This is a genomic window from Pseudomonas sp. MM211 (assembly GCF_020386635.1).
Lineage (GTDB): Bacteria > Pseudomonadota > Gammaproteobacteria > Pseudomonadales > Pseudomonadaceae > Aquipseudomonas.
This window is the reverse complement of the sequence record NZ_CP081942.1, coordinates 2,811,340-2,869,010: the sequence shown is the minus strand read 5'-3', so window position 1 is coordinate 2,869,010 and position 57,671 is coordinate 2,811,340. Positions and strand designations below refer to the sequence as shown.

The 57,671-nt window shown below is 60.9% G+C and carries 44 protein-coding genes and 1 tRNA gene (2 of these 45 only partly in view); 23 read left to right on the top strand and 22 right to left on the bottom strand.

Translation table 11 applies throughout. The features are described from left to right. Positions 1-504 carry the 3' portion of an SDR family NAD(P)-dependent oxidoreductase gene (locus tag K5Q02_RS13105; RefSeq protein WP_225831133.1) on the top strand. Its footprint begins 267 nt before the window's first position, so only the last 504 of its 771 coding nucleotides appear in the window; its start codon lies beyond the left edge, outside the window; its stop codon occupies positions 502-504. 243 nt (positions 505-747) lie between these two features. On the opposite strand, the gene K5Q02_RS13100 is transcribed toward K5Q02_RS13105, so the two are convergent. Further along, entirely contained in the window at positions 748-1,641 is an 894-nt protein-coding gene (locus K5Q02_RS13100; protein ID WP_225831131.1) for an AraC family transcriptional regulator, read from the bottom strand. 138 nt (positions 1,642-1,779) lie between these two features. On the opposite strand from K5Q02_RS13100, the gene K5Q02_RS13095 reads away from it, so the two are divergent. From K5Q02_RS13095 to K5Q02_RS13085, 3 genes are read left to right on the top strand one after another with little or no spacing between them, the layout of a single operon-like run. Then, positions 1,780-2,523 (top strand): SDR family NAD(P)-dependent oxidoreductase, encoded by a 744-nt coding sequence (locus K5Q02_RS13095; RefSeq protein ID WP_225831129.1) that lies wholly within the window; start codon positions 1,780-1,782, stop codon positions 2,521-2,523. A 37-nt stretch (positions 2,524-2,560) separates the two neighbouring features. Continuing rightward, the gene (locus tag K5Q02_RS13090; protein ID WP_225831127.1) at positions 2,561-2,962 is read left to right on the top strand and encodes a VOC family protein; all 402 of its coding nucleotides are present in this window, start codon (positions 2,561-2,563) and stop codon (positions 2,960-2,962) included. Continuing rightward, a complete protein-coding gene (locus K5Q02_RS13085; RefSeq protein ID WP_225831125.1) occupies positions 2,959-3,936 on the top strand; it encodes a saccharopine dehydrogenase family protein in 978 nt (325 codons plus the stop codon). The genes K5Q02_RS13090 and K5Q02_RS13085 overlap by 4 nt, the downstream gene beginning before the upstream one ends. A gap of 117 nt (positions 3,937-4,053) precedes the next feature. Here K5Q02_RS13085 and K5Q02_RS13080 read toward each other — a convergent pair whose 3' ends face one another. Next, on the bottom strand, positions 4,054-4,641 hold the full coding sequence (locus tag K5Q02_RS13080; RefSeq protein ID WP_225831122.1) for a TetR/AcrR family transcriptional regulator: 588 nt from the start codon (positions 4,639-4,641) through the stop codon (positions 4,054-4,056). 206 nt (positions 4,642-4,847) lie between these two features. On the opposite strand from K5Q02_RS13080, the gene K5Q02_RS13075 reads away from it, so the two are divergent. The 4 genes from K5Q02_RS13075 to K5Q02_RS13060 all read left to right on the top strand — a co-directional run bounded on the left by K5Q02_RS13075 (position 4,848) and on the right by K5Q02_RS13060 (position 7,704). Beyond that, positions 4,848-6,248, top strand: a complete 1,401-nt coding sequence (locus K5Q02_RS13075; protein WP_225831120.1) for an MFS transporter — start codon at positions 4,848-4,850, stop codon at positions 6,246-6,248. Positions 6,249-6,316: 68 nt separating this feature from the next. After that, the gene (locus tag K5Q02_RS13070; protein ID WP_225831118.1) at positions 6,317-7,063 is read left to right on the top strand and encodes an SDR family NAD(P)-dependent oxidoreductase; all 747 of its coding nucleotides are present in this window, start codon (positions 6,317-6,319) and stop codon (positions 7,061-7,063) included. Between the two features lie 51 nt (positions 7,064-7,114). Next, a complete protein-coding gene (locus K5Q02_RS13065; RefSeq protein ID WP_225831116.1) occupies positions 7,115-7,408 on the top strand; it encodes an antibiotic biosynthesis monooxygenase family protein in 294 nt (97 codons plus the stop codon). Between the two features lie 14 nt (positions 7,409-7,422). After that, positions 7,423-7,704: a LysR family transcriptional regulator gene (locus K5Q02_RS13060; protein ID WP_225831114.1), complete on the top strand. Its 282-nt coding sequence runs from the start codon at positions 7,423-7,425 to the stop codon at positions 7,702-7,704. 276 nt (positions 7,705-7,980) lie between these two features. Here the strand turns inward: K5Q02_RS13060 and K5Q02_RS13055 are convergent, their stop codons facing one another. Beyond that, the gene (locus tag K5Q02_RS13055; RefSeq protein WP_225831112.1) at positions 7,981-8,610 is read right to left on the bottom strand and encodes a hydrolase; all 630 of its coding nucleotides are present in this window, start codon (positions 8,608-8,610) and stop codon (positions 7,981-7,983) included. Between the two features lie 215 nt (positions 8,611-8,825). On the opposite strand from K5Q02_RS13055, the gene K5Q02_RS13050 reads away from it, so the two are divergent. Both K5Q02_RS13050 and K5Q02_RS13045 read left to right on the top strand, forming a co-directional pair. Beyond that, positions 8,826-9,743, top strand: coding sequence for a LysR family transcriptional regulator (locus K5Q02_RS13050; protein ID WP_225831110.1), 918 nt, complete (start codon positions 8,826-8,828; stop codon positions 9,741-9,743). Positions 9,744-9,902: 159 nt separating this feature from the next. Continuing rightward, positions 9,903-10,340 carry an HIT family protein gene (locus K5Q02_RS13045; RefSeq protein ID WP_225831108.1) on the top strand — a complete coding sequence of 146 codons (438 nt, stop codon included), beginning with the start codon at positions 9,903-9,905 and terminating at the stop codon, positions 10,338-10,340. 312 nt (positions 10,341-10,652) lie between these two features. On the opposite strand, the gene K5Q02_RS13040 is transcribed toward K5Q02_RS13045, so the two are convergent. The 10 genes from K5Q02_RS13040 to K5Q02_RS12995 form a co-directional block, all read right to left on the bottom strand. After that, positions 10,653-13,937, bottom strand: a complete 3,285-nt coding sequence (locus tag K5Q02_RS13040; protein ID WP_225831106.1) for a hypothetical protein — start codon at positions 13,935-13,937, stop codon at positions 10,653-10,655. A 289-nt stretch (positions 13,938-14,226) separates the two neighbouring features. After that, positions 14,227-15,822 (bottom strand): GMC family oxidoreductase, encoded by a 1,596-nt coding sequence (locus K5Q02_RS13035; protein WP_225831104.1) that lies wholly within the window; start codon positions 15,820-15,822, stop codon positions 14,227-14,229. Between the two features lie 238 nt (positions 15,823-16,060). Next, positions 16,061-16,999: an AraC family transcriptional regulator gene (locus tag K5Q02_RS13030; protein WP_225831102.1), complete on the bottom strand. Its 939-nt coding sequence runs from the start codon at positions 16,997-16,999 to the stop codon at positions 16,061-16,063. Positions 17,000-17,243: 244 nt separating this feature from the next. Further along, positions 17,244-18,716, bottom strand: coding sequence for an inorganic phosphate transporter (locus tag K5Q02_RS13025; RefSeq protein ID WP_225831100.1), 1,473 nt, complete (start codon positions 18,714-18,716; stop codon positions 17,244-17,246). A 352-nt stretch (positions 18,717-19,068) separates the two neighbouring features. Continuing rightward, positions 19,069-19,764, bottom strand: coding sequence for a tRNA (adenine(22)-N(1))-methyltransferase (locus K5Q02_RS13020; protein WP_225831099.1), 696 nt, complete (start codon positions 19,762-19,764; stop codon positions 19,069-19,071). A gap of 224 nt (positions 19,765-19,988) precedes the next feature. Next, on the bottom strand, positions 19,989-23,237 hold the full coding sequence (locus K5Q02_RS13015) for an efflux RND transporter permease subunit (RefSeq protein ID WP_225831097.1): 3,249 nt from the start codon (positions 23,235-23,237) through the stop codon (positions 19,989-19,991). Continuing rightward, a complete protein-coding gene (locus K5Q02_RS13010; RefSeq protein WP_225831096.1) occupies positions 23,234-24,427 on the bottom strand; it encodes an efflux RND transporter periplasmic adaptor subunit in 1,194 nt (397 codons plus the stop codon). The genes K5Q02_RS13015 and K5Q02_RS13010 overlap by 4 nt, the downstream gene beginning before the upstream one ends. A gap of 14 nt (positions 24,428-24,441) precedes the next feature. After that, positions 24,442-25,902 (bottom strand): efflux transporter outer membrane subunit, encoded by a 1,461-nt coding sequence (locus tag K5Q02_RS13005; protein WP_225831094.1) that lies wholly within the window; start codon positions 25,900-25,902, stop codon positions 24,442-24,444. Next, positions 25,902-26,507, bottom strand: coding sequence for a TetR/AcrR family transcriptional regulator (locus tag K5Q02_RS13000; RefSeq protein WP_225831092.1), 606 nt, complete (start codon positions 26,505-26,507; stop codon positions 25,902-25,904). The genes K5Q02_RS13005 and K5Q02_RS13000 overlap by 1 nt, the downstream gene beginning before the upstream one ends. 407 nt (positions 26,508-26,914) lie before the next feature. Continuing rightward, complete coding sequence (locus tag K5Q02_RS12995) at positions 26,915-27,130, bottom strand: tautomerase family protein (protein ID WP_225839678.1); 216 nt, start codon at positions 27,128-27,130, stop codon at positions 26,915-26,917. 870 nt (positions 27,131-28,000) lie between these two features. On the opposite strand from K5Q02_RS12995, the gene K5Q02_RS12990 reads away from it, so the two are divergent. The 3 genes from K5Q02_RS12990 (at position 28,001) to K5Q02_RS12980 (ending at position 37,794) form a co-directional block, all read left to right on the top strand. Next, positions 28,001-36,640 carry a glycoside hydrolase family 94 protein gene (locus K5Q02_RS12990; RefSeq protein WP_225831090.1) on the top strand — a complete coding sequence of 2,880 codons (8,640 nt, stop codon included), beginning with the start codon at positions 28,001-28,003 and terminating at the stop codon, positions 36,638-36,640. Between the two features lie 4 nt (positions 36,641-36,644). After that, positions 36,645-36,860: a CsbD family protein gene (locus K5Q02_RS12985; RefSeq protein WP_225831089.1), complete on the top strand. Its 216-nt coding sequence runs from the start codon at positions 36,645-36,647 to the stop codon at positions 36,858-36,860. 211 nt (positions 36,861-37,071) lie between these two features. Next, positions 37,072-37,794 carry a Crp/Fnr family transcriptional regulator gene (locus K5Q02_RS12980; protein WP_225831087.1) on the top strand — a complete coding sequence of 241 codons (723 nt, stop codon included), beginning with the start codon at positions 37,072-37,074 and terminating at the stop codon, positions 37,792-37,794. A 4-nt stretch (positions 37,795-37,798) separates the two neighbouring features. On the opposite strand, the gene K5Q02_RS12975 is transcribed toward K5Q02_RS12980, so the two are convergent. From K5Q02_RS12975 to K5Q02_RS12965, 3 genes are all read right to left on the bottom strand, one after another. Beyond that, the gene (locus K5Q02_RS12975) at positions 37,799-39,895 is read right to left on the bottom strand and encodes a GGDEF/EAL domain-containing response regulator (RefSeq protein WP_225831085.1); all 2,097 of its coding nucleotides are present in this window, start codon (positions 39,893-39,895) and stop codon (positions 37,799-37,801) included. Between the two features lie 298 nt (positions 39,896-40,193). Continuing rightward, complete coding sequence (locus tag K5Q02_RS12970) at positions 40,194-40,481, bottom strand: hypothetical protein (protein ID WP_225831083.1); 288 nt, start codon at positions 40,479-40,481, stop codon at positions 40,194-40,196. Between the two features lie 126 nt (positions 40,482-40,607). Further along, positions 40,608-42,569 carry an acyltransferase family protein gene (locus tag K5Q02_RS12965; RefSeq protein WP_225831081.1) on the bottom strand — a complete coding sequence of 654 codons (1,962 nt, stop codon included), beginning with the start codon at positions 42,567-42,569 and terminating at the stop codon, positions 40,608-40,610. 561 nt (positions 42,570-43,130) lie between these two features. Between K5Q02_RS12965 and K5Q02_RS12960 the strand changes: the two genes are divergently transcribed. The 4 genes from K5Q02_RS12960 (at position 43,131) to K5Q02_RS12945 (ending at position 46,089) form a co-directional block, all read left to right on the top strand. Then, on the top strand, positions 43,131-43,712 hold the full coding sequence (locus tag K5Q02_RS12960; protein ID WP_225831079.1) for a TetR/AcrR family transcriptional regulator: 582 nt from the start codon (positions 43,131-43,133) through the stop codon (positions 43,710-43,712). Between the two features lie 53 nt (positions 43,713-43,765). Then, positions 43,766-44,869, top strand: coding sequence for an alkene reductase (locus K5Q02_RS12955; protein ID WP_225831077.1), 1,104 nt, complete (start codon positions 43,766-43,768; stop codon positions 44,867-44,869). A gap of 106 nt (positions 44,870-44,975) precedes the next feature. Next, positions 44,976-45,362 (top strand): nuclear transport factor 2 family protein, encoded by a 387-nt coding sequence (locus K5Q02_RS12950; protein WP_225831075.1) that lies wholly within the window; start codon positions 44,976-44,978, stop codon positions 45,360-45,362. A 61-nt stretch (positions 45,363-45,423) separates the two neighbouring features. Beyond that, the gene (locus K5Q02_RS12945) at positions 45,424-46,089 is read left to right on the top strand and encodes an SDR family oxidoreductase (RefSeq protein ID WP_225831073.1); all 666 of its coding nucleotides are present in this window, start codon (positions 45,424-45,426) and stop codon (positions 46,087-46,089) included. Positions 46,090-46,276: 187 nt separating this feature from the next. On the opposite strand, the gene K5Q02_RS12940 is transcribed toward K5Q02_RS12945, so the two are convergent. Further along, the gene (locus K5Q02_RS12940; RefSeq protein ID WP_225831071.1) at positions 46,277-47,161 is read right to left on the bottom strand and encodes a pirin family protein; all 885 of its coding nucleotides are present in this window, start codon (positions 47,159-47,161) and stop codon (positions 46,277-46,279) included. A 139-nt stretch (positions 47,162-47,300) separates the two neighbouring features. On the opposite strand from K5Q02_RS12940, the gene K5Q02_RS12935 reads away from it, so the two are divergent. Continuing rightward, on the top strand, positions 47,301-48,275 hold the full coding sequence (locus K5Q02_RS12935) for a LysR family transcriptional regulator (protein ID WP_225831069.1): 975 nt from the start codon (positions 47,301-47,303) through the stop codon (positions 48,273-48,275). Positions 48,276-48,349: 74 nt separating this feature from the next. Here K5Q02_RS12935 and K5Q02_RS12930 read toward each other — a convergent pair whose 3' ends face one another. Beyond that, entirely contained in the window at positions 48,350-49,216 is an 867-nt protein-coding gene (locus K5Q02_RS12930; RefSeq protein WP_225831067.1) for an aldo/keto reductase family oxidoreductase, read from the bottom strand. 72 nt (positions 49,217-49,288) lie between these two features. On the opposite strand from K5Q02_RS12930, the gene K5Q02_RS12925 reads away from it, so the two are divergent. The 3 genes from K5Q02_RS12925 (at position 49,289) to K5Q02_RS12915 (ending at position 53,064) form a co-directional block, all read left to right on the top strand. After that, entirely contained in the window at positions 49,289-49,921 is a 633-nt protein-coding gene (locus tag K5Q02_RS12925; protein WP_225831066.1) for a TetR/AcrR family transcriptional regulator, read from the top strand. Between the two features lie 200 nt (positions 49,922-50,121). Then, the gene (locus tag K5Q02_RS12920; RefSeq protein ID WP_225831063.1) at positions 50,122-51,735 is read left to right on the top strand and encodes a YdgA family protein; all 1,614 of its coding nucleotides are present in this window, start codon (positions 50,122-50,124) and stop codon (positions 51,733-51,735) included. Between the two features lie 279 nt (positions 51,736-52,014). Then, on the top strand, positions 52,015-53,064 hold the full coding sequence (locus tag K5Q02_RS12915) for an IS3 family transposase (RefSeq protein ID WP_225831062.1): 1,050 nt from the start codon (positions 52,015-52,017) through the stop codon (positions 53,062-53,064). A 120-nt stretch (positions 53,065-53,184) separates the two neighbouring features. On the opposite strand, the gene K5Q02_RS12910 is transcribed toward K5Q02_RS12915, so the two are convergent. From K5Q02_RS12910 to K5Q02_RS12900, 3 genes are all read right to left on the bottom strand, one after another. Further along, on the bottom strand, positions 53,185-53,616 hold the full coding sequence (locus tag K5Q02_RS12910) for a bleomycin resistance protein (RefSeq protein WP_225831060.1): 432 nt from the start codon (positions 53,614-53,616) through the stop codon (positions 53,185-53,187). Between the two features lie 94 nt (positions 53,617-53,710). Continuing rightward, positions 53,711-53,786: transfer RNA gene (locus K5Q02_RS12905), tRNA-Thr, on the bottom strand. Positions 53,787-53,856: 70 nt separating this feature from the next. After that, positions 53,857-54,696, bottom strand: a complete 840-nt coding sequence (locus tag K5Q02_RS12900) for a CvfB family protein (protein WP_225831058.1) — start codon at positions 54,694-54,696, stop codon at positions 53,857-53,859. Positions 54,697-54,863: 167 nt separating this feature from the next. Here K5Q02_RS12900 and K5Q02_RS12895 point away from each other — a divergent pair, with 167 nt between their 5' ends. Both K5Q02_RS12895 and K5Q02_RS12890 read left to right on the top strand, forming a co-directional pair. Continuing rightward, on the top strand, positions 54,864-55,055 hold the full coding sequence (locus K5Q02_RS12895) for a hypothetical protein (protein WP_225831056.1): 192 nt from the start codon (positions 54,864-54,866) through the stop codon (positions 55,053-55,055). A gap of 273 nt (positions 55,056-55,328) precedes the next feature. Continuing rightward, positions 55,329-57,545, top strand: coding sequence for an LTA synthase family protein (locus tag K5Q02_RS12890; RefSeq protein WP_225831054.1), 2,217 nt, complete (start codon positions 55,329-55,331; stop codon positions 57,543-57,545). A gap of 16 nt (positions 57,546-57,561) precedes the next feature. On the opposite strand, the gene K5Q02_RS12885 is transcribed toward K5Q02_RS12890, so the two are convergent. Next, positions 57,562-57,671: the final stretch of a substrate-binding periplasmic protein gene (locus tag K5Q02_RS12885; RefSeq protein WP_225831052.1), read on the bottom strand. The gene runs 616 nt beyond the window's last position; the window shows 110 of its 726 coding nt (coding positions 617-726); its start codon lies off the right edge, out of view — the gene reads right to left on this strand; the stop codon is at positions 57,562-57,564.

Below are 57,671 nucleotides of genomic sequence, written 5' to 3'. Positions count from 1 at the left end.
CTACACCTCGTTATCAGCACGCTAGGCATTCTTCATCAAGACGGTGCAAAAGCAGAAAAGGGTCTTGCACAACTGACGCTTGCGAGCATGCAAGCGAGCTTCGCGACCAACACCTTTGCGCCGATCCTATTGCTTAAACACCTACTCCCGTTATTGCGCAAGCAGCCCTCTACCTTCGCGGCGCTCTCCGCGAGAGTTGGCTCTATTGGCGATAACCGATTGGGTGGCTGGTACAGCTACCGATCCAGTAAAGCGGCACTCAACCAGTTGCTACACACGGCCAGTATCGAACTGAAACGCCTGAATCCTGCCTCTACTGTCCTGGCTGTACATCCAGGCACGACCAACACGACTCTGTCTCAGCCATTTCAAGCGAACGTGCCAGATGGACAATTGTTCGAACCGGCGTTCTCAGCGGATCGCATTATCGAGTTGGTAGGGGCACATGGATCGGAAGACAGCGGAACCTTCTGGGCTTGGGACGACAAACCCATTGTCTGGTGACTTATTACTGGCGAAAACTAGGTAGCTATTAGCTCGCCCCGTCCCATCTGACCGGCTATTTTCGGCGGCAAAAGCGGACGGTCATATAGGCTGCATATCTTGGTGACGCTGCTTATCTAGCGACTTGGATTGGCGAACCCAAGATGCCTCTTCAAGCCGCTGATACTGTCGCATTCACGCTGTCTGGATCGCCGGCATCCGTAGACGCTTAAACATCGCGGCGTCTCGACTGGCAGCAAGCAGCTAAACAGCCAAAGCCCGTGTGTCCGCCAAAATTCGCGCGGCATCCCGCGCCGGCGGCAAGCCAAAAACACGGGCGTAGTCGCGGCTGAACTGGGTGGGGCTTTCATAGCCCACTTCATAGGCCGCCGTGGTGACGCTCTTGGCACTGGACACCAACAGCGTGCGGGCCTGGAGCAGCCGAACGCGCTTCTGATACTGCAATGGGCTCAAGTTGGTCACTGCTTTGAAATGACGGTGGAAGGCCGACACACTCATCGCTGCTTTCTCAGCCAAGTCGTCGACACGAATGGGCTCGGCGAAGTCGCGACGAATCCACTGGATGGCCAGGCTTACTCGGGCCATGGCGGTATCCGGGGCTGCGATTTCACGCAGCATCCAGCCTTGAGGCCCCTGCAACACACGGTAGAGAATTTCCCGCTCATACGCCGGCGCCAGTGCGGTGATGTCTTGCGGGCGCTCCATCAGTCGCAACATACGCACCCACGCATCCATGAGTTCGGGCGTCACTGCGGCTACGGAAAAGCCATTTTCCTGCGCAACCCGCTCGGCAGGTATGGGCAGGTCTGCCAGCAGCGTGGCGAGAATCGTAGGGTCCAACGTTAGGCTCACGGCCAGGTACGGCTCGCCCGTGGCGGCGGTGTGCACCTTGCCCACGGCCGGCAACTCGATGGACATCACAAAGTAAGTCGCCGGGTCGTAGCGCAAGGTGCGGTCGCCCACGGTCATCGACTTACTGCCCTGCAAAATCAGGTTGATCATCGGGTCGTACACAGCGGCCAACAAATGTTCCGGCACTTCGCCTTGCACCATGGCGACACGGGGAATGCCGGTTTCCGTACGCCGGTTCTCGGCGTGGGCGGCCAGCGCCCGGAGTTCGTTCAGTTGATTGTTCATGCTGAGCATCTGACGCCAGAGCGGGTAGGCAGTGCAAGCAAAAAGCAGAAACAGGCAGGTTTCGAGTAGGAATGGCTGCGTGGCTGCGCAGGGTGGTCGCTACTGTGGCACCTCATCTAATCGACATCGGAGCACACCATGAGCGTCATTCTGATCACCGGCGGCAGCCGTGGCATCGGCGCCAGTACCGCCACCCTGTGCGCCGAACGAGGTATGGGCGTTGTCCTGACCTATAACAACAACCCGAAAGCGGCGCAGGCAGTGGTCGAGCAGATTCGGGCAGGTGGCGGCAAAGCCGTTGCGCTGAAACTGGATGTCGCCGACGTGAGCAGCTTTGGCGCTTTTGCTGAAACGGTTCAGCAGGTCTTGCAGCAGGTATGGGAGGTGGCGCACCTCGACGGTGTAGTCAATAACGCCGGCTACGGTCTGTTCAATCCAATCGCGACGGTCAGCGAAGCGCAATTCGATGGGCTATTTAACGTTCACCTCAAGGGCCCGTTTTTTCTGACCCAAACACTGCTGCCGTTGCTGGCCGACGGCGCCAGCATCGTCAACCTCACTAGCGCCACGACCCGTGTAGCCACGGCGGGCGTTGCGCCGTACGCCGCATTCAAAGGCGGCCTGGAAGTGCTGACCCGTTACATGGCCAAGGAGTTTGGCGAACGTCGGATTCGCGCCAACGCCGTCTCGCCAGGGGCCATTCGTACCGAGTTGGGTGGCGGCCTGAACGATGAATTTGAGGCGTTGCTCGCCGGGCAAACCGCGTTGGGCCGGGTCGGCGAGCCAGAAGATGTGGGCCGAGTGATCGCCACGTTGTTGTCGGCAGAAAGCGCCTGGATCAATGCTCAGGCCATTGAGGTTGCTGGCGGTTACATGGTTTAGAACCCTCCACACACCCCCTTTAAACGAGGAAAACACCATGCTTGACCATGTCTTTATTTCTGTCGCAGACCTGCAGCGCTCCATCGCGTTCTACAGCGCCGCGCTGCCACCGCTGGGCATCACCAGCCGTCTTGATTACGACGGCAAGGATGGCCCGCCCGGCCATCCCGACCTCAAGGGGTTTGGGGCAAACGGGCGCGTATTTTTCTGGCTGCGCGAAGGCGTTGTTGAAGGGCGCGCGGCGCACATCGGCTTTGTCGCCAATAGCCGCGCGCAGGTAAATGCCGCCTACGCCGCCGCTATTCAGGCCGGCGGCACAGACAACGGTCCGCCTGGCGCCCGTTTGCACTACGACCCCGAGTACTACGCCGCCAATGTGCTGGACCCGGACGGCTATAGCCTCGAATTCGTCTACAAAAAATGGCAGCACAGCGCATGAAAAAACTACTGATATACGGCGCTGCGGGTTACACCGGCGCCATGGTTGCAGAACAAGCCAAGTCCGCTGGGCTGAACGTCGAAATTGCCGGCCGCGATGCCGCCAAACTGCAAAAGTTGGCCGAGCGCCTGAGCGTTCCCTATCGGGTCTTTCCGCTCGATGAGCCGCTAGGTAGCGCCTTGGAAGGAGTGGACGTACTGCTGAACTGTGCGGGACCGTTTGCACTCACCGCGCATCCCTTGATGCACGCCTGCATCGAGGCCGGTGTTAGCTACCTGGACATCACCGCCGAAATCAACGTTTACCGATTGGCTGAGCGGCTCAGCGTGCAGGCCGCCAAAGCGGGGGTGATGCTGCTGCCCGGTGTTGGCTGGGACGTGGTGCCAACCGACTGCCTGGCCATGCATGTAGCGCAGCGTGTGCGTAGCCCTCAATCGCTGCGTGTTGCGCTTCAGGTGGCCGGGTGCATGTCGCGAGGGTCAGCAATCAGCGCCAGCGAAATCATCGGCGCAGGCTTGATGGCGCGGATCGATGGGCGACTGGTCGCCACGCCCGACGCCCAGCCACAGTTGTTCGACTTTGGCGACGGCCCGGTCCTCTGCGCACCGCTGTCCTTTGGTGACCTGATCACCGCTTGGTACTCGACTGCCATCCCCAATATCGCCATGTACGTTCACGTCACCGGTGATGCGTTTCCTACAGGTGATCTGGCACGACTCCCTGATGGCCCAAGCGCCGAGCAGCGGCTGGAGCAACCCGCTCGCGCAGTCGCTGAAGTGACCGGCGCTGACGGGACCGTGGCGCGCTCGGTGATCGGGACAGTGAACGGCTATTCCTATACGCCTCTGGCCGCAGTAGAGGCGGCGCGCAGGGTATTGGGCGGTGAGGTCAGACAGGGCTTTGCGACGCCGGCACAGGTGTTTGGCACTGGGTTTGCTGAGAGCATTCCCGGCACATGGACTACTGATTTGTAAAAACCATTCCCGACATGTGCGCTATTGGCCGATCACAGCTCTTCGTGCATCGACAGCGATCGCCCAAAAGCGACGATTGGCGTGGATGCGCGAGATAAGTTCACGCAACCAGTGGCGCTAGCTTTGCATTCGAAACTCGTGACTAAGAAACCGGCCAGCCATGATGGCGACCTCGATTAGACGGTTCCGCGAGAGGCCGACACACGATGCCGCGGACAATCCGCGCAAAGTCACCGCGATATAATCCGACAGCGCCTGAGCTGCCTCGGGCTTTACACCATCCAGGTATCTACGAATCGCTTGAAGGCCGCCCTTCGTTAGGTCATCAGCCATCTTTCGTGCGACTGGGTCATCAGCCCGAGTACCTTCCGTGATCATGCAGCCGCGTAACTTGCTGTGGCGGCTGTATTGTTTGGCGGCAGTCACCAACAGCGCTGTAAGCGCCTCTGCCGGCGGACGCTCTGGCGCCAACAAGGTGTCTAGCGGTAAGGCATTTTCGCCGGCATACCGAAGCATCGCGCGCTCGAATAGTTCGGCTTTGCTGCCGTAAGCAGCGTAAAAACTTGGCGGTTTGATATCCAGAGCGTCGGTTAAATCCGACAGGCTCACCGCGTCATAACCGCGCTGGTGAAACAGCGTCTGGGCAATCGCCACACCGCCTTCGCGGTCAAAGGCGGGGCGGCGCAGGCGGGCTTTGTCGTTCATGAAAACCTCGGGCAGTTGGCGCGCTAACTATAGCGACCGCTACATAAAGGTGCAAACAAGCGAGGAAAACCATAATTTTATTTAGCAACCACTAAAAGCGTTGCGTATCCGCCCAGGTCTATGTAGTGTTCGCTACATATTAACTTCGAGACGGGTGCGGCGCCGATACTCAGGCGGCGCTCGTCCGACTCCTATCAGGACCTGCCATGAGCGCCACCCCCGTCACCTCTATTGCGACTTCCTCTAAACCAAGCCGCTCAATTGCCCTGGCCCTGACGGTCATCCTCGCTGCGCAGCTGATGCTCCAGATGGACTTTCTGATTGTGATGGTGGCCTTGCCGCGCATTCAGGGCGACCTGGCATTTTCGGCCGCAACAATCTCCTGGGTTCCCAATGCGTTCGCCCTGGCCTTTGGAGGGCTGCTACTACTGGGAGGTCGATTGGGCGATGCGTTTGGCCGAGTGCGGGCTTTTCAGCTAGGCATTGCGCTGTTCGTAGTCGCCTCGTTGCTCGGCGGATTGGCGCAGGACGCCTATATGTTGGTAAGCGCGCGTGTTTTGCAGGGTGTCGGCGCTGCGCTGGCGGCTCCCAGCGTGCTGGCTTTGATCACCAATATTGCCCGAGACGAAGCTGAAAGAAATCGAGGCCTCGGGCTCTTTATCGCGGTGTCTTCCGTGGGCGCTTCGGCGGGCTTGATCCTTGGCGGCTGGCTAACGGAGTACTGGTCGTGGCGCTGGTCGCTGCTTATCAATGTCCCTGTGGGTGCGGTAGTGCTGCTGTTGATCGGGCGCCTGGTGGACGAGACCGACCGGCAACCCTCGACCTTCGATGTCGGCGGCGCGCTAACAGCCACCCTCGGCTCCATCGCCCTGGTGTATGGCTTTATCCATGCTGCTGAGCAGGGCTGGGCCTCTTCTGTGACCCTCCTGTCCTTCCTCACTGCCGCCTTGTTGCTCGGTTCGTTCTGGCAAATAGAGCGCCATGTCCAGCAACCCCTGCTTGACCTCAACCTGCTACGCAACAGTGCTCGGTTGCGAGCCCTCGCCATCATGGCACTGATTGTCGGCGTGCATTTCTCCCTACTGTTTATTCTGGTGCAGTACCTGCAAACGGTACTCGGCTTTGCCCCGCTGGTGGCAGGGTTGGCCTACCTGCCAGTCACCTGCACCGTATTTGCCGTCACCCATTTCATGCCCGTGCTGATCACACGCTTCAGCGCCGAACGTCTGCAAGTGATTGGTTGTGTACTGGTGGCACTGAGCTTTTTAGGTTTTGCGTTTATCGGCGAGCACAGCACCTACTTCGGCGGGATTCTCGGGCCGATGCTGGTACACAGTGTGGGCATTGCCTTGGTTTTTACCCCTGGCACGGTACTGACCATGAATGAAGTGCCTGCCGAACACAGCGGCAGCGTTTCCGGCTTGCTGCAAATGGATCAACAAATCGGCGGCGCGCTCGGCATCGCCATTATCACTGCCGTGCTCAGTGCGGCCTCGCTGCCTGAAAACATAGCTTCCGGGCTACCCATGGCTTTTGGTGCCGCCGCTTTACTGGCGCTAATGGCCGCAGTGGTCGCTTGGCCTTTAATGCGCCAGCGCACCGTGTAACGCCCCTCCAAATATCCCTTTTATAACCCTGCCGCGCGATTGCGGGCGGCTGTGCGCGAGGAATACCCATGACTGATGTATCCACGAAAAAAATTGCCCTCATCACCGGTGGCGCTACCGGAATCGGCTTTGCAATCGCGAAAAAAATGTCCGATGACGGCTTGAAGGTAATCCTGGTTGGCCGGCGCCAGGAGGCACTGGACAAAGCGGTTCAGCTTATCGGCAACGACGCGGTGGCCATTGCGGCGGACGTTTCGCTACCAGCAGACCTTGCTTACCTATTCAGCGAAGTCGCCGAGCGTTTCGGGCACCTAGATGTACTGGTGGCTAACGCGGGTTTTGGTGTGCTGGCTGCGCTGGGTGAAATCACTGAAGAACAATTTGACCAGCAGTTTGCGGTGAATGTGAAAGGCGTGGTGTTCACCTTGCAAAGCGCGTTGCCGTTGCTGGGCAAGGGCTCCTCGGTCGTGATTGTAGGATCAACCGCGTCGATGGATCCGGGTCCTGGCTTGAGCATCTATGGCGCGACCAAGGCAGCGCTGCGCAACCTGGTACGCAGCTGGCTCAGCGACCTCAAGGGGTCTGGCATCCGTCTGAACATCGTTAGCCCAGGGCCAACCAATACCGAGTCGCTGCGTAATATGTTTGGTGACAACGCCGCCGACGCGCTGGCGTTTTTGAACGAAAGAAGCCCGATTGGACGCATTGGAGAGCCCGAGGAGATTGCAGCGGTGGCGGCGTTTCTTGCCAGCGATGCTGCCAGCTATATCAACGGCATCGAGCTATTTGCCGATGGTGGGGCTTCTCAGGTCTGAGTGGAGCGCTAACCCCACGACCTGACCCCGCGCCCTCAAGGAGCAACCCACGTGGTAATAGAAGCGATCAACACCGTGCAGATCCATGCGGTGGCTGGGCTTGCGCCGAGCCTGAGGGCGCCTTTAGGCGAGATTATTGACCAGTTGGCGGATGCTCCAGGCCGCCTGGCGTATGGGGTAACCCGTAGTCAGGGAGACGATGACGTCTGGATTGTCAGTGGGCACTGGAAGTCGCGCTCTGCGATGGAAGCGCATTTTACCCACCCGGCGTTACACGGCTTTTTGGGCTTGTTGGAGTGCAGCGAGGTTAGCCGCATCGACTTCAATATCTTTCATCTCTCCTGACCGGAGTGGGCGCGATGCAGTTCAACGAAGACCTGTTGGCCAAGACTGATCTCAATTTACTGGTTGTGTTTATGGTGATCTTTCGCGAGGGCAGCGTATCTCGAGCCGCGAATTTCCTGGATGTACATCAGCCCGCAGTGAGTGGCTCATTGGCATGTCTACGCCAGCTTTTCGATGACCCGCTGTTTTTGCGCACGGCTCATGGTGTCCTACCTACGCCCAAGGCAGAACGCATTGCCCAAGTACTTTTGCCAACGCTGACGTGTATCGAGGCTGTCCTGGTGGGAGACATCTGACTCGCCGACCTGCTCAAGAGCCGGATTGATTGCGGTTAGAGCCGATGGCACGGCGTCCTTCAACGACAGCTATTGGCCCTTAACTGCCTGCATGACCGGCTGCAATCGGCCATAAGCGGTCGATCATCTAGTCTCTGGCCAGTGGCTATCTCGACCCGCTCCAACTCTCCAGGCATAAAACCACCAAAGGTGAAACGCGCACGTCTTGCTGCAATGAAGGTGACGGTCGCATTGACTATCACCTTCATTCGTTAGCGAGGCAGGAGGAACTCCTATTTAGTTGGCCTTTTTTTCGGCGTTGAAGCCGTCGAAGTTTTCGAACACGCCCATGAAGCCCGGAACACTCGCCTCACGCGCCCAGTCACGCTGTAGTTCGCAGTACATCTGCACGCGGCTGATCAGTTTGGCACCCGCCTGCTCTATACGGTGCAATGCCGCTTCGTGCGCGGCAAGGGAGGTTCCGCCGACCGCATCGACCGGTATATAGACCTCAAAACCTTCTTGGATCGCGTCGAGTACCGGGAAGGCCAGACAGGCTTCGGTCCACAACGCTGTCATGATCAGTTTGCGGCGCCCGCAGGCCTTAACCGCCTGTTTGAATTCGCTGTCTTCCCAGCTATTGATTGAGGTGCGATCGTAGGTAGGCAAGTGGCCGAGCACGTCTTGCAGTTGCTGAATAGGTGGCTTGTTGCGACCGGTGCCAACGTTGACGGTCGAGTGGATGATGGGCAGATTGAAGTTAACCGCCGCCTTGGCGACGCTTGTGATGTTGAACACCAGTTCCTCGCGCGGCATCGAGCGGATCGAGGACACCTGAATCGGCTGGTAGTCGATGATAATAAAAGCCGAGTTATCGGGCGTCAGAAGTTGGTCGGTGTGGGGGTTACGAATCGTTTCGCTCGTCATTGCTTGATCCTCGTTATTGATGTGATCCACGCATGCAGTTGGGCTGGATGTCGCACGTGCTCAGACGACGATCACGAACCTGGTACTACAGCGAATAGGGGGTGGAGCCATGCGTCAGCGGCGTCGTTGCCTGTGAACGTCATATTGCTGTTCCCTTAATCACACCGGTAGTAGCATCGCTCGACTAGCTGTGTCGCGATAAGAGGAACGCCAAGTTGGATATCGAAGATCTACTGACATTTGTCGAGGTTGCCGATGCCGGAGGCGTTTCGTCTGCTGCGCTTCGGCTTGGAGTAGCCAAGTCGATCGTCAGTCGGAGACTCGCGCGCCTAGAGAAGGAGCTTGGCGTGCAGCTGCTGACACGCTCCACCCGCGGCGCGACGTTGACAGAAGCCGGTGCTACATTCCGCGACCATGCCGCCAAGGCGTGTGGCGAGATTGATTTAGCGCGGGAAGCAATTCTACCCACGGGCCCCCTCCGTGGTCGTCTGCGTGTTGCCGCACCGCTGTCTTTCGGGCCGACGCATTTTGCCCCGGTGGTAGCAGAGATGGCGCGCCGACACCCACAGCTGAACATCCAGACCTGCTATAGCGATCGCTTTGTAGATCTAATTGCCGAGGGATACGACTGCGGCATACGGGTCGGCTACCTTCATGACTCCAACCTCATAGGCAGACGCGTAGGCCCGATCGGAGTCCAGCTGGTCGCGAGCCCAGGCTATATCAATGCCTATGGCTCACCGCAACGGCCAGAGGAACTGGCCTCCCATCAGGCCCTGATGCAGGGCACCGAGGCCTGGCAATTTATGGATGGCGGGAAGGTTATTTCTGTTCGCCCCCAGGGACGATTCAAGGCAGACAACGGCGTAGCACTTGTTGCCGCCGCCGTAGCAGGCCTGGGGGTTGCTTACCTGCCCGATTGCCTCACTCATGACAGCCTCGCCTCGGAGGCACTGGTGCCGATCATGACGAGTTATCCGCCTCCGCCCGCGGGAGCGTATTTGGTTCGCCCTCCAGGTCAGCATCCTGCGCGGAAGATTAGAGTCCTCACCGAACTCCTGATTGAGTACTTCGGAAAGTCTCCACACTTTGCAGGGGCCGCTTCCACCGTCTTACCCGAGCCTGCCCCATGACCGCTTTTGGCCGGTTTCAGCCCCTCGAAGGATGCCCGCTTTCAGCAAAAGCCGTTCGCTCTCTAGAGCGCTGTAAGCGATAAACATGGCCGATCTGTATCTATCGAAAGCAGCGTCACATCGGTACTGTCCGAATTCCTTCACCTACATGATAAATCTATGGCCCTTATCACTGAACGTGTAGCGCTTGCTCGCAGCGGTAACAACGACAAAGTCATCTGCCGAATGGCTTCCGGTTGGGCTGTCATGGGCGATGTGCAATTTCTGCCTGGCTATTGCCTGTTACTGCCCGACCCTGTCGTCGCAAGCCTGAACGATTTGGACGCGGAAGCCCGAGTAGCCTACCTACTCGATATGGCCCGACTCGGCGACGCTGTTTTACAGGTAACCGGCGCTCTTCGCATGAACTACGAGATCCTCGGGAATTCAGAGCCTGAACTGCATTGCCACATCTTTCCCCGCTACGCTACAGAGCCGGAAGAGAAACGCACAATGCCGGCCTGGTTCTACGACTGGAAAGCGGCACCACCCTATGCAGAAGACATACATGGTGATTTGCGTAAACAAGTTGCTGAGGTGCTTGCGGCAACGAAGTGAGCGACCTGGAACTTATTCCCCGCCATTACCGGATGTTCGTCAGCAGCAACTCCTGGCCGATAGTAGTTTCTAGTGAGGGTGTCCGTGTAGTCGGGCACCTTCTGATAGTTAGCGTAGCGGCCTAGATGACAACTGGACGTCGTAAGTGAAGCCTGTGCATCAGCGCTGGCTGCACGCAGAAAGGGGCAGCTGAGAGCCCTCCATTTCCACGCAGGTGCGGATCGCCTTGCACTGCGATCCAGGCGATAGCCCGACCGGCGGAGTTGCTCCCTTGCCGGCCGAGCGTGAGGTGACTACAAGCAGCTACATTCCCTATGCCATCTGTGTGTCGAGGTTGGCACCATCGCCTTTGTAGTCATCGTGCACCAGGTGATCCCAACCGTTTTCCGGCAGGCGACCTTCCTCACGGTAGAACTCGTACTCCTCTTCGCGGTACTCGAAGATGCTCTGGTCATCCGGCGCGTCCCGCTGGGCGTAGTTGTACATGTAGTCGTCGAGGAACTCGTAGCGCTGCAGGCCGTTCTCGGTGAGCAGCCCCTGGGCATCCAGGTCGGCCTTGAACAGCTGATCGAGGTCGGCGCGGTGGGCGTCCATGCGGTTGCTGTGCTTGATGTCTTCGACGATCAGGAACGGCGTCAGCGCCACGGTCAACGCAGCGCCCGCCCAAAGCAGCGGCCCGGCGAGGGCTCTGGCGGCGTTGGAACCCATCAGCGCCGCCATCTGCGCACCGCCGCCGGCGACGTTGAAGGCCCCTGCAGCCACGGTGATCGCCCCCTGGGCGATGGCGACCTTGTCGTTGCTGCCCACCCCGGATTTGATCTTCAGGCCGCCGAGCACCAGATCGGCAACGCCGGTGAAGCTGTTGGCGCCGGCATCCATAACCCGCAGGAAGGCGGAAATACCGCGACTGGTCGGTGTGCTGCCGTTAAGCCCGGGGTTCTTGGCGAAGCCATCACGGAATCCATCGTTGATGGTCTTGAGTTGCTCGTCGGACATGTTGAGCTTTTCGGCGAGCTTCTCCTTGTTGTCGATGGGCGCGGCATCGACGGCGCTGTTGAAGTCCTCGTAGAGTTTCTTCACCTCGCCCTGGATCACGCTCATGTTGTGCCCGGCGCCGCCGGGTGCATCCTTGCCGAAGATCTGTGGCAGCGACTTGTCCAGGCCGAGCATCTGGTTGGTCTGGGTGCCACGGATGTTGTCGTAGATGTTGCTGCCCAGATTGACGAAGTGCTGACCGGCGCCCAGCACGCTGACGAAGTCCTTGGCGATGGCCAGGCGCTCTTCCGGCGTATCGGCCAGGGTGCCGCCCTTGCCGGCCAGCTGGTAGATGCCCGAAGCCAGGGAGATCAAGCCGCCGGTGGAACCCAGTGCCCCATTGGCGTTGAGCTCGGTGATGGTCTTCAGCATGCTGCCGTGAGCGCCCTCGCCCAGGGTCTTGTAGACGTCCTTGCCCATCACCTTGTCGATGTCGGCCGGGGTCACCGTGCCGTTCTTGGCGAAGGTGGCACCCAGTTCCTTCAGGGCATCGCCGAAGGCCTTGGCGGTCTGCTTGTTGCCGAGAAACTCCTGAACGAAGCGCTCCGTTTCCACGGTGCGGCGGGTCATGTCGATGCCGCCTTTCTTCAGGGCGGTGAGCAGCGTCTTGATGGTGTCCTGGGTGGCCAGGGCGGTGTTGTCTGCGCTGATCAGCGAAGGGTCGGCCATCAGCTTGTCGAGATCCATGGTGGTCGCATCGATCATCATGTGCTGCGAGAATTCCGCGGCCCGGTCGGGATTGAACGCAGCGAGAGAGGCGTAGGTCTTGGCGATGTCCGCCTCGGCCAGATCGCCCAGGTTCTTCTCCCTGAGGTCGTCGATGTACAGCGAGTACTCTTCGGAGAACGCGGTGTCTTCGAGCTTCTTGTATACGCCGTCCTTGTCGGGTAAGGCATCCAGCGCCTTGTCCTGCTGGGCTCTGAAATCCTTTTGCACGCTTTCCGAGCCGAACAGCTGGCCGATCTGCTCGTCGAGCTTAGTGCCGTCGATGATCGCCGACAGATCATCGCCGTTGGCCTTGGCAGTGCTCTTGCCCATGGATATATCGAGGGTGACCATGTCCAGGCCGCTCTCGGTAGCCGCCTGGGCGCGCAAGGCGTTGTAGAGCTTGGCGCGGTCGTCATCCTTGCCGATGCTGCCGTTGTCGATGCCGGCCTTCCAGTCCTTCATGAGGTTTTGCCAGGTCATCTCGCTGACCGTGAGCTTGCCGTTCTTGTCCTTAGGGTCGACGGTGGTGGTCTCGAGATTGACGATATCGAGTTCGCTGGCGGGTGGCAGGCCGGCGGCTTCACGGGCGAAATCCATCTTGCTGTCCTCTGTCGGCTCGGGGCCCTTGAGGGCGGAAAAACCATGCTTGCCGAAGTCCTGCAGGCGCCCGGCTTCGGTGCCGTTTTTGGCTTCGCCGCTCTTGGTCACACCGTCGATCTTGCCGTTGCCGATATCGCCGCCGGTGAGCACCTTGCCGTCGGCATCGTGGGTTTCGATGTGCTCCAGCACCTGGGAGGCGCGGTAGGCGGCATCGGCGTCGGTCTCGAAATCACCGACCTGCTCCTTGAGCATGTCCTTGATGCCGCTCTGGTTGCCGAGGTTCTTGAGCAACGGATCGCCGTCGATGATCTCCTGGGCGGTGCGCTCGTCGTTCTTCGGCCGCTCCCAGATGATGCCCAGCTGCTCGGCCTGCGCCCTGGCTTCCTTGTTGTCCGCAGCCGCGGTGGGGTTGCGCAATTCACCCTGCAGGTGCGAGAAGCCGTACTTGCCGAAGTCCTGGAGGCGACCCGCCTCGGTACCGTTCTTGGCATCACCGCCCTTGGTGAAACCATCGACACTGCCATTGCCGACATCCTTGCCAGCGATCTTGTCGCCAGAGCCGTCGAGGGTTTCGATGTGTTCGAGCACCTGAGCGGCGCGGAACGCGGCATCCGGGTCATTCTCGAAATCACCGACACGCTCCTTGAGCATGTCCTTCACGCCACTCTGGTTGCCGAGGTTCTTGAGCAGCGGGCTGTCGTCGATGATGTCCTGCGCCGAGCGCTCGTCACCCTCGGGGCGTTGCCATTGAATGCCGACGGCTTCGGCCTGCTGACGGGCTTCCTGGTCATCGGCGGCAGTGCTTACGTCATTGAGCTTGCCCTCGAGATGGTCGAAACCATACTTGCCGAAATCCTGCAGCCGGCCAGCTTCGGTGCCGTGCTTGGCATCGCCGCCCTTGGTGAAGCCATCGACCCGACCGTTATCGACGTTGTCGCTGACGATACGGTTGCCACTGCTGTCTATCTTCTCGATATGTTCGAGCACCTGAGCGGCGCGAAAGGCGGCATCGGGGTCGTTCTCGAAATCACCGACGCGCTCCCTGAGCATGTCCTTGACGCCACTCTGGTTGCCCAGGTTCTTGAGCAGCGGGCTGTCCTCGATGATCTCCTTGGCGGAGCGCTTGTCGTCCGCGGGCCTGTCCCAGCGAATGCCTGCCTGCTTGGCCTGTTCGGCCGCCTGATCCCAATCTTTGATGGAGTTCGAGTCACCCTTGGCGTCGACGCCTTGGTTGTTCGTAGCCTTGACGGTCATTGTTTTATCCTTCTGCGGGACACCAGAAAAGTACAGTGACTGCCGGTGCTTGCATGGTTGGTCGCAAGCCTCGCTACTGGTAGAACTGGTAAAAGTGGAGACGCAGCCCACAGGCTCCGCCCGGTTCCCGCGCCGAACGTGAAGACGCATCGGCAGCGGGACACCCACCATGAAACCCGCTGCGCATGAAAATACGATGACGCCTCGGCGATCGGGCTGTTGAAGGAGCTATTTAGTCGCGCGGCCTCGCTTCGGTTCTGCACTGCAGAGCGTTGCGAGGCGCGTAGGGCTAGGCGGTGAGCAGGCTGCCCAGGCGCTCGCCGATGATCACGCAGGGCGCCATGGTATTGCCGGTGGTGACCCGTGGCATGATCGAAGCATCGGCAATGCGCAGACGCTGGATGCCGTAGACACGCAGCTGTGCGTCGACCACCGAGAAGGCATCCGTACCCATCTTCGCCGTGCATGACTGGTGCCACACGGTCGACGCCGCATTGCGCACGAATGCCTCGAGCGCAGCTCCGCGCAACGGCCCGGGCATCACCTCGCGTCTTGCGAAGGGGCGCATGGTTTCGCTGTTGCCGATCTCCCGGCACAACTCGACCGCACGCACCAAGGCCTGCAGATCGTCCGGCTCGCTGAGCGCTCCACTGTCGATCTTCAGCGGATCCATGGCGCCGCCGCCCGTTAGGGTGATCGACCCTCTGCTTTTTGGTCGCACCAAGCCTGGCAGCAATGACCACGCCGCAGCCGGCGGATGGAACATGGCCTGCGCCTCGGGCGTGGCAATGGGGATCTCGGCGAGAAAGGTCTGAATATCCGGAACGTCGAGCGCGGCGTTGCTTTTCCACAGGAACGTCGACTCGCCGGCATTGTTGCGTGGCGCGTGAGCCTGTTCGTAGTCCCAGATACAGCCGGAAACCATGATGTGATCCTGGTAGTTCTGACCGACTCCCGGCAGATGCTGCACGGGTTCGATCTGGTGCCTGGCAAGCTGCTGCGCATCGCCGATGCCCGACAGCATGAGAACCTTGGGCGTGTTGATCGCCCCTAACGACAGCACCACTTCCTGCTCGGCACTGAAGTGGATGACACGACCTTCGTAGAGCACTTCCACGCCGACCGCTTGCTGGCCCTCCAACAGCACACGCAAGACGTGTGCATGGGTCAAAACCGTGAGGTTCGGCTGCGCCATCAACGGGAACACGTAGCTGCGGAATATCGAGCGTCGGCGCCCGTCACTCAGGCACACGTTGGTCAGTGCCGCACCGCCAGGCCCCTCCATCATCGCGCCGTTCTGGTCGTCGTAAACTGTCATCCCGAGCTTTGCCGCTGCGGCCAGCATGGCAGGCGCGACCGGATTGGGCTCGGGCGCAGGTTGCACGAACACCGGGCCGCCCGTGCCTCGACGCAATGGATCTGGAGTGCCCTGCCAGTTCTCGATGCGCCGGTAAGTGGCCAGCGTCGACTGGTAGTTCCAGGCCGGGTCGCCGGACTCGCTGGCGAAATAGTCCCAGTCGCTGCTGTGCCCCCGAGACCAGACCATCACGTTGATCGAGGCGCCGCCGCCCAGCACCTTGCCCATCGAAAGGGGCATCTCCCGACCGTGCAGGTGCGGGTTGGGCTGCGCCACGAATTGCCAATCGCGCTCACCGCCCAGATTGGTGAACCACACGCTGGCATCGCTGACGCTGGGTACGTTATCGCTGCCGCCGGCCTCGAGCAGCAGGACACGGACGTCCGGATTTTCCGCCAGGCGCCGGGCAACCACCGAGCCCGAAGTGCCGGAGCCGCAGACGATGTAATCGTATGCGGTGCGAAGGTTGGTTTTCTGTCGAAACTGGTTCTCTTCAACCTGACGAGCAAAGTCTGCGTCGTCGGCCATGCAGGAATGATTGTTCACGAATAGGCCTATGCACCGTTGCAGCGGACGCGATGAACGACTGCCGAACAGGTGAGCAACGAAAGGAAGCGGCTGGCGTCATGACGCTGGCCATGGAATGGATCGGTCGGTGAAGACGCGATCGATTCTAGAGCCGGCTCCGCGCACAACCGTTACCTGCAGGGCGCCTGTTGCATGCATGGGAGGCGCTATCGATGATCAGGCGAGTAGCTGGGTGCTCTTACCTGGCAGCGCCGACTTGCGAAGGGCAGATGCCGAACTGCGCCTGATAGGCACGGCTGAAATGCGAGGCAGTGGCGAAGCCGGATTTCCAGGCCACATCCTGCACGCTTGGCCGCACGGAGGTGGACGTCAGCAGCCGCTGCGCATGCTCCAGGCGAACACTCCATACATGCCGCATCAGGGTGGTGTTCTGCTCCCTGAACAAGCGTTGCAAATGCTTGACCGAAACGTGCGCCGCTTCGGCGACCGCCGTGCAGTCGAGGCGTGGATCTGCCAGATGCAGATGGATGTGCCGCCGGGCTCTCGACAGAACGGCGTCGGCACTGCGCGGCCGGGCTTTGTCCCCTGCCCCACCCAGCATGCTATCGACCAGCTCCAGTAACTGTCGGCCCATCAGCTTGCGTACCGCCGGGCCAGGAGCGACATGCTGCTGCGCGATGCATTGAATAAGGTCGCGAATGGCCCGAGTGTCCGCTGAGCCCATATCGGCGATGACCGGCGAGCGCAGCGAGTGCATCAAGCCCCGCTCACGCAGGATGCCCTTGGGAATGCGCAGTATGGTCATTTGCCCACGTTCGGCAAACGACTCGTGGAAACTGCGTTCAGGGTCGATGAAGAACATGCTACCGGCAGTGAACCGGTGAGTGTTTCCGCCCTGTTCGATATCGACGCGCCCGCCGGTCATCAGCTTCAGGTACAGCCACTGGCCTTGCCATGAGCCCTGTTCTTCGCCTGCGGGCACCAACGCAAGCGACACGAGGTCAGCACGGGTCACACCGATATCACCCAGGTGCCAGCTCTGCGCGGATGAGCGTGCTATGTGCGCCTCATCGAATTGGCAATACAACCCATGGTGTTCGAGCATGGCAGCCGACCAATCGCTCCCGGCATCAGGCCCTAGATGGAAGGCGATGGGCGGGTTGTCTGAGCTTGTCATGAAATGACCTGACCGATTCGGCGCGTATTGACGGAAACCATCAACAGCCGAAGCGGCGTGTTGCGTGGGCTGGCAGCAGCGTACGCCGATTCGTTCGGGCACGACCGTCTATTCAGCCTAACGGCACTGTTTCGCTGAAAGCGACGCGGCTTACCGCGGGGAGATGGGTGGATCGTGTTGCAAGGCCCAGAAGCAAAAACGCGGCGCCTGCTTGGCAGGCGCCGCGTTCTCGGGAGCAGCGCTATCAGCTGAAGATCAGCGTCGCGCCGTAGAACAGGCCTGCAGCCAGCGCCATGGAGGTGGGCAAGGTGAGTACCCAGGCCAGCAGAATGTTGCTGATGGTGCTGCCCTGCAGGCCACTGCGGTTGGCGACCATGGTGCCGGCAACCCCGGATGACAGCACATGGGTGGTGGACACCGGCAGGCTGTAGACGTTGGCCAGCCCAATCGCGCAGGCGGCTGTGATCTGCGCGCTCATGCCCTGGGCATAGGTCATGCCCTGCTTGCCGATCTTCTCGCCGACGGTTTTCACCACGCGTTTCCAGCCGACCATGGTGCCGATCCCCAGGGCCAGGGCCACGGCAATGATCACCCAGAAAGGCGCGTACTCGGTGGTCGCGGTCAGATCCTTGCGCAGCTTGTCGAGGTCGGCCTTCTCACGCGCTGGCAGGTTTTCCAGCTTGCCGACTTTCTTGGCCGAGTCATCGAGGCAAAGCAGGTAGCGACGGATATCGATGCGCTTCTCTTCACTCAGGCTGTGGTAGTCCTTCACGCCGTCGAGGGTCTTGAGCAGCGTGGTGATGGTCAGTTCGGTGAGCTTCGGATCGCAGCGGAATTGCTTGGGCAGTTCGCTGTTGCCGGTTTTACCCAGGGCCAGGAACTCGTTCAGGGTCGGCGCATTGCGCTGGTAGAACTCGCCCAGATGGATGGCCGCGTCGCGGGTACGCTCGATCTGGTAGGTGGTGCTATTGAGGTCGAGAACGAACTTGGCCGGCACGATGCCGATCAGCACCAGCATGATCAGGCCGATGCCCTTTTGCCCATCGTTGGAGCCATGCACGAAGCTCACGGCCATGGCCGAAACGATCAGCACCAGGCGGTTCCAGAACGGCGGTTTGTTCTTGCCTTTGGTTTCCTTACGGGTGACTGGCGTGCTGTGCACCTTCGGCGTTGGCATCCAGTGCTTGAGCGCCAGAAACAGCAGCGCGGCGACAATGAAACCGGCGATTGGCGAGAAGATCAGCGACAGGCCGATGTCACCGGCCTTCTGCCAGTTCACGCCATCAGCGAGAGGAATGTCGGTGAGCATTGCATTGGCCAGGCCTACGCCGAGAATCGAGCCGATCAGCGTGTGCGAGCTGGAGGCCGGAATGCCGAAGTACCAGGTACCAAGGTTCCAGGTGATCGCCGCAGCCAGCAGCGAGAACACCATGATCAGGCCATGGGAGGTGTTCACGTTGATCAGCAGCTCGACCGGCAGCAGGTGCACGATGGCGTAAGCCACCCCCACACCACCGAGCAAAACACCGAAGAAGTTGAATATGCCCGACATGACGACGGCCAGGTTTGGCGGCATGGCTTTCGTGTAGATAACCGTCGCGACGGCGTTGGCCGTATCGTGGAAACCATTGATGAATTCGAAGGTAAGGACGAAGAGCAAGGCGAGTGCCAGGCTAAGCGCCAACCAGGCGTCTAGCCCGCTGAATAATTCGAACATGAGGGTTTAGGTCTGGCTCAATGATGGGCTGGGTTATTCCAGATGAGGCCTGGAACTGCTGCCGTTCACGCTCTGCGAAGGGAGAGGTTTAAGCCGCATGAAAATTATTGACGGGATTCACGTAGAAATCGACTTATAAACGTCACGCAAGCGTAAAGAATCCGTATTTTTATCCATCAACGACGGCCAGGCAGAAAGCCCTCGGATGACTCAGGACGCGGATCTGACGATATTCGCATCGGTGTAATTCGCCCCCGAAGCCCGGTGTAGAGCGCAGCGCTACCCGGGGATCGTCGTCCTGAGTATCGCTTCGCTCAACCACAGACTACGTCGCAGACAGTTTTTGCCCGGCTCATGCCAGCAGCTCAGTAATCCAGCGGATCTGCTGGGCGAGCTCTCGTACCTTCTCGTCAGACACGCTTTGCCGCGCCTGGGCAAAATTGCTCAACGTCTGCTGCTTCAGTTGCAACAGGCGCTGCCACTTGGCCAGGAATACCGGGCTGCGTTCTCGTAGATGCAGCGGGCCGAAGTACAGTTCTTCGGCGCTGTACAGCACCGGCCCGGTGCGCTCGGCGACGATGATCTCGTAGTAGAAGCGGTTTTCCCGCAGCACGTCCTCACAGAGGATGCGATAACCGTTTTCCATCAACCAGTGGCGCAGCGGCTGCTCGCCGCCGTTGGGCTGCAGGATCAGACGTTCCTCGCCACTCAACCGGGCCTTGCCGCTCTCGAGGATGTCGCGGATGGTCTCGCCGCCCATGCCGCAGAGGCTGACTGCGTTGATACGGTCTTCTGGCTCAATCGCCTCCAGCCCATTGGCCAGCCGCACGGTGATTTGCGCGCCCAGATCATTCTCGCGCACGCTACGCTGGGCCGCTTGAAACGGCGTCAAGGCCAGCTCGCCGGCCACCGCTGCCGCGATAACGCCACGCTTCAGCAGCGCGACGGGCAGGTAACCGTGATCCGAGCCGATATCCGCCAACCGTGCACCTGCTGGCACATGTGCTGCCACGCGCTCCAGGCGCATGGACAAGGTTTGTTCGTTCAACTGCAGCCTCTTTTCACCATGGGCGAGCCGGCACATGGCGCCAGGTCGGCGCGCGATTCTGTCCGGCAACGGCGCACATGGCAAATCCCGGCGACCCGCACCGTGGTGGATTGCTTGAGCGCCGTAGCTCGGGTTGAGCGAAGCGATACTCGGGAATCGCAATCCTGGGCATCGCTTCGCTCAACGCCAGGCTACGTTGCGGCGTATCCGCGTCCTCGCGGGGATTAGTCCAATGACACCGGCTGCCCGGCATTCTTGGGGGTGAGCAACAAGTACAACGCCGGTACGACGATCAACGCGAGCATCGAGACGGAAACCAGGCCGAAGATGATCACCAGCGTCAGCGGCCGGTAGAACGCACTACTGACGGCCAGCGGCACAAGGCCCACGATGGTGGTCACGGCGGTGGTCAGCAGCGGGCGCAAACGTCGAGCGGAGCCGGCTGCGGCAGCCTCGGCGATGGACATGCCCTCCTTCAGGTAACCGTTCATGGTGTCGACCATGATGATGCCGTTGTTGATGGCAATACCGATCAGCGACACCAGGCCGATCATCGCGAAGAACGAGAAGGTGATATCGAACGCCCAGAAGCCCAGCGCCGAGCCGATGATCGCCAGCGGCATGGTGGCGAAAATGATGAAGGCCTGGCGGAAGCTGCTGAACACGATGACCAGCACACCCACGATCAGCACCACGGCGATGAGCATGGCGATCAGCGCCGAGGTGAACGTTTCGGCGGTATCGGCGGACTCACCACCCACCACGGCACGGTAACCATCCGGCCAGGACGCCTGCAGGTCGGCCAGGCGAGGCCCCGCCTCGGCCATGATCTCGCCAACCGTGCGCCCTTCGTTCTTGGCCATGACAGTGAGCGCGCGCTCGCCATTGCTGTGGGAAATCGCGATCGCCGCTTCCGATTGCACCGGTGTGAGCAACTGGTTGAGGGCGATGGAAGAACCCTCTTCGGTAAAAGCGCGAACCCGCGACAGCTCCTCGGTGTTGTGCGGCCCTCCGGCCTCGCCCGGGCGGCTGGGCCATTCGGTGCCAAGGCGGATGTCGATGTTGTCGGTGTCGCTGGCGGTGACGAAGGTGCCGACGATATCGGAGCTGAAGGCGATGCGGATCTGCGATGCCAGGTCATCATGACCAATGCCGAAGAAGTTGGCGGCTTCGCGATCTGGCCGCAGCGCCAACTGCGGTTTTAGCATGCCGATGTTATCCCTCACGTCGACGACGCCGGCGATTTCGGCGAGCAAGGCCTGCACCTCGCGCGAGCGAACGAGCAGCTCGTCCATGTCGGCACCGAGCAGTTGAATCTCGATCGGGTCGCCGGCACCAGGACCACTGGCTTCGGGCACCACCAGCAGCTGCGCGGCAGCGACGTTGTCCTGCAGGTAGGCCGTCAGCTCGCGGCGCAACTCTTCGGCCAATACGTAGGAGTCGGTCTCACGTTCTTCACGGGGAAGAAAGATCGCCGAGAAACCGAGGAAATTCTCCGCCTCGCTCGGCTGCAGGTTGGAGGCCATGGAGCCGCCAGCGAAGGGGCTCTTCAGGCCGACCAGCTTCACCACGCTCTGGAAATAGGGTTTGCGCCTGAGAATCTCGCCCACCTCGTCGGCAACCTGCTGAGAGGTCGCCAGTTGCGCGGTAGGCGGCAGCTCGATGTTGATCCCCAGACGCTCGCCATCGGACTGCGGGAACAGCTCGATACGCGCCTGGGTGAACGCCACTATCGACACCATGAACAGCGCGATGGCAGCCAATACCCACAGCCATGACTGCTTGCGGCTGCGCACCACCCAGCGGGCATTCCAGCTTTCCAGGCCATTCACGGCCCTGCTCGTCACCCGGTCGGACAGGCCCTGTTTCTGCGTGCTGTCCGGCTTGCGCTGCTTGCCCAGCAGCGCCCGTGACAGCGGCAACGAACAGAGCATGGCGACGATGAAGGAAATCACCAGACAGACCACCGCCGTGGCAGGCAGCACGCGGATGAATTCACCCACCGTGCCACCGATGGACATCAGCGGCGCCAGGGCCAAAATAGTCGTCAGCTGCGCGGCGAATGCCGGCATCGCGTAGCGTTTGACCGTAGCCAGCACGCCCTGGCCGAAGGTTTTGCCCTGCACGTAGATCTCGTCATGGAGCCCTTCCATGAGGATGATGAACACGTCGATGATCATCACCAGCGCGATGACCATGCCGATCACCACCAGCTCGTTGAGCGAGTAGCCCATGACCAGAATGGCCAGCAGCACACCGGCGAAAGTGATTGGCACCGACAACCCGGCCACCACGGCCTCGCGCCAGGCGATGGTCAGCAGCAGGATGACGAACACGATGGCCATAGTCTGCAAAGCGCTGACGAACACCTCGGAGAGCGCCTTCCAGATCTGCTTGGCTTCGTCCTGGGTGACGGTGTATTCCAGGCCCACCGGCCAGGCGCCGTCCTGCTCCATCCGCGCCAGGGTATCGTGCAGCGTTTCGACCAGATTGACGGTGTCGGCACCCGGCGACTTGCGCACCGAGATTTCCAGCGACGGCTCGAAATCGCCGCCTTGGTCGGCGAAGAAGGCGCGGCTGGTTTCGGTTTCCTGCATGCGGTTGACCGAGGCGATCTCGTCGAGCCGCACGGCACGCCCGGCGCCTGCTCCACCGAGGCGTGCGACAGGCAGCGCACGCAAGTCGGCGACATCCCGGAAGCGCCCTTCCAGACGCACTACCGCACCGATGCTGTCGCTGCGAATTTCGCCAAAAGGCTGTTCGATATTGGCTTGTTGAACCGCGTTGCGCACCGTGGCCGGGGACAGGCCGAGGGCGAGCAATCGCTCGGGGCGCAGCAGGATCTGCACAATCTCTTCGCGCTCACCGCCGATGTCCACTTCATTGACGCCGGGCACCCGCTCGAGCGTGTCCTGAATACGCCGCGCCTGCTCGTTCATGGTCGCCGAGCCGGCGGCTCCATGCAGGGTGAAGGTAAAGATGGGCCGATCGTCTACCGACGCCTGGCTGATCGTCGGGCGTTCGACGTCATCGGGCAGCTCCGCCTCGGCGTCGGCGACCGCGGCACGCAGACGCGTCATCGCGTCGAGCGGGTCGGCAGACGCTTCGAACTCCACCGAGATGATCGAAAAGGAATCGAACGAGGCACTGTCGACGCGGCGTACACCCTGCAGCGTGGTCACTTCATCTTCGATGATGTCGGTGACCTGCTCCTCCATGGTCAGCGGATCAGCGCCCGGCCAGGTGGTGGTGATGGTCGCCTGGGGAATGTTCAGATCCGGCAGGGACTCCTTGACCAGTTGCGAGTACGCCATCAGGCCACCCAGCAGCAGGGTCGCAACCAGCAGAATCCCGAAGATCGGCTGCAGGAAGAAGAAACGCGCCAACGGATGCGCGTTGCGTACGTCGTCGCTCTCGAGCGGCGCGCTGTCAGCGGCCAAACGCGGCTCGTCGCCCGTGCTCCCGGTACTCATGGCGCAGGCTCGCCCGCGCCGATGACGCGAACCTGCTGCCCGTCATTCAGGGCCGCACGGCCATCGGTCACCACCAGCTCGCCGATCTCCAGCCCAGCCGTTACCGCCCGGTAATCGCCGGACTGCTGAGCCAGCTCAACGCGGCGCTCGCTGACTGTTCCCTTGTCCTCGTCCGCGACGAACACGAACGCCTGGTCATTGCGGAAACGCAGCGCCTCCAGAGGCACGACCAGCGCATCGTCGACGCTCGGCTCGGCGATCCAGACGGCGACGAACTCACCGTCCTGCAGGCCGGTTTCATTGCCCTGGGTGTGCACGATCACCTCGAAGGTGCGCGTCTCCGGATCGAGCGAGGGGCTGATGGCATAGACCTGGCCGTCGACCCGATTCTTGGCCTTGGTGGGGTCGACGTCCTGCCCGGCAACCGAGGCGTTCTCGCCGATCACTGCCCGAGCACCGGTGGTGATCTGCCGAAAGTTGTAGGAAGGCAGATCGACCCGCACTTCGAAACGATCCGGGTCGATGACCATGGCAGGCACCGTGCGCAAGGCATTCTGCTCGGTGTCGGCCTGTACGGTATTGGGCATGAAGTAGCGGCCCTTCTCGATATTGAGCCGCGCCAGCACGCCATCGATGGGCGACACCAGACGCGATTCATCGATGCTCAGCTGCGCCTGGGCGAGTTCGGCGCGAGCGTTGTCACGCACGGCCTTGGCCTGCTGCACCTGCACCCTGGCTTCATCGAGCTCCTGCTGGGATGCGGAGCGCTGATCGATCAGGGTTTCGTAGCGCTTCTGGGTGACTTCCGCGAGCTTGAGGCTCGCCTGCGCCTCGGCAAGGGAAGCCTTGGCAGCCTGCAGATCGGCCTCTACCCGTTCGGGGGCTTGATGGGCGATCAACTGACCGGCCTTCACCGGCATCCCCACGCGCAGCTTCGCATCGACATGGGAGACGACACCCTGCTGAGTGAAGGTCAGGAATTCGCGCTGCCTCGACCGCGCCGTGCCCTGGCTGTAGACCCAGGCTTGCAACTGGCGGCGCTCCACAGCCACCACATTGACGCTGGTAGCGCGCGTGTCACTCGCCTGCTGCTGATCGGCTGGCGGCTCGCTGGGTTCGGATTTGTCACCACAAGCCGCGAGGCTCAGCAGGGCAAGGGCACCAAGGGTGCTACGGCAATATCGGTTCATGGCTGTGCTTATCGTCATGGTGCGGTCGGCGAAATGGGCGGTGTGGTGGCAGCAGCGGCAGTTGGCGATGCATCCTCGAAACCACCGCCCAGGGCGAGATGAAGGGCGATGCGATTTTCCAGGCGAGCATGTCGCGCGGTGATCTGCGCGCTGCGGCCATCGAGGGCGCGTTGCTGACTTTCCAGCACATTCAGGAATGGATCGATGCCCTGCAGGTAACGGTTGAGCGAGACCGTTACCGCGTCCTCTGCCGAACTTGCCGAGGCTTCCAGTGCGCGTTCCCGGCTTGTCAGCAGCGAGTCGACGGCCAACGCAGTCTCGACTTCGGAGAGCGCAACGAGGGCCGTTTCGGCGTAGGCATTCAGCACCTCATCGCGCTGTCCTTCGACGATGTCCACCTGGGCGACCAGGCGGCCACCCTGAAACACTGGCTGCAAGGCTCTGCCGGCAATCGACCAGATCAGGTTGCCGCTGTTGAACAGTTGGGCGAACTCGCTGCCGCTGTAGCCGGCGGAACCGGTCAGCGACAGGGATGGAAGAAAGGAACGCTCCGCTGCGCCCAGTTGATAGCCGGCGCTCAACAGATTCAGTTCGGCGGCGCGAACATCGGGGCGGCGCGCCAACAGTTCGGCCGGCAAACCACTGGCCGGGGCTGCGGGAACCGGCGGTAGCGCCAGCGCGGTCTCGACATCGCCCGACGGGTATTCCCCCATAAGAATCTGTAGTTGTCGCAGGCTGCGTGCCAGCGACTCTCTGCGCTGCTCCAGCCCTGCACGTGCCGACTCCAGATTGGCGTCGGCGAGCATGCCGTCAGCCGGCGATGTAATGCCGATGCTGACGCGGTTATTGATCTGTCGGGCCATTTCACCCAGCGCCTCGACGGTTCGCTCGGAAAGGTCGACCTGCGCGTGAGCATGCACGATCTCGAAATACAGCTGCACCGCCTGCGCCGCCACAGACTGACGCACGCCGCGCAACTGCTCGGCGCTGGCCAGGTAGTCCGCGCGGGCCGAGGCGGTGAGCGCCGACAGGCGCCCCCAGAGATCCAGCTCCCAGCTCACGTCCAGTGCAACGTCGTAGTTGTTGCCGATGACCGCCGCATTCTCGCCGGTGATATCCGGCAGGTTCTGACGCTGCCGCGCGCGCCCCGCAGCGAGGCCGACCTGCGGCAACTGGTCGGCCCTATTCAGGCGCGCCTGGGCTTCGGCCATGCGTGAGCGAGCCAGCGCCTGGGCCAGCCCCGGATTTTTCTCCAGCGCGGTGCTCACGAAGGCATCGAGCCGCGCATCAGCGAAGTCGCGCCACCAGAAATCCTCCGTTGAATAGCCGGCCTGATCGGCAGCGACGAAACCCGCTGGCAGGCTGAAAGGCACCTGCGCCGGCTCGGGTTGTACGCTGGCACAGGCGCCAAGCAGGATGAGCGAAGCCAACAACAGGGGGCGGGAGGCAACCCGCAGAGGGTGAACAGATCCCATCAGTTGCCTCGCCGGGCGAACAGGATCAGCAGCATTTCTCTATGCGCACTTCGAATCCTGGCAACTTCCTGCTCGGCCAGTTCCTCACCGAACAGCAGTTGGGTGAGCAAGGCGATGACCACAGGCGAGGTTGCCATGGCGAAGTTTCTCGATACGGCGTTATCCGGGATCACGCCCTTGGCGACGCACTCATCGAGCTCGGCCTGTCGGCGCGTGGCATGGGGCAGCAGGATATGCTCGTGCCAACTGCGAAGCCGCTCCGGCGACCTGCCGCTCTCGGTGATGAGCAGGCGAAATATCGCGCTCGCCTGGGGGTCACCAATAGCCGAGTAGGCCATATCGAGAAACCGGTCGACGGTCTCCTCCAGCGAAGCGCCCTCGACCCACTGCCAATGGCTCTGGATCGACGGAGAGAAAATCGTAGTGACGAACAGCGCCTCGAGAATCGCATCCTTGCTGGCGTAGTGCGCGTAAAGCCCCGCTTTGGTCAGGCCGACGCGTTGTGCGATGCGCTCCACCGTGGCGCCCTCGAAGCCCACGCTACTGAACTCCACCAGCGCGGCATCGAGTATCTGCTGGCGCCTTTGCTCCGCGGACAAGCGCACGCGCTTGTTCCCACCAACAGGCTTGTTAGCTGATTCTTCTGGGGCTGAATCCTGGGTCATATGAGTCGCTGACTACCGTTGAATGTTTCGGAAAATACGGCCGAAAACAACGCTAACATACAAACGGTAGTTAGCCAGAAGCCTCACTGTTACCAGTTTTTACCTGCGCACGCGGCCGTGAATGATCGATAAGAGGGCTGATTGGGGGCACCCGCAGAGAACAAGATCAGCGGCTGGCGGAGATATTGAGCGGAGTACGAACACCGGTTAGCCCCGGAAATTCATCTCGGTCATTCTCGAATAGCTTCGGGTCATGAGCTTTTGCGCTAAAGCTCATGACCGTGAAAGGCCGGCTGGATGCAAGTGCTCCCTCGAAGGGGATAGTCGTTATCTTGGTCGGAACGAACTCAAGACTTGCCTGACTTTTCCTCCTCCCTTAGCTGCGCGATTGTTTGCCCCTGCCAGCCCCAGTTCTCCGTTTCAACCTCATCAATTACGACAAACGTCGAGATCGGGGGTTTCCCCAGTACCTGCTGTAACAGCTCGGTCGTTCCCTTGATCAACGCTTTCTTCTGCTCGGGCGTGACACCTTCATTGGTGACGCGAATATTGACGTAAGGCATGGTCGTATCTCCTGACTGAACGAACGGGTTACCCAGTACCAACGGCTGATCCACCATCACCATGAGCGCGGTGAAATCGTACTCATCGAATGGCGGCATCGACTGCGGCTTTGCGTCTGCAACGTTTCCGGCAGACACGCAGCTTCCAGGACGTTAATGGAGCGCCAGAGCCGACACAACTGAGACCAGCAATGATTGTTCATCTACATCGCCGGGACAACGGCGACGCCTTACGACGGAAGCGGCTAGCGAGGGCTCAGAGCAGCCCCTTGGCCCGTGCCGTTTTTCTCTTCAAGAGAATGCCTCTTACCACCTCAAGAGTGCCGCGCCCTGATTCAGCGCGATAACAGCTGCGGGCCGTCCTGGCAGGAAGCAGCTGCCAGGGCGTTTTCGCTGGCAGACCGTGAAGCAAGGCTGTTTTGGCCGGCAGATACGTAGGCCTGGTGAGCCCAGTAGACGGCAAAGCCGGAAAGTATCGCGGACGTAAAGCTCATGACGCTTATAAACCTGACCAATCCTCTGGTGCCCATTGTCCCGCTCCTGTGTGCGCCGGCTGGTTGCCGGCGCGCCAGCAATACTCCCTTGCGCAGCAATTCGCCATCACACAAATACGGGCGAGCGGATCCTGGGCTGGGCAATGGCCACCCCGCAGCGTCTGGCGCCAGTATTCCCGGCTATTCGGGCCTGCGGCCTAGCGGCAAGTCGAGGACAAAGCGAACCGCCGCTATGTGCGCCAGCAGACAGACGCCCTACCGGGAGAATTTCACACTGCTGGCCTGCACCCTTCTCATTTCGTCACGCCCGGCACTATTTGCGTGACACGCATCACTGCAACGTTGCCCGCGCTTCACGTTGCACGCCAAGGAAAACATGGACAGGCAATGGCTTCGAGCAATCCAACGGTTGTGGCGGCCCGCGCCGCGCACCTTCGAGTACGAGCCGGCCCTGCGCGCGGAGCTATTCAGTGCCGAACAGATGGCCACCCACGGCGCCCACCTGGCCCGACAGCATCACCTTAGCCCCGACTCCACCTCCGACGCCCTCCTGCACCGCCTCGCCGAAAACGCCGCCGTTCTCGCCAGTAGTTGTCAGGCCATGACCGTGGCAGCGCTTTCCAATCAGCGCGCGACACCGGCTGCGGAATGGCTGCTGGACAACTTCTACCTGGTCGAAGAGCAGATACGCACGGCACAAAAACATTTGCCCAAAGGCTACTGCCGCGAACTGCCAGGCCTGGCCAACGGGCCGTCACGCACCCTGCCGCGGGTTTACGACATTGCCCTAGAAACCATTGCCCACGGTGACGGCCGGGTCAACAGTGACAGCCTGAGCCGCTTCGTGACGGCCTATCAGTCGGTGATGCCGCTGACCCTCGGTGAGCTCTGGGGCATCCCCATCATGTTGCGCCTGGCGCTGATCGAGAACCTGCGCCGGGTCGCTTCACGGGTGATGGCCAACTCGAACGACCGCAACCTGGCCAACGACTGGGCGGATCGTCTGATTGCCACCGCAGAGCGCGACGCCAAGAGCGTGGTACTGCTGGTCGCCGACCTGGCGCGCTCAGCACCGCCGATGACCAGCGCATTCGTGGCCGAACTGGCGCGGCGCCTGCAAGGCCAGAGCACCACATTGATTCTGCCGATGACCTGGGTCGAGCAGGCCCTGGCTGAATCGGGCCAGAGCGTCGAGCGTCTGATTCACCTCGATGCTCAGTTGCAAGCGACAGAGCAGGTGTCGATCAGCAACAGCATCAACAGCCTGCGCCTGCTGTCGGCCACCGACTGGCGCGAGTTTGTCGAGCACATGAGCGGCGTCGAACATGCTCTCGCTGAAGATCCGGCTGCCGTCTATACCCGCATGGATTTCGCCACCCGTGACCATTACCGCCACGTGGTCGAGCGTTTGGCACGTACCTGCCCCCATACCGAGATCGACATCGCCCGCGAGGCCATCGCCCTGTGTCGCGCGGCACCGGTCGAAGACCCGCTGATGAGCCACGTCGGCTTCTATCTAATGGGTGCAGGGCTAGCCGTACTGGAACGCCAACTGAACGTACAGCCCTCCATGGCCGCGCGCTGCCGGCGGCAGCTGCGCCGGTGGCCGCTGGGCTTCTTCCTGGCACCGGTCGTGGTGCTAAGCGCCCTGCTCGCCTGGCCTTTCCTCGCCATGCTGCGGGCCGACGGTTGGGGGCCATGGGTATTGATGCTGCTCAGTGTGCCCACCCTGCTGATGACCAGCCACTTGGCCATTGGCTTGATCAACCGACTGGTAACCCTCAGCCTGCCGCCGGATATTCTTCCACGCCTGGATTACAGCGCAGGCATTCCTACCCAGGCGCGCACCCTGGTCGTGGTGCCGACGCTGATCGGCAGCGCCCAGGATGTGGAGGAGTTGGTAGAGGGTATCGAGGTGCGCTTTCTCGCCAACCGTGATGCCAACCTGCACTTTGCCCTGCTCACCGACTTCATGGATGCACCGAGCGAGGTACTCGATGGCGATGCGGCGCTATTGCTGCAAGCGAGTCAGGCAATCGAAGCGCTCAACCTGAAGTACCCCGAACCGGGCGCGCCGCGTTTCTTCCTGCTGCATCGCCCGCGGCGCTGGAACGCCACCGAACGGTGCTGGATGGGCCATGAGCGCAAGCGCGGCAAGATCGCCGAGCTCAATGCCCTGTTGCGCGGCCACGGCCATGAGCGGTTTTCGCTGATCGTTGGCGATATCGCCGCGCTGCCGAGCGTCAACTACGTCATCGCCCTGGATACCGATACCCAGCTGCCGCGCGATGTGGCCCGGCAGTTTCTCGGCGCCATTTGCCATCCGCTCAATCAGGCACGCTTCGATCCACAGCAACGGCGCATCGTCAGCGGCTACGCGATTCTGCAGCCGCGAGTGGGCATCAGCCTGCCGAGCATCGCCCGCTCCGCCTACGCCCAGCTGTTCGGCAGTGATGCGGGCGTCGACCCTTACACCCGCGCGGTGTCTGACGTGTACCAGGATCTGTTCGGCAATGGCTCGTTCATCGGCAAGGGTGTGTATGCCGTGGATGCCTTCGAGCAGGCCCTGCAAGGCTGCTTCCCCGATAACCGCATTCTCAGCCATGACCTGATCGAGGGCTGCTACGCCCGCTCCGGGCTGATCAGCGATGTACAACTCTATGAAGAACACCCGGCGCGCTACAGCGCCGACGCCAAGCGCCGTCATCGCTGGATTCGCGGAGACTGGCAGTTGCTGCCGTGGCTGATGCCGTGGACACCGAAACCCGGCGGTGGCCTGGAGAACAATCGCCTGACCAATCTCGCCTGCTGGAAGATCGTCGACAACCTGCGCCGCAGCCTGGAGCCGGCGGCCTTTCTGTGCATGTTGCTGTGGGGCTGGTTCGCCAGCGCTGAACCGTTGCAGTGGAGCCTGGGGGTATTCCTGCTGATCATCGCCCAACCGCTGATCAGCACCCTGCTGGAGCTGCTGCACAAAGCCCACGACATCACGCTCGGGCAGCACCTGAAAGTCACCTTTCGCGGTGCAGCGCAGCACTTCAGTCGTGCCCTGCTGACCCTGGTGTGGCTGCCCTTCGAGGCATTCAGCAGCCTGGACGCCATCGGCCGCACACTGTGGCGCATGACCATCAGCCAGCGCCGCCTGCTGCAATGGAACCCCTCGCGAGAAGTGGAGCGCAGCAGCCGCAACGACCTGCCAAGCCTGTACCGGCTGATGTGGGTGGCGCCGCTGCTGGCGATCGCCGTAGCGTTGCTGCTGGTCGGTAAACCCGTGGTACTGGCAATTGCCGCACCCTTTCTGCTGGCCTGGCTGCTGGCGCCGGCCATCGCCTATTGGCTGAGCAGACCCACCGCCGATATGGCGTTCGCCCCGTCACTCGAAGAACAGCAGTTTCTACGCCGCCTGGCGCGTAAGACCTGGGCCTTCTTCGATGATCACCTGGGCCCGGCGGACAACTGGCTACCCCCGGACAACATTCAGGAACGGCCAACAGCGGTGACCGCCCACCGCACCTCGCCAACCAACATGGGCATGGCGCTGCTGTCACACCTGGCTGCCTACGACTTCGCCTACCTCAGCGGCGGCCGCCTGCTCGCGCGCCTGGATAACGCCCTGACCAGCATGTCGCGGCTGGAACGCCATCAGCGGCACTTCTACAACTGGTACGACACCCAGACCCTGCAACCCCTGCCGCCGCGCTACGTCTCTACCGTGGACAGTGGCAACCTGGCCGGCCTGCTACTGACCCTGCGCCCAGGCCTGTACGAGCTGCCGAGCGCGGCGCTGATCAGCCCCAACTGGCGCAGCGGCCTGATCGATAGTCTCGGCGTCCTGCACGAGGCACTGCTGGCCAGCGAACTGGACGAACACATGCTCGACGACGCATTCAGCGAACTGGCAGCGGCAAACACGCGTGAACCCGAAAGTGTCACGGACATCACTGCTGCCCTGCAGCGCCTGATCGTCCTTGCTCAGAGCCTGAAAGCGGCCCTATCTGCGGCCCCCGAAGCCGACTACTGGCGCCAGGCCCTGCTCGCTCATTGCCAGGATCTACACGCCGAACTGAGCTGTTTGACCCTGCCCGGCAGCCCCCCGGCATCCGCCAGTTGGCAAGACTTGGCACGGCTCGACGCCAGCCAATGGCCAGCCGCCGAGCAGGCGCAGGTACAAGCCGTTATCCACCATGCCAGTGAACGCATCGCCACTACATTGCGCCTGGCGGATCTGGCTGGCGAGCTGGCGAACATGGACTTCACCTTTCTCTACGACGCGCAGCGCGAGCTGCTGGCCATCGGTTACAACGCCGATGAGCAGCGCCTGGACAGCGCCTACTACGACCTCTTGGCTTCGGAAGCGCGGCTGACCAATTTCGTGGTCATCGCCCAGGGTCAGCTGCCCCAGGAAAGCTGGTTCACCCTGGGCCGGCTGCTGACCAGCAATGGCGGTGTTCCCGTGCTACTGTCCTGGACAGGCTCGATGTTCGAATACCTGATGCCGATGCTGGTCATGCCTAGTTATGCCGGCACCCTGCTCGACCAGACCTGCCGCGCCGCAGTGGCGCGGCAGATCGAATACGGCCAGCAACTGAGCCTGCCCTGGGGCGTCTCAGAGTCCGGCTATAGCACCCTGGATGCGCAACTGAACTATCAATACCGGGCCTTCGGCGTGCCCGGCCTGGGCCTCAAACGCGGCCTTGGCGAAGACGTAGTGATGGCGCCCTATGCCTCGGTGCTGGCCTTGATGGTCGCCCCCGAAGCGGCCTGCAAGAACCTCCAGCGCCTGGCAGACATGGGCATGGCCGGTCGTTACGGCCTGTACGAAGCCATCGACTTCACCAGCGCCCGCCTGCCGCCCGGACAGAACGCTGCACTGATCCAGTCCTTCATGGCGCACCACCAGGGCATGAGCCTGCTAGCGCTGACCTATGTGTTACTCGACCGCCCGATGCAACGCCGCTTCGAAGCCGACCCGCAGTTCCAGGCCACCGCCCTGCTGCTGCAGGAACGGGTACCGAAAAGTGCCGCGCAGTACCTGCACACCGCCAATGCTTCGCTGGAGGGCAAGGTGGCACGGGTCAACGAGAACAAGCTGCGGGTCTACACCGACCCTGGGCGCCGGCACCCGGCCGTGCAATTGCTCTCCAACGGCCGTTACCACGTGATGATCAGCAATGCCGGCGGCGGTTACAGCCGCCGCGACGAGATGGCGGTCACCCGTTGGCACGAGGACATAACCTGCGACAACACCGGTACCTTCTGCTACCTGCGCGATGTCGACAGCGGTGATTTCTGGTCCTCGGCGCACCAGCCCACCTTACGCACCACGGAAAGCTTCGAGGCGATCTTCACCGACGCCCGTGCCGAGTTCCGCGTGCGCGAACGCGGCTTCGACGCCCATACCGAGATCGTCGTCTCGCCGGAAGACGACATCGAGCTGCGCCGCCTGCACATCAGCAACCGCGGTGCGCAGCGCCGAACCCTGGAGCTGACCAGCTACGCCGAAGTGGTGCTGGCCCCGGCCCTCAGCGATGCCCTGCATCCAGCCTTCAGCAAGTTGTTCGTACAGAGCGAGCTGCTCACCCCGCTGCAGGCGATTCTGTGCAGCCGGCGGCCCCGCTCCAGCGAAGAAAAGGTGCCGTGGCTGTGCCATCTGCTGGCGGCGCACGAGGTGGACATCACCGCGATCTCCTACGAAACCGACCGCGCCCGCTTCATCGGCCGCGGGCGCAACCTGACGCACCCTGCAGCGATGGACAGCGAGGCGCTCTCCGGCACGGCCGGCGCGGTGCTCGATCCGATCGTGGCGATCCGCTGCAGGGTCTCCCTGGATCCCGGCCAGACCGCCACCATCGATCTGGTAACCGGCGTCAGTGACAGCCGTGATGGTTGCCTGCAACTGATCAACAAGTACCGTGATCGACACCTGGCCGACCGTGTCTTCGACCTAGCCTGGACCCACAGCCAGGTGCTGCTGCGCCAGCTCAATACCTCCCATGCCGAGGCCCGCCTGTTCGAGCAGATGGCCGCATCGATCATCTACACCAACCCCTCGCTGCGCGCTGCACCGAGCGTGCTGGCGGCCAACCAGCGCAACCAGAGCGGCCTGTGGGGCCAGGCAATTTCTGGCGACCGGCCCATCGTGCTGCTGCAGATTTCCGCGACCGCGCATATCGATCTGGTACGCCAGCTGGTGCAGGCCCACGCCTACTGGCGGCACAAGGGCCTGATCGTCGACCTGGTGATCTGGAACGAAGACCAGGCCGGTTACCGCCAGGATCTGCAGGACGTGATCATGGGCCTGGTCACCTCGGGCAGTGAGGCGCACTTGCTCGACAGACCAGGCGGCATTTTCGTGCGCCCTGCTCAGCAACTCTCCAACGAAGATCGCGTGCTGATGCTGGCCGTGGCCCATCTGGTACTCAGCGACGAGCGCGGCAGCCTTGCCGAGCAGATTCACCGGCGCCGGGCAGAACCTGCCCTGCCGGCCTTCGATGCCAAGCTGCTACCCAAGCCAGTGCGGCCTGCCGTGCTTCCATTGCCTGATCCATCGCTAATTCTGAGCAATCCCCATGGCGGCTTTAGCGCCGATGGCAAGGAATACGTCATTCATTCCAGAGCCGGCCAACCCACCCCGGCGCCCTGGGTGAACGTGCTGGCCAACCCGAATTTCGGCAGCGTGATATCGGAAAGCGGTAGCGCCTACACCTGGCATGAAAACGCCCACGAATTCCGCCTCACCCCGTGGCGCAACGACCCGGTCAGCGACCCGGGCGACGAGGCCATCTACCTGCGCGATGAAGACAGCGGCCACTACTGGTCGCCAACCCCACTGCCACGTCCTGGCAAGGGCGGCTACGTGACCCGTCACGGCTTCGGCTACAGCGTCTTCGAACACGAGGAGGAAGGGATTCGCAGCGAGCTGTGGGTCTACGTATCGCTGCAGGATCCGGTCAAGTTCTCGCACCTGAAGATCCACAATACGTCTGGCCGACCACGGCGCCTGTCGGTCACCGGCTACGTGGCCTGGGTACTGGGCGATCTGCGCGAAAAATCGTCGATGCACGTGGTCAGCGAGGCCGACCCGAACAGTGGCGCCCTGTTCGCGCGCAATGCCTACTCCATCGAGTTTCCGGGTCGAGTGGCCTTCTTCGACGTCGATGCGCCGCTTGCCAGCAGCACAGCTGGACGCACCGAATTCATCGGCCGTAACGGCAACCTCGGTGCCCCGGCAGCCATGGCCCAAGCGCACTTGTCAGGGCGCAGCGGCCCAGGGCTCGACCCGTGCGCGGCATTACGGGTCGATCTGCAGTTGGCGCCCGACGAGCACCGCAGCGTGACCTTCCGCCTGGGCGCCGCACAGGACGCCAAGATCGCCTCGCGCCTGGTGCACCGCATGCGTGGCGGCAATGTCGCCCAGGCGGAACTGGAGCGTGTGCGCACCCACTGGCACGACACCTTGGGCAAGGTGCAGATCGAAACCCCGGAGCCGGCCGTGGACGTAATGGTCAATGGCTGGCTGATGTACCAGGTGATCGCCTGCCGCTTCTGGGCCCGCAGCGGCTATTACCAGTCCGGCGGCGCTTTCGGCTTCCGTGACCAGTTGCAAGACAGCATGGCCATGCTGCATGCCGACCCGGCGGCGGTTCGCCAACACCTGTTGCTGTGCGCCGCCCACCAGTTCATCGAGGGCGATGTGCAGCACTGGTGGCACCCACCGCTGGATCGCGGTGTGCGTACCGGCTGCTCCGACGATTATCTGTGGCTGGTTCAGGCGACCAGCCGCTACGTGCAGGTCAGTGGAGACAGCAGTGTGCTCGCGGAAACCGCGGGTTACCTGGAAGGCCGCATGCTCAACAGCGGTGAGGAATCCTATTACGATCTGCCGAACCACTCTCCCCTGCGGGAAACCCTGTATCAACACTGCGTAAGGGCCATCGAGCACAGCCTGGCGCGGGGCGTTCACGGCCTGCCACTGATGGGCCACGGCGACTGGAACGACGGCATGAACCGCGTCGGCGAAGGGGGCAAGGGCGAAAGCGTCTGGCTCGGTTTCTTCGGCTACGACGTGCTGCGCCGCTTCGCCACCACCGCCCTGCTCAACGGTGACGCCGAGTTCGCCAGACGCTGCGACGAGCAGGCCGATGCCTTGCGCCTTAGCCTCGAGGCCCACGCCTGGGATGGCGACTGGTATCGGCGTGCCTATTTCGACGATGGCACGCCATTGGGCTCGACGGGCAACGACGAATGCCGCATCGATTCCATCGCCCAGAGCTGGTCGGTGCTGTCTGGCGCGGCGCCTGATCGGCGCCGACGCACGGCCATGGACTCGCTGGAGCGGCATCTGCTGCGTCGCGACATCGGCCTGGTGCAACTGCTTGCGCCCCCCTTCGACCGCGGCGTGCTCGACCCCGGTTACATCAAGGGCTATGTACCTGGCGTGCGCGAAAATGGCGGCCAGTACACCCACGCAGCCGTGTGGGCGAGCATGGCCTTCGCCGAACTGGGCGACAGCGCACGGGCGTGGGAGCTGCTGCGCCTGATCAACCCGGTCAGCCACGGCAACAGTGCTGAAACCATCGCCACTTACAAGGTCGAGCCCTACGTCGTGGCCGCCGATGTCTACGGCATGCCGCCCCATGAAGGGCGTGGCGGCTGGAGCTGGTACACCGGCTCGGCCGGCTGGATGTATCGGCTGATCGTCGAGTCGCTGCTCGGCCTGCAACGCAGCGGTACGCAGTTGAGCATGCAGCCAGTGCTGCCGGCGCATTGGCCAGGGTTCATCCTGCATTACCGGTTCGGTGACACCCCTTACCGCATCAGTGTAAGCCGCACGGATGCCGGCGATCCAGGCCTCCACCTGGACGGCATCGCCGTGCAAGGAAGCACCATCCACCTGCTCGACGATGGCCAGGATCATCAGGTTGATATTCAGTGGCCCCATAACGGGCCTGGCAGACCGACGATGGTTACAGGCCCTGTCAGGGTGATTCCTCAGCCGCAGCACACACCAGAGTAAAACTATGAACAGACCACTGACCGAAATCATCAAGGGTAAATGGCGGCTCCTCGCGGGCCTGGCGCAAATTGTCTGGGACGACCTCACCCTGGAAGAACTGATCAAATCCGGAGGCGATCTGGACAAGCTCACCCATTTGGTAAAAAACCGCTACGACATGACCCACGAAGAAGCGCAAAAGCAGATCGTCAGCTTCTTCGAGCGGCACCGTACCACCTGACAGGCAAGCAGCGACCCCACGTTGCTACCGATGAGGGTCACCTCAAGCGCTATGAGCGTCTGCACGAGGGGAGCCAGAATCCGATCTGGCTTCGGCAACCTACGCCATGGCGAAACCGAGCGGCCAACGAGCTATGTACGCTAGCGAACGGAGCCGTGTGTATTCCAGGCGTATAGTGAGGAGGTCTATAGAGTAATACCGAAGGGACTCCATGCCTGAAGACTGTATGCCTCAGCAGAACCACTTATTGGCTGCTCTGCCTGGCGAAGTCCAGGAGAGGCTTTTTTCGCACCTAGAACTTGTCACCCTGCCGCTCGGCCAGGTGCTCTATGAGTCAGGCGAATCGGTACGCCATGTGTACTTTCCGACCGACTCCATCATTTCCTTGCTCAATGTCATGGAAAGTGGCGCCTCTGCAGAGATCTCCGTGGTCGGCAACGAAGGGCTGGTGGGCATATCCCTGTTCATGGGTGGCGAAAGCACGCCAAGCCGTGCCGTGGTGCAAAGTGCTGGCTACGCCTACCGCCTGCAAGGGCAGCGCCTGAAAGACGAATTCAACCGCCATGGCGAGATGCTGGTGCTGATGCTGCGCTACACACAGGCACTGATCACCCAGATGTCGCAGACCGCCGTGTGCAACCGCCATCACTCGATCGACCAGCAGTTGTGCCGCTGGCTGTTGCTGTCACTCGATCGCCTGCCCAGCAACCAACTGACCATGACCCAGGAGCTGATCGCCAACATGCTCGGCGTACGCCGCGAGGGTGTCACCGAGGCCGCCGGCAAGCTGCAGCGCCAAGGGGTGATCGAATACAGCCGTGGGCATATCACGGTACTCAACCGTAAGCGGCTCGAACAAATGAGCTGTGAGTGCTACTGCGTGGTGAAAAAGGAAACCGACCGCCTGCTGTCCTACATGCCGCTGCGCCACTGAGCATTCAAGGCCGCAGGTGAAAAGGCTGCGGTAACTGCATCAGCGCGGTGAAGCACTCTTCGTTGAGTGCGGCACTGAACAGATGGCCCTGCCCCTCATCACAGTGCTCGGCATCGAGAAAAGCCAGCTGCGCAGGCGTCTCGATGCCCTCGGCCACCACCTTGAGTTTCAGGCTGGTAGCGATGGCAATCAGCGCACGCACGATCGGATCATTAGCGCCCAACGCGCTGATTGCGGCGATAAATCGTTGGTCGATTTTCAGCGAATCCATGGGCAACAGCAGCAACAGGCTCAGACACGAATACCCTGTGCCGAAGTCGTCGATGCTCAGCCGCACGCCAAGCGCCTTTAGCTGCTCCAGCACCTGCTGACTGGCTTGAGCATCGTGCATCAGCACGCCCTCGGTGAATTCCAGGTGCAGGCGGCCTGGTTGCAGGGCACATTCAGCGAGCTCTTCGCGCACTCCAGCAACGAATCCCGGGTGGCGAAACTCGACGGCCGATATATTCACCGAAATCGCCTCCAGCACGATGCCCTGGGCATCCCAGCGGCCAACCTGCAGGCAAGCCTCGTGCAGAACCCAGCGGCCCAGACGCACCATCACCCCACTGGCCTCGGCAATCGGCAAAAAACGCTCTGGCAAGGTCAGCCCCCACTGCGGATGCAGCCAGCGCAACAACACCTCGGCACCGGTAATTCGGCCACTGCGCAGATCTACCTTGGGCTGGAAGTAAAGCCGCAGTTGCTGGTGCTCGATGGCATGGTTCAAGCCCTGCTCCACCGCCATGCGCTCGCTGGCGCGCAGCCTCATATCATGCTGGAAGAACAGGTAGTGGTTACGCCCGCTCTCCTTGGCGTAGTACATGGCCTGGTCGGCATTCCTCAGCAGCGCCTCGGCGGCGTCCGCATCCCGGGGATACAGGCTGATGCCGATGCTGCAGGTGATCTGTAGACGCTGTTCCTCAATGAGGTAAGGCACCTGTAACGCATCGAGAATCTTCCGGGCGGTAAGCCCTGCGCTATGCCCGTCGCTGTCGCCAGCCAGCAGCACCACGAACTCATCGCCGCCGGTACGGCTGACCGTGTCGGAACTGCGTACACAGGCTGTCAACCGCTGACTCACCGCCAGCAGCAGTTTGTCGCCAAGGTGATGGCCGAGCGAATCGTTAACCGCCTTGAAGTGATCAAGGTCGAGAAACATCACGGCCACCACGTTGCCGGTACGCTGAGCCAGGCTAATCGCCTGATAAATGCGGTCATTCAGCAAAGCACGGTTGGGCAGTTGGGTCAGGCCATCATGCTGCGCCAGATGAGACATTTTGAGCGCCGCAGCATGGGACACGCTGACATCGCGGAACACCGTGACCGCACCGCTAATAGGGCCCTTGCCATCGCGGATAGGCGTTGCGGACTGTTCAATGGCAAGGGTGCTGCCATCGCTATGCACCAGCAGGGTACTGCCTGCCTCAGTCGCTCGCCGGCCACGCCGTAGCAATCGCTCGACAGGGCTGTGGCAGACCGTACGCGTAACGCTGTCAATCAGCGTCATCACCTCGGCGATGGGCCGGCCCAAGGCCTCCGAACGCCTGTACCCGGTCAGGCGTTCGGCGGCCAGGTTGAGGTAGTCCACCTGGCCGTGCACATCCGTGCCGATCACCGCATCAGCCAGACAGTCCAAGGTGATTTCGGCGCGCGTACTTGCCCGTTGATCACGCTTCTCGCCCAGTTTGCCGTAGATGGCCGCGATCACCGAACGGGCCAGCAGGCCGCTGGCTATCTGCCCCTTGAGCAGATAGCCATGTGCCCCCCAGCGCAGCGCCTGACGTGCGAGCGCTTCGCTCTTCGGCTCGCAGAGCGTCATCACCGGCGCATTAGCTGCCGATGCGAAGAACCGCGAACAGCGCGCGCTGCTGGCGCCATGAAGCAGATTCAGATCCAGCAGTACCGCATCAATGCCGCTGCGCCTGAGACGAACCTGAGCCGTCGACAGGCTGGCAACACACTCGCAGTCAAACGAGCCATCGCCCACCTCGCTCAACGCCATCTGCAACCCGTTGCACAACTCTATGTCGGCGGCGACCAGCAAAACCCGGTAGCTCATAACGCCTCGCTCTTCTGCAAACTCCATTGCGGCGCAACTGCAGAGCCGGACGAACGCATCGCTGCGATGGAATCCGGCCTGCTCCATATGTTGCCCAAACACTTACGCTCGGCTGGCGGACACAGAATGTTGGCCAATTATCCATCACCTGAAACATTACAGATTCGCGGCAAATCGTCCGTACGCTAGCGCACTTAAGCTCCAGCCAGCAGCCCGGCGGTTCCACGGGACGTGCGCCATGCAAACGCCCGGCTTATGGCCGGGCGTTTTCATGTACTTGCCGTGGCTGGCGGGCCAGTCAGATTTCGCTCTGCCCGTTACCCGGATTCTTCGGCAACTCTTCGGGCTGCTCTTGCGGTAACTCTTCAGGTTGCTCTTGCGGCAGCTCGTCGGGTTGCTCTTGTGGCAACTCGCCAGGCTGCTCTTGCGGCAACTCGTCGGGCTGGGTGTCCGTATTCCAACCCGGCTCCTCTGACGGCTCATCCTCCGGGGGCCGCTGAGCACTGAGCGAGCCGGCCCAATTGAGGGCGTCCTGATAGGTTGAATAAGCCGAGTTACGAGCACTGTCGATAGCATTGACACTCATGGTGCGTACCTCTGATGAAGTCAAAGATTGGGACTCATAACGTCCGAGAGGCACACGCCGGGAGAGGTTCAGGCGATTCAGGCACCGGCTGGCGGAAATCGCTTCATCTGCCAGGGATCGCGGCGATCAGATACGCAATTGCCGCTGGCCCAGGTCTATCCGTTGCAGACGCAACATCTGCAGGCGCTCCACCAGCGTCCGGTAGCGCGCCGTTTCGCGGAAGGCTTCTGCGGCCTGTTGCGAACCGTAGATGCTCAGGTGGCCAGACTCATCCAGGCCGAACGGTACGTTATCGCCCGTTACATCCGAGGGCTCGCCGCCGACATGGAACAGGTCATCGCGGGCCAGGAACATGATGTTGCCGACATCGCTGACCTGTGCGGCCAGCTCGGCGTTGGCCAGGCGCGCGGAGACGTCACGCTGCTTGCCGTACTTGCCGATGTCGAAGGTCATGTCGAACAGCAGCGTGCGGGCATACCGATCGGCGACATTGACGTCGAAGTTGGTCGGTGTCGGCATCACGATCAACAATGGCGCCCTTCCGGACGTCAGCTGGATGGCCTGGTACACACCATCCATCTTCTGCTGGTTACGGATCACACCCCAGGAGCCGGCGAAGATGATCAGGTCGTATCGCTCGATACCGGCCTTCAGATAAGCGCGGTTGAGCTGGCACTGCTCGTAGGCGCGACTGCTGGTCGGTCCGGTGAAGGCCTGGCCCTCGGAGGGAAAGCACCAGTCGCTGGCGACCGACTGCACGTCGATGGACAGGGTCTTGCCGATTGCATCCCAGAACGGCGCGTAATGCCCCGCGAAGGAGTCGCCAATCAGCAGCGCCTTGAGCTCGCCGTCCCGCGCGCCGAGGCGACAGAGCTGGCCGCGGTTGCCCACCGGTAGCGTGGTGATGGTCTCCACGCTGTAGAAGCACCAGCCGTTGGTAATGATCGGCATCGACAACCCCGCCGAGGCACGGCGAAAGTCGGCCGAGAGCCGAGCGGGTACGCCGCTGGCCACCACTGTCAGCATGGCCGCGAGCACCACGCCAAACAGCATGCCGAGCTTGGCCGCTGGTTGGGTACGCCTCAGCACGCCACCGCTGCGGGTGGCACCCAGCTCTACGAACACATAGGAAAGATGCCCGGCCGCCAGGGACGTCAGCATGCCGATCGCCAGCCAAAGCGGCTGACTCTCCAGGCTGAAATAGCCCAGCCACACCACGATGGGCCAGTGCCACAGATAGACCGAGTACGACGTGCGCCCCAGGTACTGGGCGATACGATTATCGGTCAGCGCACAGCGCTCATGCCCGGCAGCGATAAACAGCGCGGTGCCCGCCACAGGAATCAGCGCCAGATAACCCGGCCATAGATGCTGTTCATTCACCAGCAATGCCGCTGCCAGAATCAGCGCCAACCCCACCCAGGCCATCGCACGGCGCTGATAACTCAGCAACTTGAGCGGAAACAGGTACACCAGCGCACCGGCCAGCATCTCCCAGGCCCTCGCAGGCAGCAGGTAGAAAGCCCCGGACGCCGAGTACAGCGAGCCCATCACCGCGATGATGAACGACAGCAGCGCAGCGGCGAGAATCATCCAGCGCCAGGCTGCCAGGCTGACGAAGCGCGCCAACACGGCCAGCAGAATCGGGTAAAGCAGATAGAACTGCCACTCGGTGGACAGCGACCAGGTGTGCAGCAGCCAGAGGTCATGGGCGCTTTCATGAAAGTACCCGGCCTCTTTCCAGAACAGCACATTGGAAATGAAGGTCAGCGCAGCGATCACCTGTTTGCCCAGGCTGACGTACTCTCTCGGCATCAGCAGGAACCACCCCACTGCAAGCATCGCCACGCAGAGTACCGCCAACGCTGGCACGATGCGCCGGCTGCGCTCCAGGTAGAACGCCGCGAAACCAAATCGCCCCGCAAGCCGGCGCGAGACGATGATCGCGGTCATCAGGTAACCCGAGATCACGAAGAACACGTCCACACCGATGAAGCCACCCGAGACCGGCGCCACCCCAAAGTGAAACAGCACCACCAGCACCACGGCGACGGCACGCAGCCCATTGATATCCGATCTGAATGGCATATGACGGCCTCCTGTCGAGCATGCGCACCTGAGTCAGGGCACCACTACTTAGGTTGTGTACAAAAAGTACTGCCGTAGGTATTGCAGCGTACAAATCGACGAAATAAGCGCCGCAGATGCAGGCGATGATTCTCTGCTAGAAGATGGACAGCGATTGCAGAGTCGATCCGCACGAGAGGGGTGTGGCAAGCGGTTGATGCCTCGAACATCGCAGCCTTTGCTGACAACAAGCAGGGCCGCGCAACCAGCCTAGACGACGAGAGTTGCACCCGCCCTCAACCCTGCTGCATGCAGCACAGAGGAACACCCTTGCCCCCTCAGAGCAAGGGAATACTCGCGTACACAGAAACTGGGCGACGGCCTGTATCGCGTTGCCGTCACGGCATTAGCCCAGTGCCTGACGCCGAGTCACGGATATGCCGCTGAGACCAGGCGCGCCCCAAAGAGAAGCGAGCATCCGTCAAGAACATGCAAGTGCGCTCCGATTGTCAGAACCACTTGGAGTAGAACGCTACGAGCCTTGTAGACGATCGGTCTATTTTTACCTATCATCCGCGGCCTATGAAAAAACAAGCTCAAGACATGCGACAGCACATCATCGATGTGGCCAAGTCGCTGATGACCAACAAAGGCTATACCGCCGTAGGTCTGGCAGAGGTATTGAGTGCCGCTGGCGTGCCCAAGGGTTCGTTCTACTACTACTTCAAGTCGAAGGAAGAGTTTGGCCAGGCGCTGCTGGAAGAGTACTTCTGCGAATACCTGGGACGTGTCGATGGGATCATGGCGCGGCCGGGTAGCGGCGCCGCGCGCTTGCTGGCCTATTTCACCTATTGGACAGAGACTCAGGGCACCGAGCTTCCCGAGGGCAAGTGCCTGGTCGTGAAGCTGGGCGCAGAGGTCTGTGATCTGTCCGAAGACATGCGTGGCGTTCTCGAGCGAGGCACGGCGAAGATCATTCAGCGCATCGCCACCTGTGTGGAAATGGGCATCGCCGATGGCAGCATCGACACGGACGAAAGCAGCAGAGCGTTCGCCGAATCGCTCTATCAACTCTGGCTGGGTGCCAGCCTCCTGGTGAAGGTGAACAAGTCCGCCGAGTCTTTCGACACCGCCATGAGCATGACCAAGCGCCTGCTGCGTTAGCGCGAGCTTTTTTATTCTTTTTATAGTCGACCGGTCTACTTTTTGAGGTTCAAATGACTGACAACAGCGCACTTACCGATCTTTTCTCGCCCACCCGAATGGGCTCCATCGAACTGGCGAACCGTATCGTCATGGCGCCGGTAACGCGCAGCCGTTACGACGAGGACGGCGTGCCGGGTGAGCTGCATGCCACTTACTACGCGCAGCGCGCCACCGCGGGATTGATCGTGGCGGAGGCCACCAACATCTCCGCCCAGGGCCGAGGTTATGCCGCCACGCCCGGCATCTGGAGCGATGAGCAGGTGGCGGGCTGGCGCAAGGTCACGGACGCGGTGCATGCGGCAGGAGGCAAGATCGTCAGCCAGCTCTGGCACGTCGGACGCTTTTCCAGTGTCGAGCTGCAGCCGGGTGGCCAGGCGCCGGTAGCACCGTCGGCGATCAAGGCCGAAGGCAACACCTATACGACTGCAGGCTTCGTTCCGGTATCGATGCCGCGGGCGCTGGAGAGCGATGAGATCCCCGGAATTATCGATCAGTACAGGCTCGCCGCTGCAAACGCCAAGCGGGCCGGGTTCGATGGCGTCGAAGTCCACTCCGCCAACAGCTATCTGCTCGACCAGTTTCTGCGTGATTCCACCAACCAGCGTACTGATCGATACGGCGGTTCGATCGAGAACCGCGCGCGCCTCACCCTGGAAGTCACTCGTGCCGTCATCGAGATCTGGGGCAGTGATCTCGTGGGCATCCGCTTGTCGCCGGTCACTCCGGATGCCGGCAATACACCGCCCGACAGCAACGTCATGGCCCTGCATGGCTACCTCATCGAGCAGCTCAATCAGTTGCATCTGGCTTATCTGCATTTCGTTGAAGGCGCGACGGCGACCTCCCGTGAAGTACCGCCAGGCGTGGATATGGATGCCTTGAGTGGCTTGTTCGATGGCCCCTTCATCGGCAACAACAACTACGACCTGGACATGGCCATCGAGCGTCGCGGCCAAGGCAAGATCGACGCGGTGGCCTTTGGTCGCCTGTTCATCTCGAACCCGGATCTGGTGCAGCGGCTGCGTGTCGGCGCCGAGCTGACCATCGCCCCACGTGAGTCCTACTACGGTGGCGGCGCCAAGGGCTACACCGATTGGCCCCTCGGCAACTACTGAAACGAGCCTTCGCTTGGCCCGTTAACGACTTCTCTCAGCGGGGACTACCCGCGATCCCGTTATTCAATCACCGAGCAGAGCATCTCAACCTCAGGAGTACTCATTCATGAGCAATAACATCAAGGCAGTCCCCACCCGTGATTACAGCGCTGTCATCGACACGGCCAGCCAATACGTTGAAGGCTTGCGTGCGGGGAGCGTGGCGACCATCGAGCAGGCTTTCCACCCGGATGCGGTGATGTACGGCTTCACTAATGGGCAATTGCTTGGCGGCCCGATCAGCAACCTGTATCGCTTCGTCGAAACCAACGGCCACGCACCGGACATCACCACCCGCCTGGATGTGCTGGCGATTACCCCGACGACTGCCGTCGTGCGCATCGACATGGAAAAAGACGCCATCGGCGCCGACTACAACGACTACCTGACGCTGCTCAAGATCGACGGCAACTGGAAGGTCATCGCCAAGGTCTACCACCAGTTCGAAGGTTGATCCGCCATTGGCATCTGCGCCGCTGAAGCAGCGGCGCTCCCTCTCATTTCAGGAGAATCCCATGTCCAGAGTATTCATCGTCGGAGCTGCCGGTAAGGTAGGCAAGCGACTGGTAAAGCGCCTCGGCACTGTCGGCCATGAGGTCATCGCGCTGCACCGCAAGACCGAGCAGGCGCAGGAACTCGAAGCACTTGGCGCAACGACCGTTCATGGAAATCTCACCGAACTGGAGGCCTCCTCTCTGGCAGCGCTGATGGCGGGCAGTGACGTCGTGGTGTTCACCGCTGGCGCTGGTGGCGCAGGCATGGAACTGACCAATGCCATCGACGGCAAGGGGTTGGAAACCAGCGTGGCCGCAGCTCGGTTGGCAGGCGTGCGCCGTTTCCTGCTGGTTTCGGCATTCCCGGAAGCGATGCGCGGCGAACAGACATCGGAAGGTTTCGAGAACTACATGAAGGTGAAGAAAAGCGCCGACGTGCACCTGGCGTCTTCCGAACTGGATTGGGTCATCGTCAGGCCGGGCACGCTGCTCGATGAGCCGGGTAGCGGTAACGTTCATGCAGGCCTGGCCATCCCCTATGGCGAGATTGCGCGCGACGATGTGGCCGGGTTTCTGGCCGTGCTGGTCGACAAGCCCGAGATAACGCGGCAGATCATCGAGCTCACGCAGGGGCGCACACCCATCGAGGTGGCTGCCAGTCGGCTCGGCCCAGCACAGAAGCCGTGATGGCATTTCCCGTGAAACGGTTTCGGGGAGCGGTGTATGGCTTGCGTTGGATACAGCGCTGTCCTTGAAAGCCTTGCGCAGCACACCTGGTATGTTTTGCGAGAGCTGCAAGGCATCCCCCAACTGGCATCCGGCGATTGCTCGATGCGAGATGGAGGATGGCAAGTCGGATCGTGTGGCGTTGCCGTTATTTGAAAATGGGCGTCGGGCCTGAACGCGGCTGAGCCCTCTGCTGTTCACGCAGTCGACGCCCCAGTTCGGCGATCCTGGTTTCTCCGGCGACCAGTGCTTCGGCGTTGGTGTGTACCGAGTAATTGCCGAGTTGCAGTTGGTAGGGATGCGGAGCGGCGGAGCCGATCACGAACACCGCATCTTCTTCCCCGGCCGTGAGCCGTATGGCTTGGTTACCCGCTTCGAACACCACCATCTCTCCAGCATCGATCAGGTCAGGCGACGTAAGCCGCCCACGGCTGACGCTGAGCCATAACGATTCGTGCTCCGCCTGTGGCCTGTATTCCCAGGTTTCGCCCTTGGCAATCGTCACCAACAGGTAGGTGATGTTTTCAGGTGCACGAACAGGGCTGCGCACGCCTTCGTAGCTGCCAAGAATTACCCGCGCCGGCCCTGCCTGGGGCATGGCGGCAGCTTCCAGGTATTGGCTGTCAACGGCGGCGCTCTCCAGATGAGGGGGTAGCGCGACCCACAGCTGGAAACCCTGAACGCGTTTGGAGGTGCCGGCACTCATTTCTTTGCCATGCCAGACGCCGCCACCGGCGCGCATCCACTCGACGCCCCCGTAGGCAATTTCTCCTGTACCGGCATCCGGGTCATCGAAGTGCAGATTCCCTTCGGTGATCACCGTGACGGTGGCGATTCCCGAGTGGGGATGCATCGGCATCTGGCCGACGAACGAGCTGTCCGCCTCGAACAGGTCGAGAAAAACGAAGGGCTTGATCAGGTGGCCCAAGTCGGAGGGGCTCATGAGACGCACGATCGGGCCATGCCCGTGGCCTCGGGTACGGTGGCTGATCTGGCGCGGTGCGACTACGTGGTGCAGCGTTGAATGACTCATGCCGGACTCCTCTGAATGCAATGCCCCGCTGCCTGTTCTGGGCGCGATGACTGATGACGTGGAGGAATCATATGAGTTCTTGATTCATATGATTAGAGCCTACAATTGCCTTTAACTCAGCCATTTATGGAGCAATCCCGTGTTCGATCTGAACGATGTAGCCATATTCATTCAGATCGTCGAGGCGGGAAGCTTTGCCGGGGCAGCACGGCGCATGGGGGTTCCATCCAATACGCTGAGCCGGCGTGTCAAACAGTTGGAAGAAACCATGGGAGTACGTCTGCTGCACCGCTCCACGCGCAAGCTCGCGCTCACGGATGCAGGCCGCTCGCTCTTCGAGCAAAGTGTCATACAGGTTACTGATTTGCTGGAGGTCAGTCGGCGCTTTACCGATGGCAGTCAGGAACCGGCTGGGCGGATACGGGTTGCCGTACCTGCAGACTTCTTCGACTTGTTTCACATGGAGTTCGTCGCCAGCTTTCTGCAGCGTTATCCCAAGATCCAGTTGGATTTCCTGCTCAGCGACAACCACATGGATCTTATTGCCGAGGGCGTCGATCTGGCATTCAGAGCCGGCGTTCTCCCGGACTCCAGCTTGGTCGCCCGCAAGATTCTGACTGGCAGCCGAATGCTTGCCGCAAGCCCCGATTACTTGAAAAAACACGGCACACCCACAGATGCATCCGCACTGGGTGAGCACCTGTGCATTTTTCCTTCCAGCCCATCAGGGCAAACCACTTGGCACCTTGTTGGCCCCCATGACGCGGCGCACATCACGGTAAGTGGACGGGTTTGCGCGAATACCGCACAGGCCCAGTTGAAGGCAGCGGTCGCCGGCCTGGGTATCTGCTTCTTGCCTCGGCCGATTCTGTACGCAAGCTTGAAAAACCAAAGTCTCGTCCAGGTGCTGCCTGACGTTCGTCAGCAAGGGAATGATCTCTTTGTTGTTTATCCGAGCAGACGGCAGATCCCCCGGGCAGTCAGCATCTTTGTCGAGCAGGCAACGGCGCATTTACTTGAGGAAATGGCGGGCCAACAACTGCCGCAGGCATCCCCGCCCCATGACCAGGAGGCTCATGGGCAGGCGGCGCCAGCGTTGCAAAAAGCGAAATGACATGGCAACAAGAAGGCCCATGCTGACTTAACGGGCGGAGAATACGCTGCCGCTGGTGAGTACAGGAAAGATCATCAACCAGCGATTGTGTTCAAAACTGCCAGCGTCTCATCCGACAGAACCAGCTCACTCACGGCAAGGTTTTCTCGCAAATGGTTGACCGAAGAAGTGCCGGGGATCAGCAGGATATTGGCTGATCGACGAAGCAACCAGGCCAATGCCAACTGCATCGGCGTCACAGCAAGCCGCTCTGCAATGCTCGACAACACGGACGACTGAAGCGGCGTGAACCCACCTAGCGGAAAGAACGGCACATAGGCGATGTCATCCCGAGCCAGCTCGTCGATCATGGCGTTATCGTGCTGATGAGCAATGTTGTAGTGGTTCTGCACGCAAACGACATTGACGATCTTGCGTGCTTGAGCCAATTGCGTGGGCGTAACGTTGCTGATGCCGATATGGCGCACCAGCCCTTGCTGCTGCAACTCGGCGAGAACCCTCAGTGGCTCCTCGATGGAACCCTCGGCCGGCCCCATGGGGCCATGCATCGCACGGAAGTTCACCACATCCAACACGTCTACGCCGAGATTGCGCAGGTTGTCGTGCACGGCCTGCTTCAGCTCCTCTTTCGAAATCGCAGGAAGCCAGGCGCCCTCGCCGTCTCGACGCGCGCCGATCTTGGTAACGATGGTCAGGCTGTCCTGATACGGATGCAGCGCCTCACGAATAAGCTGGTTGGTGATATGCGGCCCGTAGAAATCGCTGGTATCGATATGGTTCACACCTGAGGCGACGGCCTCGCGCAACACGGCCAGCGCCGCGTCACGATCCTTCGGAGGACCGAATACACCAGGCCCGGCGAGCTGCATCGCGCCGTAGCCAATCCGATTCACCCGCTTATCACCGAGAATGAAGGTGCCGCTTTTATCTAAGCTGCTCATGGCTATCGCCCTTGCTTCGTTTGAAGAAGCCTATGATATGAAGGATCCCTCAGGTTTTAGAATTCGCATTCCATGAGCACCATTAGAACGTCATTAAAGCCCAGAAAAGCGGCCGTTCAGGCCCGCTCCACAGCGACTGTCGAGGCTTTGCATACCGCGACCCTTCAGGTTTTGACCCAGCAGGGTCTGATCCGATGCACCACGACGCGCGTGGCCGAACGCGCTGGAATGTCTGTCGGCAGCCTTTATCAGTACTATCCAAACCGCGATGCACTGCTTGCCGCGATACTCGAAAAACACCTGCTCGAGGTTGCCGAGAGCGTTGAACTGGCCTGCAGCGAATTGCTGGGCAAACCTGTCGCTGCAATGGCCTCAGGTCTTGTCGTGGCGTTCTTTGCCGTCAAACTGCGCGACCCTGCGGGGTCGAAAGCGCTCTATGCCATCGCAGCAGAGCGAGGCGGAGCCGAACTGGTCAGGCGCATCACGACACGCATGGTGGCAGCCATTGCAGCCATGCTGAAAAGCGCAACCGATGCCCATTTTGACGATCCCGTCGTGACTGCAGCGATTTCACTCAGTGCCGTTTCAGGCCCGGTGCGAGCCTTGCTCGAAGGCCATACTCCACCGGGCTTCGAAAAAGGCCTCGAACAGCAGATCGTGGCACTTTTGCGGGCCTACCTGCAGACATATCAGAAGCCTGCATAACCGCCAAAACGCATACGGATGGGGTGTAGAAAAACCCACCATGAGCACCCAGGCAAACGTACGAACAGAGAGCGATCGCACAGTGCCACATACTGCATGGTGCTACCATCGCGCCGCCTTTCGCAGTGCCGCGCTCGTCGCGCAGGGGTTATTGCCAGGAAGGCCGAACATTCAAATCATGGACATGCATTGAGCAGACGATGAAAAAAATTGTAGGAATAGCGGTCGGCGTTGTGGTTGCCGTTGGCGTGCTCAGCACAGCCGGGGCCTGGTACACCGGTACTCAGTTGCCGGGTGTTTTGCAGAACGCCATTGCAGAAGCCAACCAGCAAGGCCAGGACGCATTGCTGGGTACAGGCGCAACGATCAAACTGGAGCTGGTGTCACTGGACACTCGTTTTTTCACCAGTACGGCTCATTACCGCCTCAGTTTCGACGCGCCAGCCAAGGAAGACGTGCCTAGACACCTGGAAGTTCTACTGGTGGACAACATCGAGCACGGCCCGTTGCCAGTGTCGCGTCTGAAGCGTCTCAACCTGTGGCCGGTCATGGCCGCCAGCAACTACGCGCTGGAAGCCAACGAACTCACCCAGAAGTGGTTCGATGCCGCCAAAGGCGCTGCGCCGCTTACCGGCCAAGGCAGCCTGGGCTATGACGGCTCGACTAGCGGCACCCTGGTGCTTACCCCCCTCGACTTCGCTCCAACAGCGACCTCGGCGGTCAAGTTCTCCGGTCTGTCATTTGATATCGAAGCCAGCAAACACGCGGAAAAGCTCCTAGTCAGCGGCACGATGAACAGCCTGCTTATCAGCGTTGCTGAAGGCGAAGAAGCCCCCATCCAGGCTGAACTGCGCGGCTTGACTCTCGATAGCGATCAGCACCTGGCCAGTGGCGATTTCTACCTGGGTGACAGCAGCCTCAAACTGGCCACCGCGCAGATCAAGGTAGGTGACAAGCCTGCCGTGCTGATCAAGGACATGGCCCAGTTCGGTAGCCTGCAGGAAACCAGTGGCATGCTGAACGGGCGTATGGGCTACGACATCGGCATGGTCAGTTACGACGGCAAAGACCTCGCCGGCATGCACATGCTCTGGTCGCTGAAGAATATCGATGCGGCTGTCGTGCAATCGCTGCTTGAGTTTTACCGCGAAAAACTTACCCCTATCCAGCAAGCTCAGGCACTTGATCAGGAAGCACCGGACTTTGCCTTCTCCGACGCGGAAGAAGCGCGCCTGAAGAGCGACCTCGAGAAGCTGCTGAGTGCCAAACCGCAGATCGCTCTGGAAAAATACAGCGTCAAAACCACCAACGGCGAAGCATCGCTGAGCATGGCACTGGATCTGAACAAGCCCGAGTCGTTCGAGCTGGCGCCAGACGAGATTGCCAAGCAGATGATCGCCAAACTGGAAGCCAAGCTGTCCATCGCCAAGGCGATCATCGGTGATGGTGTCCGTGCTCAGGCAATGATCGAGGGTCAAACCGACGCCAAGGCAATCGAAGATCAGGCGGCCATGTTCACCGAAATGGGTAGCGGCATGGCTCTCGGTACCGGCTTGCTGACTCTGGAAGGCGATACCTTGCAATCGTCGCTGCACTACGCCAATGACAAGGTGACCTTCAACGGCCAGGACATGACCGTCGAAGAGTTCGCCATGTTCGTCATGTCCAAGGCCAACGGCCTGGGCGGTGGTGCTCTGGGTGGTGACGATCAGTCGCAATACGACGACTCGGAAGAAGCCTACCCCGAAGGTGGCATCGGCGAAGAAGACTACAACCAGTATGAACCGCAGGACGAGGCTGCTGACGAGCAGTGAGTTCGGGCGCAGCACACAAAAAGGCCAGCCATTTGACTGGCCTTTTTTATGATGGTGTCCCGTCCTGAATAAGGTTTACACCTTCTGACTTCTTTTTCAGGAGAGCCTTATGGCTGAAGGTGTACGGCGCAGTCAGCGAGATTACTCGCTGGCTTTTAAATTGGCGGTTGTCGATCAGGTCGAAAAAGGCGAACTTAGCTACAAAGAAGCCCAGGATCGCTATGGGATTCAAGGTCGATCAACCGTATTGGTTTGGTTGCGTAAGCACGGTCGCCAAGATTGGAGCCAAGGCGCTTCCATTCGAGCCGAGAGGAGTCGCGTCATGACCGCCCCCAAGCCGCCGACGCCAGAGCAGCGCATCAAAGAGCTCGAGCAGCAGCTCGAAGTGGCGACACAGAAAGCCCATTTCTTCGAGGCTGTAGTGGATGTTCTGAAGACCGACTACGGTGTGTCGATCGTAAAAAAGCGACCCGGCAAGTCCTCACACAAAGGCAAGTCGAAGGGCTGAGTATCGGTAGGGCTTGCCAGTTCATGGGAATCAGTCGTCAGGCCTATTACAAGCGCAACCGAGCGATTGACGGCAGGACGGATGAGTCGGGAAGCGTTGCACGGTACGTTAGCCAGATCCGAATGCGCCTGCCGCGAGTGGGCACCCGCAAACTGCATTACCTCCTGCACCAACAACCGAGCCCTGAGCTGAAGGTTGGTCGTGATCGTCTCTTCAGTATCTTGGCCGAGCATCGTCTACTGGTGCAGCCCAAGCGTGCGTATTACAAGACCACGAACAGCTTTCACCGGTTTCGTCGGCATCCCAACCTGCTCAAGGACGGGCCTGGGCAGGTGATTGCAACCGCGCCCGAGAATGTCTGGGTTGCTGACATCACCTACCTTCCCGGCCAGAGTGACCCACTGTACTTGAGCCTGGTCACAGACGCTTTCTCGCGCAAGATAGTGGGCCATCACGTCCATCAGGGGCTGCACGCAGACTCCGTTGCCAAAGCCTTCAGGGCGGCGCTGCGCAAGCGCCGAAAAAACGCCCCACTTGTGCATCACTCAGATCGGGGGATCCAGTACTGCTCAGCACTTTACCAAGGGCTACACGAGCGCTATGGGGTGCGCTGCTCGATGACGGATGGCTATGACTGCTACCAGAACGCACTGGCTGAGCGAGTCAATGGGATTTTGAAGGCGGAGCTTTTACCTGCGCGCTTTGAGAGCTTCGAGCAGGCACGGCAATTAGTGGATGAGGCGGTGCGGATTTATAACACCGAGCGACCTCACTTAGCGCTTAAATACAAAACGCCCGATGCAGTGCATCGGGCGTTTTGATCTCACAATCTAGCTGATACGGTGTAAACCTATTTCAGGACTAGACATGGGCCTGAAGCGAATCTGGATGAACCGAATATCAACGTATTTAACCCTCGTACACGTCTACGCGGATCGATCTCAACTTGAAGGGTATAGCCGCTCACCCAAGCGCTCCACCAGCCTGACGAGGTAGCCATCGGGATCCTGGACAATGAACTCGCGCTGGCCCACCTCCACGGAATCAACCCTGTACCAGGTATCCGTACAGTCTCGAAACAGGCTGAAACCCGCCAGGTCAAGGCGCTGGATGATGAGCCCAACCGCAGGAACGTCCACCTGCAGATTGATACCTCTTCCAAATGGCCGGGCCAATGGCGCGGCGAGCCATTGGCTTGCCGAGGCATCAACCTGTTCGAGCATGACCTGAGCGCCATCCAGATCCAGGTAAGCGAACCCATCTTCCGGGCGCTGATACGCCACCTTGAAACCCAGGCAGGACACCCAGAACGCAAGGCTGCTCTGCAGGTCGGTGACCATCAGTTCCGGCACCAGCTTGTTGCGATGAAACATGAGCTGCCTCCATGCATCAGGATCGCTCGCCACAATCGGGACGCTCCAGAAACAGAAAACCCGCTGCATGCGGGTTTCAATGGAGTGCATTGTCTGGTGCCGGAGATAGGAATCGAACCTACGACCTTCGCGTTACGAGTGCGCTGCTCTACCGACTGAGCTACACCGGCGGGAAATGCATTATTCAGCAGGCGAAGCGCGCCACTCAAACGTTTTCTAGCCGTTTAAAAGGCACACGTCTTATTTGGCCAGTTCGATGCGGTCTTCATGGATGTGAATCAGCCCCTGCTTGTACAGGCCGCCAATGGCTTTCTTGAAGTTACCTTTACTGACCCGGAACATCTCGCTAATACGTTCTGGCGAGCTTTTGTCACTTACCTCCAGCGTGCCGCCACTGTCACGCAGGCGGCTGAGAATTTGCTCGCTGAGGCCACCCGCCGCTTGCTGACCGATGGGCTGCAGGCTGAGGCTGATCTTGCCGTCGCTGCGCATGTCCTTGATGAAGCCCGGCTGGCGGATGCCTGCACGCATGAAGCCGATCACTTCGTTCTTGTGGATCAGCCCCCAGTGCTTGCCATTGATGATGGCTTTGAAGCCCATATCGGTAGGCTCGACCACCAGTAGATCGACTTCTTCGCCAGCCTTGTAGGTCGCTGGCACCTTGTCCAGGTAACGATCCAGTCGCGCGGTCGCGGTGATGCGGCGGCTGCGTTTGTCGACGAACACGTGCACCACGCAGTAATCACCGATCTGCAAGGGCCGCTTCTCTTCGGAGTGCGGCAGTAGCAGATCCTTGGGCAGGCCCCAGTCGAGAAACAGGCCAACGCGATTGATGTCGACCACTTTCAGGCTGGCGAACTCGCCGACTTGCACCTTGGGTTTCTCGGTGGTGGCGATCAACTTGTCTTCACTGTCCAGATAGAGGAACACGTTGAGCCAGTCCTCCACCTCGCTCGGCGTCTCCTTGGGGATGTAACGCTTGGGCAGCAGGATCTCGCCATCCGCCCCGCCATCCAGGTACAGACCGAAGTCGGTGTGCTTGACGACCTGCAAGGAATTCATACGTCCGATAACAGCCATGGTGCCTACCCTCATTTTCAGGCCGGCAGTTTACCCGAGTCGCCTGCGGGATTCTCGGCTGTGCGCGCCAGGTTGAGCGCATTTTCTGCCCACTGGTCATTGAGTGAACAGCGAGGCGCCCAGCGGTGGTACAATACGCGGCCATCTTGATTTCTCGAGTAGGTTAAATGGCCGTCATGCGCGTCAAAGCATCCCAGAGCAAAGCTAAACCAGCCCCAGCTGTCGAAACCAGCGAATCGATCGACGCCCAGATAGCGGCGTTTATCAAGTCCGGCGGCAAGATCCAAGAGATCGCCAAAGGTGTGAGCGGCCAGACCAACGGTCCAGCCAGCCGCCACATTACTATCGCCAAGAAGTAATACCCGTCTGTATCGACCTGCAGCGCCTGCAATGCCGGGCGCCAGGTCGGCAGCCTCCCCTAGCCCGTCCGGGCAATGATTTGAACGACTTATTTCTCGTCTTTGCAGCTTGTCGCTAGCGATGAGCACGCGCATGTTTCAGAATGATGTCAGTCCGCTTTCAACGCAGTCGGCTCTCCGGCTCAGCGTCTTGTCTATTTGCCACGTCGTTTAACCGATCTGATAAAGCTCGAGCGGGCACGTCGTTCACTGGCAATTGCTTAAGGAATACAAGTGCGTTTTTTCAGCCCCTGGCTGCAGCGACCTGTCAGTGCTCTGGCAGCGCTGGTTGTCTTATTCATTTTGCTTCCCTTGATCAGCCGCTACACATTGGGCTGGTCGCATCCCTTCGGTTATCTCTCGGATCTGGCCATCGGCAGCCTGTTGCTGTGGCTGGTACAACGCCGCAGTCTGTTGCTCGGCATTCCGCTGATTCTGGGCTGGGTAACGCTGAACCTCGGTACCGCCGAGTTGGTCAGCGCCGTAGGGCGAATGCCGGAGCCGGCAGATCTGCATTACCTCACCGATGCACAATTTATCAGCCACTCGACCCAGGGCGGCGGCCTCACTCATCCCTGGCTGGCTGCCGGGCTGATCTCGGCTGCGCTGGCGTTCTTCGCCCTGCTTGCCGTCAGCCGCAAACAACGCACCAGCAGACCATCGACGGCCTGGCTGCTGCTACCGCTCGGCCTGTTCAGCGCACACGGCATCTCCCAGTACCACAGCCCCAGCGAAGCGGATCAGTGGTTGCAGTTCAACCTGCCGCACAAGTGGCTGGCGGAAGGTATCAGCACCGCTCAAATCGGCGTCGAAGACTGGATCGCCCGGGGCCAGCCAAGCAGTCCACCGGACGTAACCGGACTGACCCGGCTGGACATGGACGGTACCTCGCTATTGAGCGAGCCCGGCCGCGCGCGCAATGTTCTGATCATCACCCTGGAAGGCATTCCCGGCGCCTATATCGCCGCCAGCCGCCAGGCCATCGGCAGCAGCTACCAGGCTGACCCGATGCCACGCCTGAGCCAATGGGCCGAACGCGGCATGCTGACCAATGATTACGTACTGCACGGCCACCAGACCATCCGTGGCCTCTACGCGATGCTCTGTGGCGACTACGACAAGCTCGCCTCGGGCACGCCGAAAGGCATCGAGCTACTGGCCAATGCCGAGCGCAGCGCCCAGTGCCTGCCTGCGCAATTGCGCGAACAGGGCTTCAGCACGCACTTCCTACAGGGCGCCGGGCTGCGTTTCATGGCCAAGGATCAGATCATGCCGCGCATGGGGTTCGAGAAGACCCTGGGCCGCGACTGGTTCCGTAATACGCCCTACCTCGATTTCGCCTGGGGCATGGATGACAAATCCTACTTCGAAGGCGCGCTGACCTACGTCGATGGCCTGCGCAAGCAGAAAGCGCCATGGATGCTGACTCTGCTGACCGTCGGCACCCATCAGCCCTACTCCGCCCCGGCCGACTACCTCGACCGCCACCCCAACGCTAAACAGGCTGCCATTGCCTACTTGGACGACGCTGTTGGCGAGTTCCTCGAGGCCCTGGACAAGCGCGGCGTACTCGACGACACCCTGGTGATCGTCACCTCCGACGAGTCCCACGGTATCGAGAATGTGCGCCTCGCTTCGGCCTGGGGCTTCAACCTGATGCTGGCTCCCGAGCAGGCTCAGTTGCCGTCGATCAAAGAAGGCGTTTACGGGCACGTCGATCTCACCGCCTCGGTTCTCGATTACTTCGCCCTGCCGTTGCCGGCGGATATCGCTGGTCGCTCGATGCTGCGTGACTACGCCCAAGGCCGCGAGATCATTTCATACACCAACGGCCTGCTGCGCGAGCACGACGGCCGCGGCACACTCACCGAATGTAATTTCCAGCAGGTCTGCCGCCGCTATGCCAGCCCTGGCTTCATTGCCGATCACGCACACTACCTCGGCCGCGTCAGCGGCAAGCCGGCGCGTCTGGTGAGTCAGCGTGCAGAGTTGCTGGATCGTTCACTCAGCGATGGCCAGGGCAACCAGCTGCTGCAGTTCGCCAGCAACGAACGTATTCGCTTGCGCACTACGCCAGGCGACGACTGGGCCGACAACCTGATTGGTGCCCAGTACCTGGAGCTGCCAAAAGGCACACAGACGACAGTGACGCTGAAGATCAATGCGCTGAAGATGGCCAAGTCCGGCGCTACGCTGCGCCTAAAAACCAAGGAGTTCGACCGTGATGTACTGATCAACATCCCGGAGATCCCGCTGTTGAAGGAAGGCCAACCCTTGGAGCTGAGCTTTGCCTTCGACAACCTCGATACGCGCAAGGCGTTTTCCTTCCACCTCGTGGGCGAAGGCAAAGGCTCCATCGAAATCACCGATTTCAGCGTCGCTACGCGGCCTATCGAAGCCGAACTGCTGGCAGCTCAGGCAGAGGAAGAAAGTGCAGAATTGACCCAGTGAGCCACGCTCACAGGGCTCAATAAATCGCGTAACGCCGTTCGATCTCAGCGTACTCGCCGCTGGCGCGGATAGCTGCCAAGCCCTTATCGAAGCGATCACGCAGCGCCTCGTCGTGTAACCCCAGAT

Coding starts and splice junctions, on each gene's coding strand:
- K5Q02_RS13085 (WP_225831125.1), top strand. CDS start 2,959: ATGAAAAAACTACTGATATACGGCGCTGCGGGTTACACCGGCGCCATG.
- K5Q02_RS13075 (WP_225831120.1), top strand. CDS start 4,848: ATGAGCGCCACCCCCGTCACCTCTATTGCGACTTCCTCTAAACCAAGC.
- K5Q02_RS12925 (WP_225831066.1), top strand. CDS start 49,289: ATGAGCACCATTAGAACGTCATTAAAGCCCAGAAAAGCGGCCGTTCAG.
- K5Q02_RS12945 (WP_225831073.1), top strand. CDS start 45,424: ATGTCCAGAGTATTCATCGTCGGAGCTGCCGGTAAGGTAGGCAAGCGA.
- K5Q02_RS12965 (WP_225831081.1), bottom strand. CDS start 42,569: ATGCCATTCAGATCGGATATCAATGGGCTGCGTGCCGTCGCCGTGGTG.
- K5Q02_RS12990 (WP_225831090.1), top strand. CDS start 28,001: ATGGACAGGCAATGGCTTCGAGCAATCCAACGGTTGTGGCGGCCCGCG.
- K5Q02_RS13010 (WP_225831096.1), bottom strand. CDS start 24,427: ATGAACCGATATTGCCGTAGCACCCTTGGTGCCCTTGCCCTGCTGAGC.
- K5Q02_RS12985 (WP_225831089.1), top strand. CDS start 36,645: ATGAACAGACCACTGACCGAAATCATCAAGGGTAAATGGCGGCTCCTC.
- K5Q02_RS13035 (WP_225831104.1), bottom strand. CDS start 15,822: ATGGCCGACGACGCAGACTTTGCTCGTCAGGTTGAAGAGAACCAGTTT.
- K5Q02_RS13025 (WP_225831100.1), bottom strand. CDS start 18,716: ATGTTCGAATTATTCAGCGGGCTAGACGCCTGGTTGGCGCTTAGCCTG.
- K5Q02_RS13040 (WP_225831106.1), bottom strand. CDS start 13,937: ATGACCGTCAAGGCTACGAACAACCAAGGCGTCGACGCCAAGGGTGAC.
- K5Q02_RS13030 (WP_225831102.1), bottom strand. CDS start 16,999: ATGACAAGCTCAGACAACCCGCCCATCGCCTTCCATCTAGGGCCTGAT.
- K5Q02_RS12940 (WP_225831071.1), bottom strand. CDS start 47,161: ATGAGTCATTCAACGCTGCACCACGTAGTCGCACCGCGCCAGATCAGC.
- K5Q02_RS13080 (WP_225831122.1), bottom strand. CDS start 4,641: ATGAACGACAAAGCCCGCCTGCGCCGCCCCGCCTTTGACCGCGAAGGC.
- K5Q02_RS12950 (WP_225831075.1), top strand. CDS start 44,976: ATGAGCAATAACATCAAGGCAGTCCCCACCCGTGATTACAGCGCTGTC.
- K5Q02_RS13055 (WP_225831112.1), bottom strand. CDS start 8,610: ATGACGAGCGAAACGATTCGTAACCCCCACACCGACCAACTTCTGACG.
- K5Q02_RS13015 (WP_225831097.1), bottom strand. CDS start 23,237: ATGAGTACCGGGAGCACGGGCGACGAGCCGCGTTTGGCCGCTGACAGC.
- K5Q02_RS12930 (WP_225831067.1), bottom strand. CDS start 49,216: ATGAGCAGCTTAGATAAAAGCGGCACCTTCATTCTCGGTGATAAGCGG.
- K5Q02_RS12995 (WP_225839678.1), bottom strand. CDS start 27,130: ATGCCTTACGTCAATATTCGCGTCACCAATGAAGGTGTCACGCCCGAG.
- K5Q02_RS13095 (WP_225831129.1), top strand. CDS start 1,780: ATGAGCGTCATTCTGATCACCGGCGGCAGCCGTGGCATCGGCGCCAGT.
- K5Q02_RS12920 (WP_225831063.1), top strand. CDS start 50,122: ATGAAAAAAATTGTAGGAATAGCGGTCGGCGTTGTGGTTGCCGTTGGC.
- K5Q02_RS12980 (WP_225831087.1), top strand. CDS start 37,072: ATGCCTGAAGACTGTATGCCTCAGCAGAACCACTTATTGGCTGCTCTG.
- K5Q02_RS12910 (WP_225831060.1), bottom strand. CDS start 53,616: ATGTTTCATCGCAACAAGCTGGTGCCGGAACTGATGGTCACCGACCTG.
- K5Q02_RS13005 (WP_225831094.1), bottom strand. CDS start 25,902: ATGGGATCTGTTCACCCTCTGCGGGTTGCCTCCCGCCCCCTGTTGTTG.
- K5Q02_RS12975 (WP_225831085.1), bottom strand. CDS start 39,895: ATGAGCTACCGGGTTTTGCTGGTCGCCGCCGACATAGAGTTGTGCAAC.
- K5Q02_RS12955 (WP_225831077.1), top strand. CDS start 43,766: ATGACTGACAACAGCGCACTTACCGATCTTTTCTCGCCCACCCGAATG.
- K5Q02_RS13100 (WP_225831131.1), bottom strand. CDS start 1,641: ATGAACAATCAACTGAACGAACTCCGGGCGCTGGCCGCCCACGCCGAG.
- K5Q02_RS12900 (WP_225831058.1), bottom strand. CDS start 54,696: ATGGCTGTTATCGGACGTATGAATTCCTTGCAGGTCGTCAAGCACACC.
- K5Q02_RS13060 (WP_225831114.1), top strand. CDS start 7,423: ATGCAGTTCAACGAAGACCTGTTGGCCAAGACTGATCTCAATTTACTG.
- K5Q02_RS13070 (WP_225831118.1), top strand. CDS start 6,317: ATGACTGATGTATCCACGAAAAAAATTGCCCTCATCACCGGTGGCGCT.
- K5Q02_RS12895 (WP_225831056.1), top strand. CDS start 54,864: ATGGCCGTCATGCGCGTCAAAGCATCCCAGAGCAAAGCTAAACCAGCC.
- K5Q02_RS13090 (WP_225831127.1), top strand. CDS start 2,561: ATGCTTGACCATGTCTTTATTTCTGTCGCAGACCTGCAGCGCTCCATC.
- K5Q02_RS12970 (WP_225831083.1), bottom strand. CDS start 40,481: ATGAGTGTCAATGCTATCGACAGTGCTCGTAACTCGGCTTATTCAACC.
- K5Q02_RS12960 (WP_225831079.1), top strand. CDS start 43,131: ATGAAAAAACAAGCTCAAGACATGCGACAGCACATCATCGATGTGGCC.
- K5Q02_RS13045 (WP_225831108.1), top strand. CDS start 9,903: ATGGCCCTTATCACTGAACGTGTAGCGCTTGCTCGCAGCGGTAACAAC.